The organism is Rhizobium sp. BK060 (assembly GCF_014193145.1).
Lineage (GTDB): Bacteria > Pseudomonadota > Alphaproteobacteria > Rhizobiales > Rhizobiaceae > Rhizobium.
On record NZ_JACHYW010000032.1, the window covers coordinates 1 to 56,794 of the forward strand.

General features: G+C 58.0%; 49 protein-coding genes, 1 tRNA gene and 1 pseudogene (1 of these 51 cut by a window edge). 23 read left to right on the top strand and 28 right to left on the bottom strand.

Annotated elements, in window-relative coordinates; translation table 11 throughout:
• The 3 genes and pseudogenes from FHT71_RS26325 to FHT71_RS26335 form a co-directional block, all read left to right on the top strand.
• Positions 1-93 (top strand): annotated as a pseudogene (locus FHT71_RS26325) (elongation factor Tu); the annotation flags it as partial.
• Between the two features lie 172 nt (positions 94-265).
• The gene (locus FHT71_RS26330) at positions 266-1,159 is read left to right on the top strand and encodes an NAD(P)-dependent oxidoreductase (protein WP_007791986.1); all 894 of its coding nucleotides are present in this window, start codon (positions 266-268) and stop codon (positions 1,157-1,159) included.
• A 140-nt stretch (positions 1,160-1,299) separates the two neighbouring features.
• A tRNA-Trp gene (locus tag FHT71_RS26335) sits at positions 1,300-1,375 on the top strand.
• Between the two features lie 257 nt (positions 1,376-1,632).
• Here FHT71_RS26335 and FHT71_RS26340 read toward each other — a convergent pair.
• Positions 1,633-1,833 carry an AlpA family phage regulatory protein gene (locus FHT71_RS26340; protein WP_183722728.1) on the bottom strand — a complete coding sequence of 67 codons (201 nt, stop codon included), beginning with the start codon at positions 1,831-1,833 and terminating at the stop codon, positions 1,633-1,635.
• Between the two features lie 764 nt (positions 1,834-2,597).
• On the opposite strand from FHT71_RS26340, the gene FHT71_RS26345 reads away from it, so the two are divergent.
• Entirely contained in the window at positions 2,598-4,454 is a 1,857-nt protein-coding gene (locus FHT71_RS26345) for an AAA family ATPase (protein WP_183722730.1), read from the top strand.
• 376 nt (positions 4,455-4,830) lie between these two features.
• On the opposite strand, the gene FHT71_RS26350 is transcribed toward FHT71_RS26345, so the two are convergent.
• Both FHT71_RS26350 and FHT71_RS26355 read right to left on the bottom strand, forming a co-directional pair.
• Positions 4,831-5,052, bottom strand: coding sequence for a hypothetical protein (locus FHT71_RS26350; RefSeq protein WP_183722732.1), 222 nt, complete (start codon positions 5,050-5,052; stop codon positions 4,831-4,833).
• A 249-nt stretch (positions 5,053-5,301) separates the two neighbouring features.
• Complete coding sequence (locus FHT71_RS26355) at positions 5,302-5,994, bottom strand: hypothetical protein (protein WP_183722734.1); 693 nt, start codon at positions 5,992-5,994, stop codon at positions 5,302-5,304.
• Between the two features lie 262 nt (positions 5,995-6,256).
• Here FHT71_RS26355 and FHT71_RS26360 point away from each other — a divergent pair, with 262 nt between their 5' ends.
• Entirely contained in the window at positions 6,257-12,379 is a 6,123-nt protein-coding gene (locus tag FHT71_RS26360) for a hypothetical protein (protein ID WP_183722736.1), read from the top strand.
• 235 nt (positions 12,380-12,614) lie between these two features.
• Here the strand turns inward: FHT71_RS26360 and FHT71_RS26365 are convergent, their stop codons facing one another.
• Together FHT71_RS26365 and FHT71_RS26370 are read right to left on the bottom strand one after the other, a co-directional pair.
• Positions 12,615-13,577, bottom strand: a complete 963-nt coding sequence (locus tag FHT71_RS26365; protein ID WP_210294297.1) for a zinc-binding alcohol dehydrogenase family protein — start codon at positions 13,575-13,577, stop codon at positions 12,615-12,617.
• Between the two features lie 66 nt (positions 13,578-13,643).
• Positions 13,644-14,270 carry an NADPH-dependent F420 reductase gene (locus FHT71_RS26370; RefSeq protein WP_183722737.1) on the bottom strand — a complete coding sequence of 209 codons (627 nt, stop codon included), beginning with the start codon at positions 14,268-14,270 and terminating at the stop codon, positions 13,644-13,646.
• A 100-nt stretch (positions 14,271-14,370) separates the two neighbouring features.
• Between FHT71_RS26370 and FHT71_RS26375 the strand changes: the two genes are divergently transcribed.
• A complete protein-coding gene (locus FHT71_RS26375) occupies positions 14,371-15,264 on the top strand; it encodes a LysR family transcriptional regulator (protein ID WP_183722739.1) in 894 nt (297 codons plus the stop codon).
• A 330-nt stretch (positions 15,265-15,594) separates the two neighbouring features.
• Here the strand turns inward: FHT71_RS26375 and FHT71_RS31920 are convergent, their stop codons facing one another.
• The 5 genes from FHT71_RS31920 to FHT71_RS26400 form a co-directional block, all read right to left on the bottom strand.
• The gene (locus FHT71_RS31920) at positions 15,595-16,065 is read right to left on the bottom strand and encodes an alpha/beta fold hydrolase (protein ID WP_246718099.1); all 471 of its coding nucleotides are present in this window, start codon (positions 16,063-16,065) and stop codon (positions 15,595-15,597) included.
• A 102-nt stretch (positions 16,066-16,167) separates the two neighbouring features.
• Positions 16,168-17,124: a glycine betaine ABC transporter substrate-binding protein gene (locus FHT71_RS26385; RefSeq protein WP_183722741.1), complete on the bottom strand. Its 957-nt coding sequence runs from the start codon at positions 17,122-17,124 to the stop codon at positions 16,168-16,170.
• A gap of 201 nt (positions 17,125-17,325) precedes the next feature.
• Positions 17,326-19,083, bottom strand: coding sequence for an adenylate/guanylate cyclase domain-containing protein (locus FHT71_RS26390; protein ID WP_183722743.1), 1,758 nt, complete (start codon positions 19,081-19,083; stop codon positions 17,326-17,328).
• 140 nt (positions 19,084-19,223) lie between these two features.
• Positions 19,224-19,984, bottom strand: a protein-coding gene (locus FHT71_RS26395) for an IS5 family transposase (RefSeq protein ID WP_183722745.1) whose coding sequence is annotated in 2 segments (ribosomal slippage) — positions 19,224-19,657 and positions 19,657-19,984 — 762 coding nt in all. Because the reading frame shifts where the segments join, the coding sequence is not laid out codon by codon here.
• Between the two features lie 450 nt (positions 19,985-20,434).
• Positions 20,435-21,577: an NADH-dependent flavin oxidoreductase gene (locus tag FHT71_RS26400; RefSeq protein ID WP_183722746.1), complete on the bottom strand. Its 1,143-nt coding sequence runs from the start codon at positions 21,575-21,577 to the stop codon at positions 20,435-20,437.
• Positions 21,578-22,200: 623 nt separating this feature from the next.
• On the opposite strand from FHT71_RS26400, the gene FHT71_RS26405 reads away from it, so the two are divergent.
• Entirely contained in the window at positions 22,201-23,187 is a 987-nt protein-coding gene (locus FHT71_RS26405; RefSeq protein ID WP_246718102.1) for an aldo/keto reductase, read from the top strand.
• A gap of 141 nt (positions 23,188-23,328) precedes the next feature.
• A complete protein-coding gene (locus FHT71_RS26410; protein ID WP_183722750.1) occupies positions 23,329-24,096 on the top strand; it encodes a glucose 1-dehydrogenase in 768 nt (255 codons plus the stop codon).
• A gap of 123 nt (positions 24,097-24,219) precedes the next feature.
• Here FHT71_RS26410 and FHT71_RS26415 read toward each other — a convergent pair whose 3' ends face one another.
• From FHT71_RS26415 to FHT71_RS26440, 6 genes are all read right to left on the bottom strand, one after another.
• Complete coding sequence (locus FHT71_RS26415; RefSeq protein WP_183722752.1) at positions 24,220-25,161, bottom strand: XdhC family protein; 942 nt, start codon at positions 25,159-25,161, stop codon at positions 24,220-24,222.
• 63 nt (positions 25,162-25,224) lie between these two features.
• Positions 25,225-27,609, bottom strand: a complete 2,385-nt coding sequence (locus FHT71_RS26420) for a xanthine dehydrogenase family protein molybdopterin-binding subunit (RefSeq protein WP_183722754.1) — start codon at positions 27,607-27,609, stop codon at positions 25,225-25,227.
• Positions 27,606-28,598 carry a xanthine dehydrogenase family protein subunit M gene (locus FHT71_RS26425; RefSeq protein ID WP_183722756.1) on the bottom strand — a complete coding sequence of 331 codons (993 nt, stop codon included), beginning with the start codon at positions 28,596-28,598 and terminating at the stop codon, positions 27,606-27,608. The genes FHT71_RS26420 and FHT71_RS26425 overlap by 4 nt, the downstream gene beginning before the upstream one ends.
• Positions 28,595-29,086, bottom strand: a complete 492-nt coding sequence (locus FHT71_RS26430; RefSeq protein ID WP_183722758.1) for a (2Fe-2S)-binding protein — start codon at positions 29,084-29,086, stop codon at positions 28,595-28,597. Before FHT71_RS26430 ends, FHT71_RS26425 begins: the two co-directional genes overlap by 4 nt.
• A gap of 360 nt (positions 29,087-29,446) precedes the next feature.
• Positions 29,447-30,385: a D-allose transporter substrate-binding protein gene (alsB, locus tag FHT71_RS26435; RefSeq protein WP_183722760.1), complete on the bottom strand. Its 939-nt coding sequence runs from the start codon at positions 30,383-30,385 to the stop codon at positions 29,447-29,449.
• A 103-nt stretch (positions 30,386-30,488) separates the two neighbouring features.
• Positions 30,489-31,115, bottom strand: coding sequence for an SGNH/GDSL hydrolase family protein (locus tag FHT71_RS26440; protein WP_210294298.1), 627 nt, complete (start codon positions 31,113-31,115; stop codon positions 30,489-30,491).
• Positions 31,116-31,385: 270 nt separating this feature from the next.
• Here FHT71_RS26440 and FHT71_RS26445 point away from each other — a divergent pair, with 270 nt between their 5' ends.
• The 7 genes from FHT71_RS26445 (at position 31,386) to FHT71_RS26475 (ending at position 39,630) form a co-directional block, all read left to right on the top strand.
• Entirely contained in the window at positions 31,386-32,504 is a 1,119-nt protein-coding gene (locus FHT71_RS26445) for an ROK family transcriptional regulator (RefSeq protein WP_348649325.1), read from the top strand.
• A gap of 107 nt (positions 32,505-32,611) precedes the next feature.
• Entirely contained in the window at positions 32,612-33,637 is a 1,026-nt protein-coding gene (locus FHT71_RS26450; protein WP_183722766.1) for a hydroxyacid dehydrogenase, read from the top strand.
• A 127-nt stretch (positions 33,638-33,764) separates the two neighbouring features.
• Positions 33,765-34,703, top strand: coding sequence for a D-allose transporter substrate-binding protein (gene alsB, locus FHT71_RS26455; protein WP_210294299.1), 939 nt, complete (start codon positions 33,765-33,767; stop codon positions 34,701-34,703).
• A gap of 55 nt (positions 34,704-34,758) precedes the next feature.
• Complete coding sequence (locus tag FHT71_RS26460) at positions 34,759-36,309, top strand: ATP-binding cassette domain-containing protein (protein ID WP_183722770.1); 1,551 nt, start codon at positions 34,759-34,761, stop codon at positions 36,307-36,309.
• A complete protein-coding gene (gene alsC, locus FHT71_RS26465) occupies positions 36,306-37,247 on the top strand; it encodes a D-allose ABC transporter permease (protein ID WP_183722772.1) in 942 nt (313 codons plus the stop codon). The genes FHT71_RS26460 and alsC overlap by 4 nt, the downstream gene beginning before the upstream one ends.
• A 71-nt stretch (positions 37,248-37,318) precedes the next feature.
• Positions 37,319-38,386: a LacI family DNA-binding transcriptional regulator gene (locus FHT71_RS26470; RefSeq protein ID WP_183722774.1), complete on the top strand. Its 1,068-nt coding sequence runs from the start codon at positions 37,319-37,321 to the stop codon at positions 38,384-38,386.
• 101 nt (positions 38,387-38,487) lie between these two features.
• Positions 38,488-39,630: a Gfo/Idh/MocA family oxidoreductase gene (locus FHT71_RS26475; RefSeq protein WP_183722776.1), complete on the top strand. Its 1,143-nt coding sequence runs from the start codon at positions 38,488-38,490 to the stop codon at positions 39,628-39,630.
• Between the two features lie 106 nt (positions 39,631-39,736).
• Here the strand turns inward: FHT71_RS26475 and FHT71_RS26480 are convergent, their stop codons facing one another.
• The 5 genes from FHT71_RS26480 to FHT71_RS26500 all read right to left on the bottom strand — a co-directional run bounded on the left by FHT71_RS26480 (position 39,737) and on the right by FHT71_RS26500 (position 43,459).
• Complete coding sequence (locus FHT71_RS26480) at positions 39,737-40,900, bottom strand: alpha/beta hydrolase (protein WP_348649324.1); 1,164 nt, start codon at positions 40,898-40,900, stop codon at positions 39,737-39,739.
• Positions 40,897-41,274 carry a DUF1330 domain-containing protein gene (locus FHT71_RS26485; protein ID WP_183722778.1) on the bottom strand — a complete coding sequence of 126 codons (378 nt, stop codon included), beginning with the start codon at positions 41,272-41,274 and terminating at the stop codon, positions 40,897-40,899. Before FHT71_RS26485 ends, FHT71_RS26480 begins: the two co-directional genes overlap by 4 nt.
• 32 nt (positions 41,275-41,306) lie before the next feature.
• Positions 41,307-42,149: an SDR family NAD(P)-dependent oxidoreductase gene (locus FHT71_RS26490; RefSeq protein WP_183722780.1), complete on the bottom strand. Its 843-nt coding sequence runs from the start codon at positions 42,147-42,149 to the stop codon at positions 41,307-41,309.
• A 108-nt stretch (positions 42,150-42,257) separates the two neighbouring features.
• Complete coding sequence (locus FHT71_RS26495; protein WP_246718100.1) at positions 42,258-42,920, bottom strand: DUF4405 domain-containing protein; 663 nt, start codon at positions 42,918-42,920, stop codon at positions 42,258-42,260.
• Between the two features lie 35 nt (positions 42,921-42,955).
• Entirely contained in the window at positions 42,956-43,459 is a 504-nt protein-coding gene (locus FHT71_RS26500; protein WP_183722784.1) for a cytochrome P460 family protein, read from the bottom strand.
• Between the two features lie 434 nt (positions 43,460-43,893).
• On the opposite strand from FHT71_RS26500, the gene FHT71_RS26505 reads away from it, so the two are divergent.
• Positions 43,894-44,742: an SDR family oxidoreductase gene (locus tag FHT71_RS26505; RefSeq protein ID WP_183722786.1), complete on the top strand. Its 849-nt coding sequence runs from the start codon at positions 43,894-43,896 to the stop codon at positions 44,740-44,742.
• A gap of 72 nt (positions 44,743-44,814) precedes the next feature.
• Here FHT71_RS26505 and FHT71_RS26510 read toward each other — a convergent pair whose 3' ends face one another.
• Positions 44,815-45,528 carry a nitroreductase gene (locus FHT71_RS26510; protein WP_183722788.1) on the bottom strand — a complete coding sequence of 238 codons (714 nt, stop codon included), beginning with the start codon at positions 45,526-45,528 and terminating at the stop codon, positions 44,815-44,817.
• Between the two features lie 183 nt (positions 45,529-45,711).
• Between FHT71_RS26510 and FHT71_RS26515 the strand changes: the two genes are divergently transcribed.
• A complete protein-coding gene (locus FHT71_RS26515; protein ID WP_210294300.1) occupies positions 45,712-46,659 on the top strand; it encodes a LysR family transcriptional regulator in 948 nt (315 codons plus the stop codon).
• A 29-nt stretch (positions 46,660-46,688) separates the two neighbouring features.
• On the opposite strand, the gene FHT71_RS26520 is transcribed toward FHT71_RS26515, so the two are convergent.
• Entirely contained in the window at positions 46,689-47,585 is an 897-nt protein-coding gene (locus tag FHT71_RS26520; RefSeq protein WP_183722790.1) for a LysR family transcriptional regulator, read from the bottom strand.
• A 214-nt stretch (positions 47,586-47,799) separates the two neighbouring features.
• Here FHT71_RS26520 and FHT71_RS26525 point away from each other — a divergent pair, with 214 nt between their 5' ends.
• Together FHT71_RS26525 and FHT71_RS26530 are read left to right on the top strand one after the other, a co-directional pair.
• Positions 47,800-48,378, top strand: coding sequence for a flavodoxin (locus FHT71_RS26525; RefSeq protein WP_183722792.1), 579 nt, complete (start codon positions 47,800-47,802; stop codon positions 48,376-48,378).
• 155 nt (positions 48,379-48,533) lie between these two features.
• Positions 48,534-50,459: an adenylate/guanylate cyclase domain-containing protein gene (locus tag FHT71_RS26530; RefSeq protein WP_183722794.1), complete on the top strand. Its 1,926-nt coding sequence runs from the start codon at positions 48,534-48,536 to the stop codon at positions 50,457-50,459.
• Between the two features lie 512 nt (positions 50,460-50,971).
• On the opposite strand, the gene FHT71_RS26540 is transcribed toward FHT71_RS26530, so the two are convergent.
• Positions 50,972-51,565 carry a hypothetical protein gene (locus FHT71_RS26540; protein ID WP_183722796.1) on the bottom strand — a complete coding sequence of 198 codons (594 nt, stop codon included), beginning with the start codon at positions 51,563-51,565 and terminating at the stop codon, positions 50,972-50,974.
• Positions 51,562-51,894, bottom strand: a complete 333-nt coding sequence (locus FHT71_RS26545; protein ID WP_183722798.1) for a hypothetical protein — start codon at positions 51,892-51,894, stop codon at positions 51,562-51,564. Before FHT71_RS26545 ends, FHT71_RS26540 begins: the two co-directional genes overlap by 4 nt.
• 297 nt (positions 51,895-52,191) lie before the next feature.
• Here FHT71_RS26545 and FHT71_RS26550 point away from each other — a divergent pair, with 297 nt between their 5' ends.
• The 4 genes from FHT71_RS26550 (at position 52,192) to FHT71_RS26565 (ending at position 55,427) form a co-directional block, all read left to right on the top strand.
• Positions 52,192-52,827, top strand: a complete 636-nt coding sequence (locus FHT71_RS26550) for a hypothetical protein (RefSeq protein ID WP_183722800.1) — start codon at positions 52,192-52,194, stop codon at positions 52,825-52,827.
• Positions 52,820-53,956 (top strand): hypothetical protein, encoded by a 1,137-nt coding sequence (locus FHT71_RS26555; RefSeq protein ID WP_183722802.1) that lies wholly within the window; start codon positions 52,820-52,822, stop codon positions 53,954-53,956. The genes FHT71_RS26550 and FHT71_RS26555 overlap by 8 nt, the downstream gene beginning before the upstream one ends.
• A gap of 311 nt (positions 53,957-54,267) precedes the next feature.
• Positions 54,268-54,540: a helix-turn-helix domain-containing protein gene (locus FHT71_RS26560; RefSeq protein ID WP_246718101.1), complete on the top strand. Its 273-nt coding sequence runs from the start codon at positions 54,268-54,270 to the stop codon at positions 54,538-54,540.
• Between the two features lie 512 nt (positions 54,541-55,052).
• Positions 55,053-55,427 carry a hypothetical protein gene (locus FHT71_RS26565; RefSeq protein WP_183722804.1) on the top strand — a complete coding sequence of 125 codons (375 nt, stop codon included), beginning with the start codon at positions 55,053-55,055 and terminating at the stop codon, positions 55,425-55,427.
• On the opposite strand, the gene FHT71_RS26570 is transcribed toward FHT71_RS26565, so the two are convergent.
• From FHT71_RS26570 to FHT71_RS26580, 3 genes are all read right to left on the bottom strand, one after another.
• On the bottom strand, positions 55,424-55,600 hold the full coding sequence (locus FHT71_RS26570; RefSeq protein ID WP_183722805.1) for a hypothetical protein: 177 nt from the start codon (positions 55,598-55,600) through the stop codon (positions 55,424-55,426). The two genes, FHT71_RS26565 and FHT71_RS26570, sit on opposite strands and share 4 nt — an antisense overlap.
• 32 nt (positions 55,601-55,632) lie before the next feature.
• The gene (locus tag FHT71_RS26575) at positions 55,633-55,860 is read right to left on the bottom strand and encodes a hypothetical protein (protein WP_183722807.1); all 228 of its coding nucleotides are present in this window, start codon (positions 55,858-55,860) and stop codon (positions 55,633-55,635) included.
• 248 nt (positions 55,861-56,108) lie between these two features.
• Positions 56,109-56,794 carry the 3' portion of a DUF2971 domain-containing protein gene (locus FHT71_RS26580; RefSeq protein ID WP_183722809.1) on the bottom strand. It continues 226 nt past the right edge of the window, so the window shows 686 of its 912 coding nt (coding positions 227-912); its start codon lies beyond the right edge, outside the window; its stop codon occupies positions 56,109-56,111.

Here is a 56,794-nt window from a genome sequence, read left to right on the forward strand (position 1 = left end):
GTTCCGATCGCGATGGAAGAAAAGCTGCGCTTCGCTATCCGCGAAGGCGGCCGTACGGTCGGCGCAGGCATCGTTGCCTCCATCGTCGAGTAATCTTCGGATTATCTGGATTTAAGAAGGCCCCGCTGGAAACAGCGGGGCTTTTCCTTTGCCTGCTCTTGTGAATGGGGAAGTCGCCCATGGTGCCAACGCAATGCGAGCAGTGGTCTTGCGCTTGGGTGCAAAGCGTTTATCTATCCCTCCGATTTCATATGCGGAGGACACTATGAAAAAGCGTATTCTCTTCACAGGCGGTTCGGGCAAGGCGGGGCGCCATTCGGTGCCGTGGCTGGTTAACGCCGGCTACGAGGTTCACAACGTCGACTTGGTGCCGCTTGATAGCCCCGGTGTGACCAATCTGATTGCCGACATCACCGACAGCGGCCAGGTCTTCAATGCGCTTTCGATGCATCGCGACTTTCCGGACATGGATGCAGGGAAGGGCGTCCAGCCTTTCGACGCAGTAGTGCATTTCGCGGCGATCCCGCGCATCCTCATCAAGCCTGACAACGAGACCTTCCGCATCAACACGATGGGCACCTACAACGTCATCGAAGCGGCGGTGAAGCTCGGCATCCGCAAGATCATCGTCGCCTCGAGCGAGACGACCTACGGCGTCTGCTTTGCGGAGGGCCATCGCGACTTCCACCAGTTTCCGTTGGAGGAGGACTACGACGTCAATCCGATGGATTCCTATGGTCTCTCCAAGGTGCTGAACGAGACGACGGCCCGCGCCTTTGCCGAACGCTCCGGCTTCGACATCTACGCGCTGCGCATCGGCAACGTCATCGAGCCGCACGAGTACGAGAGGTTCCCGACCTATTTCGCTAATCCTGAAATGCGTAAGCGTATCGCCTGGAGCTATATCGACGCCCGCGACCTCGGGCAGATCTGCCATCTCTGCATTGAGAAGGACGGCTTGGGTTTCCAGGTCTTCAACGCCGCGAATGACACGGTGTCGGCCAATACGCCGTCGAGGGAGCTTGCTAAGCGATTCTATCCGAACGTGCCGTTCACGCGCGAAATCGGCGAATACGAGGGGCTGCTCTCCAACCGCAAGATCCGCGAAGTACTTGGATTCAAGGAAGAGCACGACTGGCGCAAATACGTGAAAGTCTGATCGCAGGCCTTTCCCGCGACGCAGGATTGGAAAAATAGAAAAACGCACTTGCCAATCCTGTGCTGCCGCCTTAAAGGGAGCGCCATGCTTGCAGTTGCGCTTCGCGGCCAGTCGGTCAAGAAGCTGAATGTAAAGCGTAAAGGGGTATAGCTCAGCTGGTAGAGCGGCGGTCTCCAAAACCGCAGGTCGGGGGTTCGAGCCCCTCTGCCCCTGCCAATTCTTCCAAGCACTTGTGGTATCATCCACGACGGACAGGGTGATCTGAAGAGCCTCTGGGCGACGCTCTGGGCAGCGCCCGGCTATTCGGAGGGGCGAGGCCGCCACGCAGAAGCCCGCGGAGCGCCTCGCCACGCGAGACCGGCCTGAGCTGCCCGGCGGCGCGGTGCCGCGCACTCCGGCCCGCTGCGGGCCGAGGAGGCGGGGTGTCGCGACGGCATTGTCGCGCTGCGGCCAGGGGTCGGCTGGCATCAGTCCTATTTCCGCTGCTCTTGCATCCATCTGTGCACGTCCGGCCGCCACCAGGCGGTCTTTCTGCGCACCAGTTTGACCGGTCTCGGAAACAGCTTCTCGCGCACGTACCGCCAGAGGGTCGTTCGTGAAAGCGTTGTCAGCTCCGACACCTGTCGGCGCGAATAGAAACCTGGCTCGTCTTCCTCGTTCTCGGTAGTCGTCATTTGGAAGCTCCATACAAATGGTTGATACGGCCATGCCGTCTCGAGCGGGCTGCCCGATGTGCCTTATCTTAGCGGCACTCTAATATTAGCCCAGGCTAACGCTGCCGGCAACCAAAAAATCGAGGGGCAAACATTTTGCACAAATCGTGGACATTGTCAACTATTGTGGGTAAAAAATCTGCCCGGTGGGAGGCAAGTCCGAATCCTTGCTTTGAATCAGCTCGGCGGGGTGGCTGAGTGGTCTGCTTAGAAAGGCGCCGTCCGACTTCCTCAGTTGTTGACAATTCTTCCGATATGACATAAAGATCACTACATGAGCTATATGATCATGAGGTGAGCATTGAGCGCGGAATGATAAACTGAACGAGATTCTCGAGGATTTGAGCGGACACGATCGAATCCTTCGTGCCTATTCATCCGCGGGTGCCAGCGGCGATCCGACGAGAGGTCGATGCGCGCATGCCGAATCCTTGCGTCAGATGCGTTTGGAACCGCGTCATCCACAGGGGCGATCGATTTACGGCCTCACCACAGGCTCCGTCTTACGTCCTCTCTGCGCCGCTTGAACGCGACGGTTCGGAAGACGCGACGCGAACAATCCTTAATCCTACCACGGGCCGCTTGCCCGTCCGCGCGCGTCGTTCCCCGACAGGGACGGTCGGACCGCGTGTCGAAGAACGGAGATCTGAAATTGTTGACACCAGAAATATCGAGGCCCTTCGGTGAAAACGCCTTTCGCCTCTTCTCTGGCACGGAGAGCTGACATGCGTCACCACCTCGACAAGCAGCTCTTCGCCGAGACCAGCACCGCTCCGGCGAAGTTCCTCATGCTCTCTGCGCTCAGAGCGGCTCTCAGAAAAACTCCGCAGTTCCGGAGCAATGCCAAGGGACTCATGATTTGCATCGTTAAGCCTGAGTGGATCTGGCACGCCAAAGCTGCCGCTAGCGTCCTACTGGGCGGTGGGCGTGGCTTCTACAATGACGACTTCCGCCGTCCGGTTCACATCATCGACCAACGGTCGAGACGGTCGACCGCGAAGGGAATCGAGGATGTCACGGTCTTCCGGCCGGAACATCAGGCGATCTACCTTGCGCCATCGAGGGACGCCGTACCGCTCGCGTTGGAGCTGGCCGCGGACGTAATTGTTGACATTCCGCCACCCACGGCCAGACACATCGTCGCTGCCCGCAAAGTGATCGGCGGCGAAGATGTCGACATGGCCCTCGCGGAAGCGATAGCGCAGCAGCCCGCAGAAGTGATTATAGGGCTTACGGCTAGACATTCCCTTTCGGGTCTGGATCTATCTAGCCTGGCAAAGACCGACGCGACGGCGCCCCGAACTCCAACGCTGTCAGAACTGCCGGGCTATGGTCCGGTGCGACCTTGGGTCGAGGCGATTAAGCGAGACGTCGCCGACTGGCGTGAAGACAAAATTCCTTGGTCGGACGTCGACAGGGGCGTCGCCCTTATCGGTCCACCCGGAACCGGCAAGACGCTTTTTGCGACAGCGCTCGCGAACGAGCTGGGATTCGAGCTCGTCGCTACATCCGTAGGCGAGTGGCAAGGCTCCAGGCATGGACACCTAGGCGACATGCTCAAGGCGATGTCCACGTCCTTCTCCAATGCAACGTCACACCGCGGCGCCGTCCTGTTCGTGGACGAGCTCGACGCCATCGGAGATCGCGCTCGAATGCGCTCGGACCATACGTTTTACGAAGGCAACGTCATCGGCCGCTTCTTGGAGCTGACGACGCATGCGCTCGATCAGCCCGGAACGATTGTCGTCGGTGCGACGAACTATGGCCACCTTATCGACAATGCGATCCTTAGATCCGGACGCTTGGAAGCGCATGTCTATCTCGATCTACCCGAGGAGGAAGAGCGCGCCGAGATCCTCTCTTATCATTTTCAGCACGTTCTATCGGCGACCGAACTTCGCGAGGTGACCGACAACTTGATGCTGGCAACGCCCGCGGACCTCGAGAGACTCGCTCGGAGAGCTAAGCGCGCGGCAAGAGTTCGAAAGGGCGTGCTGAGCTTGCAGGACGTCAAAGCCGTCCTCCCAGCGAAGGTTCCGCTCCCGGAGGAAGTCGTCCACCGCATCTGCGTACACGAGATCGGGCATGCCCTGATGGCGATGTCATCGGGGACGGCGCAGGTAATCAACATCCGCGTCGAATCCCATATGGTGGAGGGTGAAGCCGTTCAGGACGGGGGCCGAGTTCACTACAAGATGAGCAATCGGGCGTTGCCGACGGAGAAGGATCTCCTCGCGAAGATGCGTACTTTGCTTGGTGGCACCGCCGCCGAGGAAGTGGTGTTCGGAAACAGGTCGATTGGCGCCGCCGGCGTCGAAGGAAGCGATCTCGATCAGGCGACGCGGCTCGCTTATCGGCTTGTTGCGAGCTATGGGCTGGGAAAGTCGCTTCGCTATCAGGTCGGGGCCGACAGGGTCGATGATTCCTTCATGCCGACGCCGGAGCTTCGTGTCGAAGTCGATGGAATTCTCGCACGGGAATACCGGGCGACAAAGGAGCTCCTCGCAAAAGACAAGGCACGGCTGACGCGCTTGGCGGCGGAGCTTGTCGTCGACCGTCAGATGCGAATTGAAAAGTCGTAGGGTCGCCTACTGTGGACAAGGATTCGCCCGTGATACGATGGGCCTGGTCAGGCCGCTGTGAGGACTGAATGGAATTCACCGTGTACACCATCAGACAAGCTCGGTGTCGGATGAGAGCTTGGCTTTCTACTCCATGCTCGAGCAATGCCGATTTGGGCCTCGGCAATCCGAGATTTGTATTTACGCCTTGAGCGAGCAAGCAGCCGCGGGCAGAGTGGTGGACTTGAGTGATATCATCGCTGACATGGATCAGGTGGTCGCTCGGAAGGAACCGTGATCAAGGGAGCATCTCTCGATACTGCGAACTGAGCACCGAAGTCGTCGGTTGCTCTCAGGAGCCTTTGACCGCGACTTGACGGCATTCGGGATGAAACCGTCAGGGCAATCGCTTCAGGAGCCGGAGCCTGTTTCCAGGAGCAAACTCGAGGAGCTTGTCCTGCTCCAGCGCATACAGGACTGCGATGATCTCTTCCTGCGAGAACCCGGCTGCGTTCAGTGGAACCCCGAGGTCGAACAGGTTAATCGTCATCTCGGGCTTCAGCTTCAGTGCGCGCAGTTTTTCGGTCACGGCGGCTTCGGCAACTTCAAATCGGCTCATATCGCGATCCTAACAAGGGTCTGGCAGGAATAGCACCTGTCCGCCCGTACGTCGCGCTCAATACCAAACCATTATTGAGCTCGGCTTCCGAAGCCAGGGCGAAGCGAATTTCATCTGCTTCACCCGTCTTCGGCGGATCCAGATTTATGTCGGCAGCACGGGGACTGAAGAGAATGGAGTCGGTCGGCTTCCCGTCAAGGGAGCAATGGGGGAGGGCAGAGCCCACCCTCGCTCGGCGGCGCGTGCCGGTCAGCGGCTGCCCGGCAGCATCTGGCTCTGACGCAGGTCGTCGATCGACTGGCTCTGCGTCATCTGATCTTCAGCAGGACGGTCGCCTTCGGACACGTCGCGTTGATGGCCCGTGGGAAGAACGTCGTCGACCACGTCGTCGGGGAGTTCTTCGGCCAGCTCGTACGCGCGGACCCGTGGCGAAGTCGCCCCGGCGCTACGCGTGTATTGGCCGCCGCCCGTCGCGGCGACTGCTGCCGCGTCGGCCTGGAAGACGTCCTCTTTGGAAGCGGCCGCCTGCTGGTCGCGGCGGGGTGTCCAGCCTTCCATCCGCCAGATGTCCGCGCGGTCGTCGAGATCGATAGCGCCCTCGTTGTCAAGGATGTCGTGCGCGGTGTCGTAGGTGACCGCATCGACGGATGCAGAGACAAGAAAGCCACCGCGACACAGACCTTCGGCGTACACGTCACGATTTTCGTCCGGGAAAAGCCAATCTTCCAGCCTCGCCCAGAATCCGGAACCTTGTGCGGCGGCTGCCGGACCATCATCCCCGGCTTCGTAGCCGGGCATCAGGCGCACGTCGGTAACGCCCGCGTCTTTCAGCTTGTCGATCGCCGTCTCGGCGTCGCTTCTGGAGTCGAAGAACGCCGTCAGCGTGCTTTTGGCGCTGTGTCCTGCAATGGTAGGCGCGCCTTCGTCATAGAGATTGGTCATGGAAATCTCCTCCGGTGTCCGTTTATGAAAGACGAACGGACGGAAGAGGTCGATGTTCCTGCCAGTTGGATGTCTTGTGCCCTCGTATTTCGGGGCGGAAGAGAATCCATGCCGCCTGCTGCCACCACCCAAAGGAACGAAGCCTCCTTTCTCGGAGCATCGGTATGAAGCGGGACTGGCGATGTAAGAGTTGTGGATTACCGACGAACAGTTGCATCTAGGCATCCGGATTTGGATAAATGGCGGATCCCGAGGACGAGTCATGACCGGCAGAGCCACAATCAAGAAGACCGCCGAGTTGCAACCGAGACTGCATGAGACCCCGGCGGCGCTGACCATAACGCTTCCTTCGATTCACCGAGACGCAGTTTTGCCGCTGGTCGACGTTGGAAGCCGCAAATTTGAAGAATTGTGCCGCGACCTGCTTCGGGTAGAACATCCGGGCCAACGGGTCGCCCTCAAGCGGAGGAACGGCCAGGAGCAGTTTGGCGTCGATGTCGAAGTATTCAACGACCTCCACGAGCCCTTCGTCGTGGTCTCCTGTAAATGCTACAAGGACATCAAGGCCTGGGAAGTCCGAAAGTGGATGGGGGAATTCACGACGCACCTTGATGGCCACTGGCATGACAAGGGTGTTAAGCAGTTCATACTTGCTGTCACGGTTGAATCCAATGATGACGACCTGAATGACGACGCCCGCATTCTTGCAAGACAACTGGCAGAGCGGGGGATCAAGTTCACCCTCTGGGATTCACCGTTCATCTCGGACCTGTTCCGAAAGGATCCTGCGCTCGTAGACCGATACTTCAACGACGCTTGGGTGAGGGCGCTATCAGCCGACGTTCCCACGGGCGTCGCTCTAGCCGCCGCGAGCGCTCCCTTCACGCCGAAAGGATTCACCGTCGGACAGGGCGCCCTGCTTTCGCAGATCGAATCCCTCTACACAGCGCCGCTTTCGGAAGCTTTGTCAAAAAGCTTGGAAGAGGCGATCGCTGCCCTGCGGAGAGGACGACGGTCGGCCGTGCGAACGTGGCTCGAAGACGCCCAGGCCAATCCCTTCGTATGGGGCGGCGCCAATGCAGAGACGAAGGCGAAAGGTCTCCGCGCGGTCGCCATGGTGCTTCTTGGCGAGGGGGATGTCGATGCTGCCGCCCGGCTTCTCGATGACGCGGATCGTTTTCAGCCCGCCCCCGATAGAAGCGCACATGCGTTTTTCGTCCGCGCTACGAAGACGGGGAAGGCTGCCCAAGACTACTTGAAGTCGCCTGAGGGACGGCGGGAGCGGGAACTGATGGCCGCGCTCCTGCTCGAAGACGGCAAGCCAAAGGAGGCCCTCGACGTCTTGCGTCCTTTGGTCGGCGACGACGTTTCCTCGGAAGGACTTCGCCTTCGGGCGATCGCCACTTTTATTCGAGGAGGCAGTAGGAGCGAGGCGCTCAATCTGGCGGTTTCCGCGGCCGCGAAGGAGCCGGATGGCGCGATGGCGCTGCTGACCCGCGGAAGCATGCGCGTTGCGTGTGCCCTTGCCGAAGGCCATACGCCGCAGTTCGCCGGCGCCCCCAATCCCATAAGCAAGTCGCTGGTTATTTCGAGTTCCGAAGCTCGCGCGTTGCTGGTGCAGGCTGGCAACGACTTCGACCGTCTTGTTGAGACCGCAGAGGGGGAAATCAAGGGAGAGGCGGAGGTGTGGAAGCTCGCAGCCCTCCTTCTTAACCCCGACACGACGCCGCTCGGTCGAGCCTTTGCGCGCTCGCTTCTCTCCAGGGGCAAAATCGAACCCGCGGTCATCGTCTGGGCATTGAAGTACAGGCTGCCAATCCGCATGGGCCGCATCAAAAAGCTCCTCGGAGATGCGTTGAGAGACGGCAACGGAGAGCCTGGTCACGTCGCGGTGCTGGCGCTGTTGTCGGCCAATGGGAACCGCCCCGATCGCGGCTTGGCGGTGCTCGAAAAGTTCGGCAGTCAGTTTCCCGAAGCCGCCGAGTTCTTTGCCTACTGGCGCATCCAGTTTTCGAACAGCGGCGTCGATCCGTCATCGGGACTGACGCCAGCTATCCGACATGCTGTCAATACGAGCGACCTTGCGCCTCTCGAGGCGTTCCTGAGATCCGACGAGGTGGGCGCCGAAGATCTGCTAGCGGGCGCTGAGTTTCTAGCCTCGCGTGATGCGTTCGCGCAGGTTGACAGTCTTCGGGCCAAGCTGACGAAGACTCGTACAGCCCGCGGCGTCGAGCTGGCAGCCGCGGCCGCACTGAACACCGGCGACCCTCGGGCATCTATCGCACTACTCGACGATGCAGGCGCGGCGGGCATCGAGCGTTCCCGGCGGCTCGTGTACGTAAGGGTCAAGGCGTGGGAAGCTCTCGGAAGTCACAAGGAACTGATTGAGGATCTCCAGGCGCTGATCCGTGAGGAAGATGACCCTCAGCTTCGCGACGAACTGCTGACTGCCTTCCTGAAGATTGGTGCCCTCGACCGTGTGAAGGAACAAGCGGAAATTGTATTGGACGCGGGGGGCATCGACGAACGCAAGGCCGTTCAGGTGGCGATGGCGTTGCAGAGTTACGCGCCGTCAATCGCGCGTCGTGCCCTTGAGGAGCTGCCAAGAGAGAGGATCTCGGAGGAACTCGCGGGCGCAGTCCTTGACCTCTCCAGCCGACTGGGGCTGACCGATCTCCAGGACACGATGATACGCCGATTGATGGTCGCACAGACGAGCAGTCGATCCTTCCGCAAGTTCGAACGAATTGAAGACGCATATTCAGTCCTGGAAGAAAGCGCGAAGGAGTATCGTAGCGATCTCGATGACTGGCTTTATGGTCGGGTTCCGGCTGCGGCCGCAATGAGGCACGAGGCAAAGGACTACGTGAAGCTCTTCCTTGCCGACCCTGCATTCCGACAAAGCCGGCTGGGAGACAAGCTGCCGATGATGCTCCATTCCGGTGCGTATGAACCGCGGTTAGAACTGAAGGGCGCAAGACCTGTTCTGAGGCTAGATCTGAGCGGGCTGCTAATGGCATGGCGGGCAGGAATCGTTGACGAGCTGGACGAAGCCTTCGAGATTGAAATCCCTCCGTCACTTCCTGAAGCGCTGGTGTTAACCGAGCCCAAGCTCCATGCAGTGTCCCCAGCCGCGGCCACGGCGGTTCGATCGATTATACGTCACGAAAGCGCGGTCCATGTCCTGAGCGAGTTTGATCCGGAGACGCGCGAAATAGCTCTGGTCCGAAAAGGGGTACCTGAGGACGACAAGGCTATTGTCGCCTTTGCAGTTGATCGAGCCTTCCTCGAAGGACATCTTCCGCGGGCGCAGTTCGACGACGTTATTTGCGCGCTGGAAATTTCCGAAGCCACGCCCCGGACGACGTTGGACCGCCTGTGCTTGAGGGGAGGAGCGGTCGTAGATCTTGCAAACGCGGGCGTCCTTGAGCCGGTGGCTCGCGCCATCCCTGTTGATATACTCAGATCCGATCTGGACCGCTTGTTCGTCCAGGTGCGGGACGCGGAAGACGAGGAACGGGTCAAGGGCGTTCTCGGAGACGTTTTGAAGTATGTTTCCGAAAAGCTCACGGCGTCGCGGTGGAGGACAGTCGCGGTGAGGTCGCACGATGTGGTGGAGCAGGGGGCGGCAGTTCCGGCTCATGCGAGGTGCCTGGTCGAAACGCTTCCCTCTGAAGATGAGTTCGAACGAATCCATTTCTGGATCGAAGACCGTACCTTGTCGATCCAGCCGCTTCCAGGCGCGTTCTCGTTTCCCGATGTCATTTCGCATCTCGCCGATCGGGGCTTTCTCGACAAAAATAGGCTGGCGTCCTTGCGAGCAAGCCTATGGGAGTGGGGTTACCTCTTCGGTCCCATCGAAATAGAGGAGATGGCTGTTCTTATCGAAAGCGCACCGGTGGAAGGAAACGCACTTGTCGAGAACAGCGACCTCGTCAAGATGCGGCAATGGTTCGCAAACGAGACCCTTAACCTCAAATACACGAATCAAAACCCGCAGCTCGATGGCGAAGGACGGATCGTCGGGGAGGCGCGACGAACAGTCGAGATCGCTGGAATTGTGCGCGACCTGACAGCGCGCCTGTGGCGGCAAGGCGAAAGCGACGAACAAGATCTGGCTGCGAGGTCGAACTGGGCGTGGTCGAACCTGCGGCTCGGATACTTGCCGGATTCGTCGAACTCCGAAGATCCCGCCGCGCGCCGAACCTTCGCTCTTCTTACGGTCGTGCAGGTGCTGAGCCTGCCGATCCACTCCGACCTTGGCAACGCGGAACTTCCTGAGGGGATCAGGCAGAGCTACATGGATTGGGCGATGAGTTCGGTCGTCAATCCCATGGCAGAGGCCGATCCCGTAGCTGCCGAGGAAATTGCGGGCATGCTGGCGTCGATGCTGGCTCGAGTTCTTGAGAAACCGAAAGACATCGACCCTTCCATCGAAAGTCATTTCCGCAACCGGATGCGGAGCGTCGTTCGCGACTTCCTCAACCTCCTGCCGGACGAATGGTCGGACAAAATAACATGCAGGAAGAACATCGGGAAAGAGCTTGGCATCGAACAGGTGCTTCTGCTTGATCTTGACGAAAAGACGAAGATTGCAGTTCGAACGCTGGAAATCGCGCTAAAGCAATGGGACCGGTCGCCGACGGCGCAGATTTCGGTCGAGCTCCATCCCCACGGCTGTGGCATTCTGCAGCCGAAGATCGACGAGGGGGGGTGCCCAACAGGCATCGTTCTGGTCGGCGACCACAGGATCCGGCTACCGGATGCAATCATGGCTCTCGTCTATCCGGAGGTTGCTATGCGCGAACAGATGTTGCTCGCGCTGCCGACGGAGAGCATTGGTGGCTATGCGTCATCCCCGGTGGATCTGATCGATGTTGCGCGACAGCCAAACGTTGAGCAACGGGTCGTGACCTTCCTCGATCGCGTGAGATCGGACTTTGCTCGTTCGCGGCAGCTCATGTGGGAACGAGCATCGTCTTCGGAATCCATCCAGGCATCCGATTTTGAACTACCAGCTCCACAGCAGCTTCTGAACTTCCTCGGATTGCCGAGCGATTTTCGCGGATCCGGACGCACCCTGCTTGATCAAGCCATGCATTCACTGCGGGCGACCGTTGGCATCGAGGAAGCTGTCAATCGCCTTTCGAGCATTCCTATCAAGCTCCCGGACGAACTATTGAAGGAATTCGGCGAGGCGCAAAGCGACGACGGGTCGGAAGAGTTCGAGTCCATAAACCTTTTCTTCGTCCGCCTACAGTGCGCCTCCATGCTTGGAACGGCGGTTCCGGACGATCGAGTGGCTCGCGGGTTTGCCGACGAGAATGCGAAGCTCTTTCTCGCAGCCCTTCGACACAGTGCGAAACAAGCGATTTCGGACGAGACTTGGCGGTCGCTTCCGGCCGAGCTTGCTTTCTGCCTTGTATGGCTTCACGCGGACCAGCTTACAAGGAACGTTGCGATCGAAGGCCTGGACCCGGCCAACTTCCGCAGATGGCTGGCCTCCAAGTCGCCGACGCGGATCCTTGACTACGAGAGGGACAAGGTTTGGCAGCAGTGGATTGTCAATTGCACGCTCAAGCTCTCCAGCGGGCGTCTTCGAGGCGCGATGGTAGCTGAGATGCTGCGGCGTCGCATGGATGTACCCTTAACGTTCAAAGGACTTGTGGGGCAGCCTGGATTGGTCGAAAGCTGGACGCCGCACCCTGAGGTTCTTGTTCCTCATGCCGAAGCTCCGGACGTCTACTGGATCGCCGACGACCCGGCGGTCGCAATGTTGAAGGCAGGTTGGATCGCGCCGGACAATCCGTTCGCGGAACGTGATCCCTCAGCCCTTCTCGAACGGATCATGACCGAGACTGTCGATCAGGATCCGCTGCTGTGTCCGGGCTTCGCAGCGCTTCTGATCGATATAGACAAGGTTGACGCAAGGCGGCTGTCGATGTTTCGGGAAAGATTGGATCTCGTGGCGGACAAGAGCGACATGTACAAGCTTGATCAGGGCTACGGTGCTTTCGTCGACGTTTTCGCGAAGGTTTGTCGCCGGCAGGGTGATCGCGCGGGTTTCGCGGCCTGGGTGCGAAGGACTGCTCGAGAGAATGCTAGGTCTTGGCCGCATGTTCGGATCAAGCTCGCAGAGGGCGAAGAAAGCGGTAGTGCCGCAATCGCACTGTTGAACGCCGTCTATGTCTATGCCTGGTCGGGCTTAGATGGGCTCGCCGAGAGGACCGCACTGATCTCCGAAGACTTCAAAGCAGTGGCGGACGAATGGCCGGATGCCAGTCAGGCCATCATCGCGTGCCTGGACGGCCTTTCCGAACAGATCGACGTTCCTACGGCAGCAATCGCGGTGCTTCCAACGCTCCTGGAGCTTCGTTCGCGATAACTTTCGTCCGCGTTCCTTGCCCCCAAGGGACACCGTGGAGGTAATGGCGGAGCGCCTCTATAGTTAGGGTCCGTCCCCGTACTCCTGGTGATGCTATCGGTGATCTCGGCGGCGACGGCCGCCTTTCTCATTCCAACTACTGGCATATCTGTGTTCCTTTCAAATGAACTGTAGATGTTGATCAGTGGCGTCGCGCGCGGCGATGGGACTTGCCCGTTTGGAAACAGATTTCACCTTAGATCACGACGACAATTTTGCCTTCGGCTGCGTTGTCTTCCATGCACTGGTGTGCCTCTACGATCTGGTCGAATTGGAAGACGCGTCCAACGCGTATCGTCAGCCTGCCGGCTGCGACATCGTCAACCAGCTCTTGGAATGGCATTTCGAGGAAATCGGTTGGCTCACCGCTATAGGTTGTTAGTGAGACGCGATTGGGAATGGAATCCATCGGCGCGAAATGATCGATCGCCCATTTGTTCCCAACCATTCCGGACATGCAAACGAGACCGCCGCGGTCTGCGCAAAGAAGAGAGTCTTCTAGCGCAGTGGTGCCGACCAATTCCAGCACTTTGTCGAATCGGTAAGCTCCCGCCGAGATCTTCCCATCGTCGACAATTACTCTGTCCGAGCCGCATTCCCACAAAGCCGGTGCCCGTTCCTTGCGCCTTGTTGTGGCGCTCACATGGGCTCCCCAAGCCTTTGCGATAGAGATCGCCGCCATCCCGACCGACGTCGTACCACCTCGGATCAGCAGCCTATCGGTCTTCTGCAGTCGCAAGCCTGAAAAGAGGACACCCCACGCTGTCTGGAGCATCTCCGGAAGTGCGCCAAGTGTTGACCATGGCAGTTTCGTCTCTACTCGTCTCACCTGACGAGCCGGAACGCGCGTGTATTCGGCATACCCCCCATCGTACTGCCGTCCCATACCCCCCATCACGGTCGCTACAATTTCACCGCGTTGGAACTCACCCCCTGGGGCCTCATCGATGACCCCGACGGCTTCGATCCCGAGGATTCGAGGGAAGGTGACGCTTGGCGAATGACCTTGCCTGGTGAACATCTCAGACCGATTTATGCCGAACGCTTTGACGGCAATACGAACCCATCCTTTCTCAGGAACAGGCAAAGGCCGGTGCTCCAGCTTGAGGACGTCGGGTCCGCCCGGTGCGGAAACCACCGCAGCTTTCATCATGGTCATCACGAAATCCTTTTTCGAAGTGCATCAACACGCAACTAAAGCGACCAACAGGCGAGGCGTCGAATCCTAGAAGCGGACCCACGCGGGCGCTGCGGTCGGACCCCAACCGAGGAAAAATCCGAAGTGGATGTTCATCTCGCCAATGGGTTCCAAGAATCTGCTGTTGGTAAGAGGACCTGCATCAATGGCCTCGAAGGCGAGTTTCTCAGCTAGCCCCCGGACCCGCGCCGTTGCATCGGCATCGTTCCCCGCGACGAAAACCTGCACCAGTTTCTCGTTCCGTCCTTGGCGCGGGATGAGGTTTGCGAAGATTGTGTTGAACGCCTTGACGACGCGAGCGGTTGGCGCGGCAGATTGGATCTGTTCTGCCGCTGACGATGTATGTCCGAGCAACAGGTCCTTGTAATCAGCAGTGATCGGATTGCTGATGTCGACGATTATCTTGCCGTCCAACGCTCCTGCCGCCTGGAGAACCTCCAGAATTGAGGGGTAGGGAAGTGCAAGAATGCTGATGTCGGCGACCTTGATTGCGGTGCTGACCCCACCACTCTCGACGCCTGAGCCGATCTTTGCGGCCAAAGCCGCGGCCTTGCCGAAGTCGCGGTGCCCTATGATGATTTCTATCCCCGCGGCATCCAAGGCTTTCGCGAACGCCGCGCCCATGTTTCCGGTTCCCACTACCGCGACTTTCATTGCTCTGCTCCATTCACCTCAAAACCGGCATGAGAATGGACTTGAAAAAAATCGCGATAAATAAGTAGTTTGTATTAAGAAAAAAAACGGGGCGTTTGCAATGGATAGGCTTGAATGCATGGACGCCTTCGTAAGGGCGGCGGAACTCGGGTCGTTCAGTGCAGCCGGAGACGCTCTCCAAATGTCATCTCAGTTGGTGGGCAAGCAGGTATTGAGGCTCGAGCAGCACCTTGGCGTCCAGCTCCTCAATCGAACGACAAGGCGCCAGAGTCTGACCGACTTCGGTCGCGTGTTTTACGAAAGAGCCAAAATGATACTGGCTGAGGTCGAGGCGGCCGAAGGCATGGCGGCTGAAACGCGCGCGATACCCACAGGACGACTGCGGATCAACGCGCCGGTCAGTTTCGGAATGAGGACTCTGGCGCCGCGACTGCCGGAGTATATGCAAGAGTATCCCGAGGTGTCGGTCGAACTCACACTAAGCAACAGAGCCGTAGACTTGGTGGAAGAGGGGTACGACGTCGTCTTTCGAGTGGGGGAACTGGCCGATAGCGGGCTGATCGCTCGCCCGTTGAATCCCTATCAGCTCGCCGCATGCGCGTCGCCGGACTATCTTAAGCGGCACGCACCACCAAAGATTCCATCAGACCTCGTGCAACATGAATGTCTTGGGTTTTCGCACACCGATTTAAGGACGCAATGGACCTTCGACGGCCCGGAGGGACGCGTAGTCGTACCGATCACTAGCCGATTTATGGCCGATCACGGGGAGCCATTGCTTTGCGCGGCGCTGGCGGGCCTCGGTATTATATTGCAACCGCTTGAGATAGTGCAGGATTCCTTGAAAGAGGGGCGACTTGTTTCTGTCCTTCCGGGATACTCCGTTCCATCAAGACCATTGCACGTCCTTTACGCGCCAGATCGTAGGGTGACACCGAAGCTTCGAAGTTTTCTCGACTTTTCGATCCGCGTATTCGGGCGGAGAACCACCTAGGCTCAGCGCAACGACGCGAGGAATTGCGCAATCGCCTCGACAAGCGGCCCCTCGCTTTCTCGATGAGGGACATGGCCAATACCTGGCATAATGTGAACACGGCAATTCGCTTGCGCGATACGACGCGCATGTTCCGTCGAGCCATATTCATCCTTGTCACCATGTATTGCTAGTACCGGACAAGTGACCCACTGGAGAGTTGCGTCCAGGCTCCAGCAACGGAACGCGGGATGGAGCCAAGTTTCCGTCCACGCGTCTAAAGCCCACTTCGCCTTGCCTCCATGATACCGCGAGAGCTTCGCCAGTGCTTCGGGCGAGTTCATCGCCTTTTTAGCCTGGGGCGATCCCTTCGAGCGTTCGCGCCTCAACAAAAGCTTGAGCTGCAATCGTAATGGCCGCGGTAAGCCGCCTTCCTAAGGAGGATGCAGTCTCGATTGCCATAGCGCCGCCGACGCTATGGCCGCAGGCAACAAAATTCGTGATCTCCAAACGCTCAAGAAGCTCTGGAATGACTGTTCGCGCCTCATCCGAAACGAACGTGAACTTTATCCCGTTGGGAGGCGGATCTGATTCACCGAAGCCTAGCCGATCGTACGCGACAACCTGTCTACCAGTGTCCTTCGCGAGGCGCTCCGGAAAGGCTCGCCAGAGGGCAGTGCATCCGATCGAGTCGTGGAACAGAAGGATCGGCTCCTCTTTTGCCAATCGCGGGGGTGTCCAGGCTTTCGCGAACAGCTTTGCACCATCGATCTCAACGGTGTGCTGTTCGACCTGGATCTCGCGGGGCGCATTACGATTCATGACTTTGCGTCGATATTAACAGCTAGAGTTTGAGCACCGTGTCGGATTGCGCGCCCGTCTGGCATCGCTCGCCTCTAAACAGGTGTTAGAAAAACCTGCAAGTCATTTGAGGAACCCGGACTTTGTCAGGAACTGGGTGGCAACGGAGTTTGCAGGCTCTCCGTCCACCTGAACCTTAGCGTTCAGGTTCCGCAACGTGTCGAGGTCAAGCTTTTCGAAAACTGGCTTCAAGATCTTTTCGATTTCGGGATGCTTTTGCAGTGTCTCCTGGCGGATGATCGGGGCAGGCTGGTAGACTGGCTGAGCGCTCTTGTCGTCTTCGAGCAGGACGAGTCCGCCGGCGGAGATTCCGCCATCGGTCGCATAGACCATCGCAGCATTGGCATTATTGGTCTGATTGGCCGCAGCCGAAATTGTCGCCGCGGTGTCGCCACCAGCAAGGACAATGAGACTATCGGGCTTCAGTTTGAATCCGTACACCTTCTCGAACATCGGCAACGCCGCGGGCGACGTCACGAACTCCGACGAACCCGCCAAAACTATCGTGCCGCCGCCGGCGACGTACCGGCCAAAATCGGAGAGACTCTTTATCCCATGCTGTTGCGCAAGGTCCTCTCGGATAGCGATGCCCCACGTGTTATTTGCGCGAGCGCGCTGCAGCCAGACGATCCAGTTTGCATCGAGATCCATCTTCCTTGCTTGCTCGTAAGCTTGGGCCGCATCTCGCCAGCCGTGCTTGCCTGCTGTGTTGAAGAAATACGCTGCGTTCCCGGTGTATTCGGGATAGATATCGACCTGCCCGGAGAGAAGCGCTTTGCGAAGCACCGGCCCCGCGCCTTGTCCCACTTGGTTCACGATCGGAATGCGCGCAGCTTCCACCATGTCGAGAATGATGTTTCCGAGTACTTCTCCCTCCGTATCGATTTTTGAGCTGACGACGACTGCGACGCGGCCGTACCTGCCCCTCCGATCATCAATATAAGTGCCGCGATAAAGCTTTTGGTGATCATCGTTGTCCCATTTTTGTTGAGACGCCAAAGCTAAGGCAATCCCGAGCATGATAAATTCCAAAAATCGCGGAACAGTCGAGCCCGTCCGTTTCAAATACAATGGATAGCCGGGAGCGTGACGCCTCTAGGAAGGTACCTGGCCGATGGGCTTCGTCGGCGTATTTAGATAGCGCCGGGAGAAAGCGGCCAGTAGCGTCCGCCGGAGGCCTCCGTCCGCCTCTGGTGAAAAAGCTGCTCGGACTAAGCAGCCTCACGTCATGCTTTCGGCGGATAGCCTTCTCGCTGCGTCGCGAATGGCGGCGAGCGCCTGAGGGTTTGTGACCGGATATCCTCGTATGAACGTTTCCGCTAAAAATCCGGGGAGGGGCTCGTTCAGACGAGAGACGAAGCGCGCCGCATCTTCTTCCCGGTTGAGCATCGCGGCTGCCATCGCCATGAACAGGAGCGTCGCCGGCGATTGGGGCGGAGCTCGATTTAGGGCCGCAATGCACTCCTTGTAGAGGCCGGCGACGAAGCAGCAACGGCCCAGCATGCCATAGTACCAAGGGATGTTGGGGTTGAGTCGGATGGCTCGCCTGGCCAACTCGCAGCCGTGCTCCGGTTCGCCCGCGACCAACGTCACATTGCCGGCCAGCATTGCGATCGTGTCGGCGTCATGGGGAGCGGCTTTAAGGACTATTTCATGATCATTCAAAGCGCCCTCGAAGTCGCCTCGCACAGCTCTGACCCCAGCGATGCAGAGCCGGGCGACCAAATCCTGCGGATCGAGCTCCAGAGCCTTCTCTACGCATTCTTCGAAGCGCCGAACCGAGGAAGTGGGGTCTTCAGAAAATCCGTTGCAGACGTCGGTGGAGTAGGCAAGTCCCAATCCGGTCCATGCTCTTGCGAGCTTTGGATCGAGCTGGACTGCGCGCGATAGAAACCGGATGGCCTCGGCGTTCGAGGCGCGAGTGAAGAGGTCGAGGTGCTCCTCGCCCAGGAGATAGCAGTCGTAGGCCTGCAGGCTCGCAGGCTTCTTGCGCCGGAGGACGTCGCGCCGGAAGCTTAGAAGCTTTCCGCAGCAATTCCCGAGGACGTTGACCACGCTCGCAGTGACGGCGTCCTGCAGCTCGAAGATGTTGCCGGCCGTCTCGTTGTAACGGGCACTCCACAGGCTCGCCCCGCTGGATGCATCCACGAGCTGGACGGAAATTCTTACCTGATCACCGGTCGCCTGCAGATTTCCTTCCACCACGTAGTCGGCATTCAGCTCCCTGCCGATGGACAAGACGTCGTTCTCGCACCCCTTGTAAGCGATCATGGTCTGACGGGAGATCACAGCCAGGTCGGGATAGCGTGCAAGATCGGCGATGATGTCGGCGGAAAGTCCTCCAGCGAGCCTTTCCCAGAGTTCGTCAGTTGCCAGGTTTGCGAAGGGAAGGATGGCGATGACCGGTGGACCGGAAGGATCCTCTGCTGCTGCGGCCGAGGGCGAATGGGCGCTCTTCGTCCCGACGGGTAGGGTCGACCAATCGACCTGGAAAACAGGGATGGCGGTCGGGATATTTTTCAGGATCCGCTTGCCCATACTGCGCACCCTGAATTCCGTTTTCGCGCCGAGCTGGTCGCGAACCGGACCAGAGATGCATATTGCAGACGATCCAGCAATGGACTGCAGCCGCGCGGCGATATTGACGCCGTCGCCAAGTAGATCCTCGCCCGCGACAACTACGTCCCCTAGGTTGATGCCGATACGAAATTTCAAGCTGCTGTCGGGTTCGCCGTCGTCTGCAGAGAGGTCACGCTGAATCTGAACCGCGCAGCGAACGGCCTGAACGGCGCTCGAGAACTCGGCCATGATGCCGTCTCCAGCAAGACCGAAGACGCGGCCGCCGTATTGCGCGACGAGCCTGTCGATACGCTCGCGGCTTCGGTCGAGCGCGCGTATCGTTCCCTCTTCATCGAGAGCCGACAGACGGCTGTAGCCGATGACGTCTGCGGACATGATCGCGGCAAGCTTCCGATCCATGACGCGCCCCTACGCAACTCATGCTCGATCTCTAATATGAGCAATCTACTATTGCTCGATGGGGAGGTCTAGCGGGACGGACGCCTTACGACAGCTCCGCAATCCGTCAATCGACAAGCGCGAGGAGGAGGTGTGGACAGTTACCTCAGCCATAGGATTGTCGCGGCAAGAGCGATCATCGAATGGTAGTTTCGCGCTGTTTTCTCGTATCGGGTGGCAATGCGTCGGAATTGCTTGAGTTTTGAAAAGCAGCACTCGATCAGGTGGCGCTGGGCATAGAGTTGCTTGTCGAGCGGATATTTCCGGGCACGCGAAGGATTGTTTGGGATGACGGCTTGTGCGCCTTTGTCGGCGATAGCCTTGCGTAGCCGATCACTATCGTAGGCGGTATCGGCCATGACGACATTGGCAGGTAGGTTTTCGATCAAGCCATCAGCTTGCGGCGCATCGCCCTTCTGGCCGGCAGTGAGCACAAAGCGCACCGGGCATCCCAGGCCCCGCACCGCCATATGGATTTTTGTGCTCAGGCCGCCGCGCGAGCGTCCAAGGGCCTGATTTTCAGCCCCTTTTTTGCGCCAGAGGCGTGTTGGTGGGCCCGGATGATTGTGGAATCGACGATCAGATATTCAAAGTCGCCATCGTCTGACATAGCGTCGAAGAGCCGCCACCAGACGCCCTTTTGGCTCCAGCGGCTGAAGCGGCGAAAGACGCTGTTCCAATCGCCGAATACGTCAGGCAGATCGCGCCAGGGCGAGCCGGTTCGCACGATCCACAACACCGCTTCCACGAACATGCGATTGTCGCGACCCGAAGAACCGCGCGTGCGATCATCACCGATGATATGCGGAGCCATCCGCTCCCACTGGTCGTCACGAAGTACCAAACGGTCCAAAACACCCATGCCTGCCTCCAAAAGACAGTCTTGAATCTGATTTGCTCAGATTTGGGATCCCAAGAGTCCACACTTCCTAGTTTATCTGCCCCGAAATCCACATAGGTTCTTCGCGAGCGGGCGGTTGACGTCCGACGCGCTATCCCTCGACCAGACAGGGCCTCTTCGCCGTGCAAACGGCTGGCGATCTAAGCAGGCTGGCCTTGTCAGTGGCTTCGGCAGACGTCGCTGGAGTACCCGAGGCGTGTTGCTACAAGTTTGCCGGACTTGTAGCAACGCTTGGCGGCAGCGTTGCGGCAGGGGCGCGGTCGGCCTTCTGTCGAAACTGCTGTAACAAAGCCAACTTTCCAGCAGCCATGCCAGTAAGTACGCCGCACGACTGACCTGAATCGTTTGGCCGCTGTCCGGCGGGATCTTGTCGTATGCAGACAGCAGCGGCTACCTGCATACGCGGCTCGCTCACGCAGCGTCGTCTCTTATTTTGAACCAGCCACGGGTTTCCTCGATCACGTTCCAGAGGTTCCTTGGGAGCGCTATCTCAGGGATCTTCGAGGTTCTGATTTCGTCATCGATCAAGTTGTCGTTACCGCTCTTAGCGAGATCGACCCACTCCGGGTTAATTACGAGTCCTTTGCCTACGGCGATCATTGAGACGCCCAGAGCAAGCGAACGCTCGGCTTGTTCTGATGTTCTGACCTGACCGGCAGCGATGACTGGTACTCGACCGGCCACTCTGGTCGAGATCAATTCGGCCATCGTCCTGCCGTCGTTAGAGTCGACTGGCGTAGCCTCGAGTACGCTCGACAACGATGCATGGACATAGTCAACTTCCCCAGCGATTAGCTGGTCGATAAGTTCGTAAATTTCACCTATGCGAAGGCCGCCTGGCTCCGATTCTTCGGGGGATAGCCTGTAGCCCAATATGAATGGCTGCGTCGCGGAAGTCGCGATCACTCTCTTCACTTCGCTGACTACTGCGAGCGGGAAACGCATGCGGTTTTCGAGCGAGCCGCCCCATTGATCATGACGCTGGTTGTAGTGGGGCGAGAGGAAGTTTTGGAGCAGGAACCCGTGAGCGCCATGCAGTTCAATTCCGTCGAAACCCGCCTCAATGGCGCGACGCGTCGCCTCCCCGAAAGCGGCTATAACCTCGAGAATTTCGTCCTGACTCAGGGCACGCGGTGCAACGTCTCCTGAATTGAACGGCCCCGCCGCGGCTTTAACCGGGCTTGCACTGACGATTTCTCCATCCGGTGTGAGCGTTGGTTCGGCCTTGTTCCCAGCATGGAAGATTTGAAGGACAGCGAGGGCTCCGCCGCTTTTGGCGGCATCAGCCAAGCGACGAAGGCTGGGTGTGAAGCGATCATCATAAGAAGCAAACTCTCCCGTAAATCCAATTCCATTCTGCGTGACGTGCGTGCAGCCCGTCAGGACTAGCCCCACTCCTTTCGCCCGACGTCGATAATAGGCGACCTCGTCGTCAGAAACCGTCCCGTCGCCGTTCGCCGACCAAGTGGTCATCGGCGCCATTGCAATATGGTTGCGCAGGGTCAGCCCGTTGGCGAACGTGAACGGTTCGAAGAGTTTGGATGTCGTGCTCATTGTCGGGAATTTCCTTCGCAATATCCATTGGCGGTTGGTGACACCGGAGATAGCGATGGAGACTGCTTTTGATTAGCCGCTACAATTCGCATGAAGTTAGAAATGGGGCTTATAAATGGGAGGCGGCGAATTTCGGCGAGATCAAGCCACCCGCCGAATAGCACACACAATTCGCAAGCACATGCCGGTATGCGGCCGCAGTTTGCCTCGGCCTTCAAGCGAGCCTCGCCGCTGAGCTCCTTAGCCTCTCATTTCGAAAGCTACGTGGGCATCAGCACCGAGCGATTTAGAAATGCAGTTTCTAAAGCTATGCAGCGAAAGCGGTCTAATCGGATCGAGACCGCCCTTCTATCTAATCAACCGTAGCGCTAGCCAATCAGGCTGTAAGGCCGTCGCAACGACATTCGGCGTCTTGCGGCGCGACTATTCATGCCGAGAGCAAATTCAGGAGATTGCCGATGGATGAGAACAAGTCAAACCGATCGTCAACCAAACCCGGCATCGGGCGGCGGGAGTTCATGGCTACCACGGTTGCCGTTGGCGCCGCCCTGCCGCTCAGCTCAATAGCGCGGGCCGCCTCTTCCGGTGAGGCGAAAGCCACTAGTCAACAGACAGGATCGAACATGAAACCGCGCAAACTGGGAAACCTGGAGGTCTCTGAAATTGGAGCGGGTGCGATGAGCATCAGCGCAAACTACGGTCCACCAGCCGACATCAAACAAGGCATCCACACTCTACGCACGGCTCACGAAATGGGCGTAACGTTCTTTGATACGGCCGAAGTCTATGGGCCGTACACCAGCGAGGAACTCGTTGGAGAGGCACTGTCGCCCATTCGTGATCAGGTGAAAATCGCGACGAAATTCGGCTTCGCGATCGACGGGACTATCGGGCTGAACAGCCGTCCCGAACGCATCAAACAGGTTGCCGACGCCTCGCTGAAGCGCCTAAAGACCGACCGCATCGATCTGTTCTACCAGCACCGCGTCGACCCGAACGTCCCAATCGAGGAGGTAGCGGGCGCCGTTAACGACCTGATCAAGCAAGGCAAGGTCCTACACTTCGGGTTGTCCGAGCCAAGTGCCGCCACGATACGCAAGGCGCACGCGGTTCAAGAGATTACGGCAGTTCAAACCGAATTTTCGCTGATGGAACGGGATCCGGAAAGAAACGGGGTTCTCGCTGTCTGCGAAGAACTCGGAATCGGCTTCGTTCCTTGGGGCCCGGTCGGGATGGGATATTTGACGGGCGAGATGGACGGCTCTACGAAGCTGGATCCCAAGACCGATATCAGGTCGACCTTTGAGCGTTTCTCGCCTGAGAACCTCGCAGCGAATATGCCTATAGTCGAATTCCTGAGGCAGTTCTCTGCAAAGAAGGGAGCGACGCCGTCGCAGGTCGCACTGGCGTGGTTGCTTGCAAGGAAGCCCTTCATCGTTCCTATTCCAGGGACCCGCGACGTTGCACACCTGGAAGAGAACCTCGGCGCTGCGCGCGTACAGCTTTCAGCCGCCGATCTCCAAGACATCGACGCGGCCATGGCCAAGATCGCCGTTCACGGCGGACGCATGAACAGCATGCAGATGGACCTCGTCGATACCAGCGCGTAGCGCTCAACCCTGATTAACGATGGCGGGCGGCCCTCGAAACGGTGTTCGCCCGACCACCTGCAACAACGCCGCGTCAAACCCAGCAAGTTCTAGGGGTGAAAGCTGGCGAAGACAGGATTTCCGCGCGTGAAGGAAAATAGCATGAATCCCACATATGATTTTCACGGGCTTGTCGCCCTCGTAACCGGTGCGAGTTCCGGTATTGGCTTCGCGGCTGCCCAAGCATTCGCCGAGAGCCGCGCTTCCGTTGTTCTTGCCGACATTGATGAGCAGCGTGTGAGCGCGGCCGCGGACAAACTCAGCGCGGCCGGCTTTGACGTTATTGGAGTGAAGTGCGACGTCGCGGATGAGAGGCAGGTAGCCGCATTAATTGAAAGGGTTATCACAAAATTTGGCCGCCTGGACATGGCCTTCAACAATGCCGGCATTCCTGGACCATCCGGCAACTTCACCGACGAGACAGGCGATGACTTTGACAAGGTCAACGCGGTCAATCTGCGCGGCATCTGGACCTGCATGAAGCATGAGCTTCTCCATATGCAGAAGCAAGGCAGTGGCGCCATTGTCAACTGTTCCTCTCTCGGCGGGCTCGTTGGCCAGTCTGGGCGGGCCGCCTACCACGCGACGAAGCATGGGGTGATAGGCCTTACGAAGAGCGTGGCGCTCGAATACGCGCCGAGTGGCATTCGGGTGAACGCAATTTGCCCCGGCGTCGTCGAGACGCCGATGTTCGCCGCACTTGGCGAAGTATCCGCGGAAGCGATGAAGCAGGTTGTCCTGGATCAGCCGATCGGTCGGCTAGGGCGTCCTGAAGAGATCGCGGCTTCAGTTCTCTGGCTCTGCAGCGCGGCAGCGAGTTTCGTCGTTGGAGCAGCGCTGCCTGTGGATGGCGGCTTCACTGCGCGCTAGCCCGTTCCCGAGCGGGTCGCGTCGACCTGGACGCGGCTCGTTTGATCGTGAAACGGCGCGGAGACCCACTACATCGGCTCGTGGAATCAGGCCAAGTTGGGTACAGAATTGATGCCCTACATCTTACCAAGCGGAGGTCGAGTATACGGAGACAACGTCCGCGATCGCCGAAAGCGCCAGTGCTCTTGCATCACGAGCCGGGCCAAATATTCCGATCGGGGCCTTGATACGGTCCGTCTGCACCCGCGTGAAGCCTGACGCCCAAAGTTCACTACAACGTCGTTTATGCGTTTCGCGACTTCCGAGAGCCCCGATGTAAAAGGCTTTTCTTTTCAGCGCAGCTTCAAGCCAAGGACGTTCGTGGTCGAGGTCGTGAAACAACACGACAACAGCCGTGTCGGGGTCTATGTCGCCTTCATCGAACTCTGGCCGCTGCGATCTCTCGTCAAAGGAAAATACCTGAAGCTCGGAGGCCACTGCGAGCCTTGTTGCCGCCTCCAGTTCAATACCCCGCCCGCACAGGATCAGACGGAGATTCGGCCTATAGGATCGAACGAACGATTTTTCCATCCATCCGGCCCCCCCGCCATCGGGCGCTTTTACCGCAGCAATAGATTGAGCATCAGGGTCATAGCCAAGCGCTATCCTTCTGCGCCTCCCGAGACCGGATAGAACTTGGCGGAGCGGCTTCGTGTCTCTCACGACGTGGATTGCCAACGTGATGCCACCGCCGCAAGGAAGCACGATGTCAAAAATCCCCGAACCTTGCCCAAGGCGAAGACATCGGTCGGACCCGCCCCGCAACGCTTCAAGAGCTTCCGCGGCAACCGCCGCCTCGGCGCAGCCACCTGACAGGTAGCCACAGTAACTGCCATCGGCGAGCACAGCCATCTGAGCGCCCAGGCTCCGAGAGGCACCTCCACGGATTTCTACGAGCGTGACTAGAGCAGCACCACCCTTTTCAGCTCCGTCAGCGACGTAATTGAGGATCGCCTCCTGATCGTCGGTCATGAACGCGCAATATGGAGTGGGCCGAGTATCGAGAATGAACGGTGATTTCAGCATGGGATCCCAAGCACATTGGCAGCCCGTTGCGGCCGAGGCTTGCTCGGCCGCAACGGACTTTTCTCAGGCCAGTTTTTCCAGAGTGATCGGGAGACTCCGAACGCGTCTGCCAGTCGCGTGGAAGACGGCGTTGCCGATAGCTGGGGCGACGCCAACAACACCGATCTCGCCGACTCCTTTGCCGCCGAGGGCGCTGGCTTGGAAGTCCGGAATGCCTACCGAAAGTGCGATGATATCGGGAACATCCGCATTTACTGGGACGGGGTAGTCGGCAAAATTGGCGTTCGCGATCCGGCCGTCACGCTGGTCGACGAAGCCTTCTTCGAGCAACGCCTGACCGAGTCCCATGACCATGCCGCCGATCCACTGGCTCTCTGCCAGCTTCGGATTGTATATTCTGCCGCTATCGAATGCTGCGACCATGCGCTTCACTCGGATCGTGCCAAAATCCTCGTCGACCCTGACCTCGACGAATTGCGCGCACCAGCAGTGGGCGGAGACGCCACCCTCCAGCGAAGCTTTCATTTGCACGAAACTCCGGTCGGCGGCGTTTTTCATCTCCTCGGTGGCGTCGGCGCTGAATGTGTTGCCCTCAACTTCGATTTTGTCTTTTCCGACCGCCTTCAACAGGTCTGCAATGCCGACACCACCCTTCGGTCGGCGCGTGGGTCGGACGATCCCGTTTTCGAGTGTGAGGTCGTTCACCCTGGCTGCGACCAGTGGCGACTTTGGATCGCCGGCCGCGAGTGAAAGCAATGCCTCGCGAGCATTCTTGGCGGCTTTGTCGACAGCTCCGGTTAGGTTGTTGGCCTGCTGCGAGCCGCCAGCAAGGGCTGACCGGGGTAGGATGGTGTCGCCAAGCCTCACCGTTACGGTCTCGACGGGTACACCCAAGACTTCGGCTGCCGTCTGGGCCAAAATCGTATAGGTCCCCGTGCCTATGTCTGTTCCGGCGCTCAGGACTTCGACCTTCCCGGTTGCGTGAATGACAATCTTGGCTTCGCTAGGCGTTCGCAGCATCGGATAAGTACCGGCAGCCATGCCGAAGCCGATCAGTTCACGGCCTTCGCGCATTGATCTTGGAACGGGATTGCGCTTCGACCAACCAAACGCTTCGGCTCCGGCGGCATAGGCTTCCCGCAATTGACGCGTTGACCATGGCAACTGGCTGTGGGGGTCTTTGTCCGCCCAATTGGCAAGCCGCAGGGCAATAGGGTCCATGTCAAGCGCGTAGGCTAGCTCGTCCATGGCGCTTTCCAAAGCGTATGCACTGGGGTTTTCCCCAGGCGCTCGCTTCCACCCCGGCTGGACGGTGTTGACAGGGACGACGCTGTGTTTGGAGGACAGGTTCGGCGTTGCATACATCAGCGTGGTTACATTGTTGCACGGCTCCACATGGACTTCGTCGATCGCCGTTTCGTTCCAGCCTTCCTGAACGATTGATACGATCTTACCGTCCTTCGTAGCGCCGATGGAGAGGTCTTGCCGAGTGGCTGGGCGTCCGCCAAGCCCCGTGAACGTCTGCGGGCGCGTCAGCGAAACCTTCACCGGGCGCCCGAGTTCGCGTGACGCCGCGCAGGCAAGTGCCACATGGGGGTGCGGTCCGATCTTGCAGCCGAATCCACCGCCGACAAAGGGCGACATGACCCGAACGTTCTCAATATCGACGCCCATCCATTCGGCGACGACGCTACGCGCGCCACCGACCCACTGGCTCGGTTCCCAAACGGTGATTTTCCCATTTTCCCAAGATGCGATGCACGCATGTGGCTCCATGGGAGCGTTGTATTCCCGAGAAGTCGTGTAGGTAACGTCTACTTTGACCGCTGCTGTCGCAAGTGCGGCGGGAGCATCACCCCACTCCGCTTTGATGGCATCGATGGGTTGCGGCTTCGCCTTGGCGTCATTGATGTCAAAAATCGGATCCCCGGCCTCGTATTCGGCTTTGAGAAGATGTGCCGCCTCCGTCGCTTGCTCAAAGGTCTCCGCGACGACAATCGCAATATGCATCCCGTTAAAGCGAACGACATCGTCCTGTAGTGGCGTGAAAGCCTCCACCGCACCACCGCCCTTGGCGTAGACGGTCGCTTGATTGAGCTTCAGTGAGTTTTGAGGCGTGTAAACTGCGAGAACTCCGGGCAGCGCTTTCGCTGCCGTAGTATCAATGTGGACGACGCGACCGGCCGGCTGCGTCGACTGAACGAGCACGCCGTAGGCCAGGTTCTCCAGCTTCTGTTCGATCGCATAGCGTGCCTTTCCAGCGACCTTCAACGCCCCTTCGGCGCGGGAAATGCGTGCGCCCAGAGCAGGGTTCTTTAGTTTGGCTGGCTCGGACGCAATTGCTTTGCTGCCCGGCAATTCAATCCCGGCAGAGGCGGCCGCGGCGACGCCAAGGCCGAGTTTCATGACGGTGCGGCGATCCAGTTGGAATTCATCGTTCTGCGTCATGCTATACCTCCTACCGTCATCAGGGCGCGCGCCACGACCTTTGGTGCAAGATCGATCTTAAAAGCGTTGTGTCCGCTCGATCTTGAGCCTTGAACTGATGCCGCTGCTGCGCTTCGGAGCCGTGCCTCGTCGAGCTGTTTGCCCTTGAGCGCGTCTTCGACGCTGCGAACCCGCCATGGCTTCGTGGCAACTCCCCCAAGAGCGATGCGCACGTCCCGAATGGTCTTCCCGTCGTCTTCGAGCTCAATTCCGACGGCCGCGCTGGCCGCGGCGAACTCGTACGACGCACGATCGCGGACCTTGAGATAGTGCGATCGTTTCAGCGCCGCACAACGCGGGATTTCAATCCCAACGATCATTTCACCTGGTGAAAGCTCATGCTCGATGTGCGGGGTCAGGCCTGGTAGAAGGTAGAATTCGTCAATTGGGATCGAGCGCTCGGTGCCGCCCCGGACCAGGACGTTGGCATCGAATGCGACAAGGGAAACGGCGAAGTCACCGGGATAGATCGCGATGCAGGCGTCGCTGGTGCCGAGCACCGCATGATTGCGGTTGACGCCTTCCAGGGCTGCGCAGCCCGAGCCGGGATTGCGCTTGTTGCAGTTCGAATAAGCGCCAGGATCGCGGAAATACGTGCAACGCGTGCGCTGCATCAGATTGCCGCCGATAGATGCCATGTTTCGAAGTTGCGCGGAGGCCGCGCGCCACAGGCTTTCCGAAAGAACGGGAGCTGCATCCTTGATGTCCGAATGGTCGGCGACCTTGCTCATCTTGGCGAGCGCCCCGATGCGAATGACGTCCTTCGTCACCTCGATCGTATCGAGACCGGAGATGCGCGTGAGGTCAACCAAGCGACTGGGGCGCTCGACGTTGAGCTTCATGAGATCGACTAGCGTGGTACCACCAGCGAGAAAGCGGGTCTCGGGCTTCGCCGCCTCGGCAATAGCAGAATCCGCGTTTTCAGCGGGAATATAGTCGAAGGATCTCATAGTGATGCCTCCTTCTTGAGGCGGGCGGCAGCGTCTCGCACGGCAGCGACGATGTGGGGGTAGGCCCCGCACCGACAGATATTGCCGCTCATGTATTCCCGGATGTCATCGTCGCTTCCCGCGTGACCTTCACGAATGCAGGCGACGGCAGACATGATCTGGCCGGGCGTGCAATATCCGCACTGGAATGCGTCGTGCTCGATGAAGGCCGTCTGGACGGCATGTAACACGCCATCGCCTGTCTGAAGCCCTTCGATCGTCGTAACTCGACGGCCCTCGACCTGGGCCGCAAGGGTGAGGCAGCTTAGGACGCGATGGCCATCGACATGCACCGTGCAGGCGCCGCATTGTCCCTGATCGCAACCCTTCTTTGTGCCGGGCAGATCCGCATGCTCGCGAAGTGCGTCGAGCAGCGTGACGCGGGTGTCTAGTCGAAGGTCGTGGCGCTCGCCATTGACCTCGATGGATAGTTGACGGGCTGCTGACATCTCGCCTCCTGTTGAGTTCTTGCCGATGAAGAGAGTAGTCCGCCGCAAGCACCAGGATTAGGGATCGATATCTGCATGAAGTTAGAAAACGTATTTATAAATGCGGAGTCGAACGATCCGGATGAGCTACCGGTTGCGAAATTATTGCTGTTGGTCGACAGAGGGCCTCTCTGAGCAGGCGCGCCGCCTTATAAGCGCCGCGCAGCATGTCTGTGAATTGCTAGCGTCCGCGCTGTGCTAGTCCACTGCGAGCACATGAATCGACGCATCCCAACGGGAGATGAAAAGCGGCAAATGCGCCCGTGCGCACTCGCAGTCGTAGAGGGCGGCGGGGGCTCAACGGCACCCGCCGAATGGTGGCTATTTCTCGACCAGGATGGCGCCCAAGGCGACCTGTTTGGGATCAGAGTCGACCGCGATTAGCTTGCCGGATCTTGCTGCGTTCACCAGAATTTCCAAGCCTTCAGAGCCGATCCTCGCTGGATCTTGTGCCACGGTGGCGGATAGCTTTCCTGCTTTGATGGCGTCTCTTGCCTCCGGCACGCCGTCTGTGCCCACTACGAATATCTCGCCTGTCTTGCCAGCGTTCTGCACGGCCTGCATGGCCCCGAGCGCCATGGTGTCGTTGACGCAGTACAAACCTTTGAGATCGGGCGTTGACTGGATGATGTTTGCTGCGACGTCAAGCGCCTTCAGACGATCCCAATCTGCGGGCTGGCTCGTCACAAGCTTGACATTTGGCGTGCTTGCGAATGCCGCCGTAGCCCCGTTCTTCCTTGCCTCGGCAGACGCGACGCCCGGTTTTCCTTCTATGATGGCCACATCTCCACCGGCGGAGCCCAGCATCGAGATAATGTGATCAGCGGCTTGCTTTCCGACTGCGTTATTATCCGTAGTGACCGTCGCTTCCACATTGCCACCGGCCTGCTTCAACGCTGCTATGTCGACCTTGTCGTCGATGTTCACCAAGGCGATGCCTTCTTTGTAGGCCCTCGCTGCAGGCTGCACGAGGTTGACGGGGGAAATTGGCGCGAATGCAATTCCCTTGTAGTTTCGGTTAAGAACATCCTCAAAAAGCTGCAACTGTGTCTGCGCATCGTCATTTGTTGGTGGCGCAAAAATATCGACGTCCACGCCAAGCTCTTTCGCCTTGGACTGGATCCCGCTCTGCATGTCCTGCCAATAAGGGTCCCCTAGGGTTTTCAAGATCACAGCGTAGTCGGCGGCCTGTACCGACGCGGCGGTGGCGAAGGCTCCAACGGCAATAGCAATTAGTAGCGATGCTGGCCCTTTTCTCATTTCATTCTCCTCCTTTTGCGGTTCAACCGCTCCATCCCGGCACGCTGTCGGCACCGGATCTCCAGTTTAGATTATAACTTCCAGTGGATGTAATTAATGCGGATCAAAAAATAGTGCCGATTTTCGTGGCGATCGCCCCTGCAAGAACACGATGGGCGTCGCTATCGAGATGGATACCGTCGATAGCACTCGACTCCACCAACTCCCCAGCGTCCATGAAGTGAACATCGTTCCTTTGCGCGGCGTCGCGTATAAGCGCGCCGAGGCGCTGCGATTTCGCGGCTCCGCCCGTGAACATCTCTCCGAAGCGCCCGATCTCCGCGATGGGGGAGGGGGCGACGACGAGTATGGCAGGCGACGCTCCGCCGTTGCCGGCCTGACTGGCTTTAATCGACCGGACGAGGCATTCGATTCCGTCGGCGATATCGCCGGCAGTGACCGAAAATCGATGCTTCAGGTCGTTGGTTCCCAGCATTAGGACGACCAGATCCAAAGGAATATGCGACTCGAGGCAAATGGACAGCGCCTTTAAGCCGTTCTTGTTTGCGCCTTCTATCGGGTCGTCGTGGACCGTGGTGCGGCCAGGGTGACCTTCCTCAATTATGTCCCAGCTAGGTCCCAACGCCCGCGCGAGAAGCCCAGGCCATCGGCGATCGTATGAAAATCGCTGACCACCCTGGCGGGCCAAGGATGGGACCGCTCCATAAGTATTCGAGTCGCCAAAACACATGCACGTACGTCTGCTCACTGAATTCCTCCCACAGTCCAACAGCAAGCGTCGTACCACATGTCAGTTAGACCGTGCAATTACTTCCAGTGGAGGGATTTAATAATTTTATTGCGACCGGCGTGTTGTACTGGTAGCTCTCTCTGGGTTAATTGGCGATCTGACACCGGGGCTAGCTTGACAGGGAACAGCTTCTACAGCGTTGACGTTGACGCGACGATCCGTAGCGGGGGCAGCACTCAGGCCGAAACTCGTATGTACAATGAGCGGTTGGTGCTGTCGCTCGTTCGGCGGCATATCAGACTCTCCAAGGTGGAGCTTACGCGGCTGACCAGTTTGGCGCCTCAAACGATTACCACAATCGTGAACCGAATGGCAGATCAAGGGCTGCTGACACGGCTGACGCCCCTTCGGAACAAGCTTGGGCAGCCGTCCACGCCTTACTCGTTGGCGCATGACGGAGCCTACTCGTTTGGCCTCAGCATCAGCCGAAATATGGCGGCCGCCGCCTTGGTGAATTTTTTGGGCGAGCCGCTGGATTTCGAAACGACGACATTTGAATTTCCGACACCTGCAGGCGTGATGAATTTTGCAAAGAGCTTCATCGAGAACGTGAGTCGCAAACGTCGAGGGTTGATCTCGGGCAAAGTTGCAGGGCTTGGGATAGCCTCGCCGTTCTACCTTAAGAATTGGGCGGGCCTCGACGATGCGAGGGGTTCGGTGCTCGAGGAATGGCGGCGCATAGACATCCGCGCGGAGCTTGATCCGTTATTTGAATGGCCCGTTTACCTCTACAATGACGCGATCGTCTCGGCGGCGGCCGAATTGATATTCGGCGCGGGACTAGGGATTAACGACTTCGTATACGCCTACATCGGCCAAGAGGTCGGAGGCGCCGTGGTACTGGACCATCATGTGTTTCCAGGGAGCGGCAAACTTGCTGGATCGCTCGGAAGCATGCCCGTGTTGCTCGAGGGAAAGGATGGATGCCAGGTCTCGACCCTCGGTGAGGTAGGCTCGTTGAGTGGGTTCAGCCGAACGCTTGGGCTCGCTCCCGAATCTCTCTTGGACGATGATGTCTGGTTAAGGGGAGGTGAGGCATTGGATCTCTGGATTGACGCCGTCTCCACAGGTCTCGCGCACGTCGCACGAAGCATCGTCGCTCTACTGGATGTCGACAACCTCTTCGTTGATGGGTCTTTTCCCGTCCACGTTCGGAAAGGAATCGCGCGAGAGACGCGTAGGAAGCTGATGCCGTTCGTGTTCGAGCGGCAGAACTCGTTTTCCGTCATGGAAGGCAGCTTCGGGAAAAATGCGCCTACCATCGGGGCGGCGAGCATTGCTCTTCTCGTCAAATATTCGAACGGCAAGGACGTGCTGTTCAAGGACTGATTGGGACGCAGAGGCGATCGTTGAGGGTCGCCGGCAGCGCGTAAAAAAAGACCTTGCAGAAAAACGTTTTTCTGATAGATCTGCCTTCGGGAAACTAGGGAGGCATCATGAGCCGCAATATCGTACTTGTAGATCCGCTGCCGCGGACGCTCGAACTCATCATGGAACCTGGCGTGCGATCGAGGCTGGGGAAGCTGGGTGACGTCGTCATTTCAGAAGACCGACAGATGCCGCCCGAGCAGGTCGAGGCGCTTCTGCCCGATACAGTCTTGATCTTCGGTCAGACTGATATGCCGAGAGAGCGGCTGGACCGCGCACCAAAGCTCAAGGCCATCATCAATGTTGAGTCCAACTTCATGCCCAACATCGACTACCAGGCCTGCGTGGAGCGAGGCATCTGGGTCATTACGCCGGCGTCGGCCTTTGCGTCACCCGTTGCCGAGGCGGCGCTGGGAATGGCGCTTGATCTCGCGCGGGGTCTTACGGCGGCCGACCGCGAATTCCGCGCCGGAACTGAGCAATACGGTTTGGCCGGAAACGATGGCGTGTTCCGGTTTGCCGGAGCCTCGGTCGGAATCATCGGCTTCGGCGACCTCGGCAAGAACCTGCGCGACTTGATCCGCCCATTTAAAAACGCGGTGCGGGTATTCGATCCTTGGCTTCCAACTGAAATCATTGAACGCCACGATTGCATCCCTGGCACGTTGGACGAGGTGCTCGCTCAAAGTCGCGTCGTCTTCGTATTCGCGAGCGTCACCAGTGAAAACGAGGGGTTCATCGGTCCACGGGAGTTCGGCCTGATGCAGCCGGGTTCGGCGTTTCTGTTGATGAGCCGCGCCGCCGTTGTCGATTTTCCGGCGATGCTCGACGCCGTCAGGTCTGGTCACATAAGGGCGGCCACAGACGTCTTTCCCACGGAACCCGTAGGCGCCGACGACCCCGTCCGCGCAATTCCGGGCCTTCTGTTGTCCGCGCATCGCACGGGCGGCACACGCGACGCCTTCTACGAGATCGGCTCCATGGCGGTTGCAGACGCCGAGCTGATCATGAAGGGCTTGCCGCCACAGCTATGCCGGCGCGCTGACCCTGCGACGGCGAGCAGGCTTCGTTCCAAGCCGGTGGCCATCTCCTGACATCCGCAATGCGGCACAGGACGCCGTAGTGGAAAAACGATTTTCTGAACGCGAGGGAATGGTCTCTCGAGCTCGGCGCGACTGCCGGGAATGCGGCCCTGTGCCGTTCATTAGGAGGAGAATGAAAATGAAACACAGTAAAGTCATGTTGGCCGCGGCAGCGTTGGCGGCGTCGGTGGTGTTCGGAGCCCAAGCCCAGGCGGCCGACTATGCTGTTATCCTGAAAACCCTTGCCAATCCTTTTTGGCAAAGTGTCGAGAAGGGCGCCAAGACAAAGGCTGCCGAACTCGGGGTTGAGGTCGACGTCTTCGCCTCTCCAAATGAAGAAGACACTCAGGCCCAATTGCAATTGTTCGAAGACGTGTCGACCCGTGGATACAAAGGCGTCGTGTTCGCGCCGATCTCTCCTGTCAATCTGGTGCAGCCGGCCGCCACGGCCTACAAATCCGGAATCGCGCTCGTCAATATAGGTGAGCAGATCGATGTCGCCGGCCTAAAACAGGCGGGAGGAAACATCGAGGCGTTTGTGACGACCGACAACAAGACGATCGGAAAAAAGGGCGCCGACTTCATCATTGATAAGCTTGGATCGGCAGGCGGTGAAGTTGCGATCGTGGAGGGAAAACCGGGCGTATCGTCCGGCGAGGAGCGAAAGGCGGGAGCTGCCGAAACATTGTCCGCCGCATCCGGCGTCAAACTTGTGGCGAGCCAGCCTGCCGACTGGGACCGTCTGAAGGCCTTGGATGTGGCAGCAAACATCCTGCAGTCGTCACCCGATTTGAAGGCCTTCTACTGCGCAAACGACTCGATGGCGCTCGGCGTGGTCCAGGCAGTGCAAAACGCCGGGCGGGCGGGACAAGTCATCGTCGTGGGTACGGATGGAGTACCCGAAGCGCTGGACTCGGTAGCAGCCGGCCGTCTTACCGCAACCGTGGCTCAGGACCCCGAGAAAATGGGTGCTGACGGCCTGGCCCTGGTCGTCGAGACCGCCAAGAGCGGGAAGCTAATCGACGTCGGGTCGGATGCTAAGCAGGTCGCCGTCGATTCCATCCTCGTCACCAAATGACCTTTGTCCGCCGCAGCACTCGCGCGGCGGACCGTTTCACCGGGAGGACGGTTTTATGACGTCAGACAATCAGCAAAAAACGACGCCCATCGTCCGGATGCGTGGGATTGAAAAATCCTTCGGTGGGATCCGCGCGCTGAAGGGCGTGGATCTCGACATCTACGCCGGCGAGGTTCACGTCGTGCTTGGAGAAAACGGCGCCGGCAAATCGACCTTGATGAAGGTCCTATCCGGAATTCATGCGCCGACTGCCGGCGAGATCGCGATCGACGGCGAAACGCACGCGCATCTGACGCCGGCGCAGGCGACTGCTGCTGGTGTCTCGATCATCTATCAGGAACTCAGCGTGATCAATGAACTGTCGGCGCTAGAGAACCTGTTCGTTGGTCGCCTGCCGGTCCGACGTCGGTTTCTCTTGCCGATGATCGACTGGTCGGCGATGGAGAAGCATGCACACACCATTCTCGACAAGCTGGGCCTCGATGTTGACCTCAGCCGCCCGGTCGCTGAGTTTCCGATCGCCCATCGGCAGATCCTCGAAATCGCCAAATCCCTCATGGGAGACGTCCGAGTTCTCGTCATGGATGAGCCGACGTCCTCATTGACCAAAGTCGAAGTCGACAGGCTGCTCGCTCTCGTCCGGCAACTCCGGGACGAGGGCATGGCGGTTCTGTTCATCTCGCACAAGTTCGACGAAGTCCGCGCCATCGGCGACCGCTTCTCTGTGTTGAAAGACGGAATGTCCAACGGTACAGGGCCGATCGCCGACTATAGCAACGACGACCTGATCCGGATGATGGTGGGAAGGGTTGTTCAGCAAAAGTTTCTGTCGGCGAAGCCGATCGATCGATCGAAAGCACCGGTCCTGACCGTCAGTGGGGTGACTTCGGCGGACCGGACGCGCGTTCGCGATGTCAGTTTCGAAGTCCACCACGGAGAGGTTTTCGGCTTTGCCGGGCTGATAGGCTCAGGTCGCACGGAGTTGATGAATTGTTTGTTCGGCGCGGAAAAACGCGCCAGCGGTACCATCGTCCTGAATGGCAAGGACATCACCCCGAAGTCGCCGCTTCACGCCTTGAAGAGCGGAATGGCCTACATCACCGAAAGCCGCCGCCAGACCGGCTTCATGCCAAATTTCACCATCCTGGAAAACACCGCCGTTTCGTCGCGCGTCAAGCGAGCGCCGCTGCGTGGAGCCTGGGGTCTCGTATCGTCCAAGGAAGATCGGGCGCTCGCAGAGACGGAGGCGAGGCGCTTGGCGGTGAAATCACGATCGGTGGATCAGCTCATCACTGAGCTGTCGGGGGGCAACCAACAAAAGGTGCTGATCGGTAAATGGATGGCGACGCAACCCGATGTCTTCATTTTTGATGAGCCCACCCGCGGCATCGATGTCGGCGCGAAAGCCGAGATCTACGCAATCATTCGAAAACTTGCAGATGAAGGGAAGGCCGTGATCGTCGTGTCGTCCGAGCTTCCGGAAGTTCTGTCGGTTTGTGATCGAATAGCTGTTTTCCGTGCAGGCAGCATCGCCAGCCTGGTGGATGGCGCAACAGCGACCGAAGAGACGCTTCTGCAATACGCAATTGGAGGAATTGCCCAATGAGCCGCCTTGAAAAATTCTGGGAGACCTATGGAACTCTCTGCATTCTTATCGTCATTCTGGTGCTTTTCAGCTTCCTCTCTCCTGCGTACTTCCTGCGACGAGACAATTTCGTGCAGATCGTGCTACAGAGTTCGATCACTATTCTTTTGGCGCTCGGAGAGTTTTTCCCGATCCTGATCGCTGGTATCGACCTTTCGATCGGTTCGATCCTCGCACTTGCCGGCATTGTTACAGGCAAGCTCCTTGTGGCGGGTTTTGATCCAGTCGCCGCGGTGCTCGTTGGTGGCGCTGGGGTTGGGCTTGTTCTCGGGGCCATCAACGGCCTACTTGTAAACTTCACCGGCCTCCACCCATTCATCATTACGCTTGGTACCAATGCCATCTTTCGTGGCGTGACCTTGATCGTGTCGGGCGCGAGCCCGGTGTTCGGCTTCCCGTACAGCTTCACGAACACATTTGCGGGATCGATATTCTTCGTTCCGGTCCCCATCCTTGTCGCACTCTCGATGGCATTGATACTTTGGTGGGTGACACGGCAGACGAAGCTTGGACGTAATATTTACGCGCTGGGTGGAAACAAGGAGGCGGCCTTTTTCTCGGGGATCGACGTCAAGTTTCACACCCTCGTCGTCTTCATGATCTCTGGTCTCTGCGCGGGACTTGCCGGCGTCCTCAGCACCGCGCGCCTGGGTGCCGCAGAGCCTGCGGCGGGAACAGGTTTCGAGACCTTTGCCATCGCCTCCGCGATCATTGGTGGCACCAGCTTCTTTGGCGGCAAGGGACGCATCCCGTCCGTCGTCATCGGTGGCCTGATTATCGGGACCATCAGCAATGGATTGAACCTTCTTCGCGTGCCCACCTTCTACCAGCTAGTAGTCATGGGCGGCTTGATTATCATAGCGGTTTCGCTTGACCGGCTGGTGGGATCACGGCGATAGCTGCGGCGCGTGGATTGAAGCGAGACCCTCACACGCTATGATGAGCCGAAACAGCAACGGACGTAGCGAGAATGACGAAATCGAAAGGCGCCGGCGGAACCAACAAGGTTCCGACCATTCGAGAGGTGGCGGCGCTGGCAGGCGTCGCACCCGGAACGGTCTCGAATGTCCTGACGGGAAAAAAGCTCGTTGCGGAGCCTCTGAAAAAGGCGGTCCTTGATGCGATCGCAAAGCTAGACTATCGCCCCAACCATCTGGCCTCCAGCCTCCGCTTCGGAAAGACCAGATCGGTCGGCGTGGTGGTTCCCGATATGACCAACCCATTCTTTTCCGGGTTGGTTCGTGAACTCGAAGGCCGGGCCGCAGCCGATGGCTTCCAGATACTATTGATGAGCAGTCATGAAGAGGTTGGAGAAGAAGTGGAGCGAATCAAGGCGCTTGTGTCCCGTCAGGTTGACGGCTTGATCGTGGCGCCAAGCCGGGACGCGATCGCGTCGTCGCCGCAATCCATGATCAGTGGAATACCAACAGTTCTAATCGACCGCGCTTTCGGCGTTGAAGGCTTCGACACGGTTTCCGCCGACAACGAGGCTGCCACGTTTATGGGCGCGCAACACCTGATCGACCTCGGCCACCAGGACATCACATTCCTTGCAACGGCGCCGGGACTTGCGAACATCGAGGAACGTATTGCTGGATATATGCGGGCGATGGAGGAGGCTGGCCGAGGCAGATCGGCCAGCGTGATCTATGGCGGGCTGACCATCGAGAGCTGCCGAAGCGCCATCGAACAGGAGCTTCGTCGGGCTGACAGACCGACTGCAATCTTTGCATCGGCTTATGTCGCCACGCTTGGGGCCGCGAAGGCAATCAGAGCGGTGGATCTTGCATTTCCAAAGGACGTTTCTCTCTTGGGGTTCGATGATTCTGACTGGATGACGGTTCTGAGACCGTACGTCAGCACAATAGAACAGCCGTTATCCGATCTCAGCGAGGCCTGCTGGTCGTTGCTGGTGCGACGAATGTCCAAGACAGACGTCGCTGCCGAGCATCGACGAGTGACCTGCGCCTTGAGAGCTCGTGAATCGACCTGCCGGCTTCGTGTCCCGAAGGGAAGAACATCCGGCGCTCGAATGTAAGCAAGCAGGTAGGTTCTTCAAGAAACCACAGATGACAACTTAAGGAACGCCGGCTCGCGGGGCCGGCGACGGCAAAGTCGTGCTCAAAGAAAGGAACTTCCATGAAACGAATTCAGCTAGGAATGGTCGGCGGGGGACAAGGCTCGTTCATTGGTGGCGTGCACCGGATCGCGTCGCGTATCGATGGTTTGTTTGACGTCGCGGCTGGGGTATTTTCCTCCGATAGTGGGCGAAACAAGGCGTCGGGCGCGGAAATCGGCGTCGAGCCTGATCGCGTTTATGAGAACGTGGAGGCGATGCTCGCCGCGGAGAGCCTGCGCTCGGACGCCATAGAGGCCGTCGTCATAGCCACGCCCAACCATCTCCATTTCTCGGCCGCGAAGGCCTGCCTTGAGGCTGGCCTCCATGTAATCTGCGACAAGCCTGTCACGTCCTCTCTGGCCGATTCTATCGAGCTGAAGCAGATCGTGGAGACAAGCGGCAGGTTGTTCGTTCTCACGCACAACTATACGGGCTACCCGATGGTCCGCCAGATGCGGGACATGATTCTTGCAGGCGAGATCGGCGATCTGCGCGTCCTGCACGCGGAGTATGTGCAGGACTGGTTGACGGAGCCGATGGAGACAAGGGGTGCAAAGGGCGCCGAATGGCGGACCGATCCCGCCCGTTCGGGCGCAGGTGGTTCGATCGGCGACATCGGCACGCATGCCTATAATCTGGCGGCGTTTGTAACGGGTGCATACCCGAAAGAACTGCTGGCGGACCTCTCCTCGTTCGTCGCCGGCCGGACACTCGACGACAACGCGTCTGTGTTGCTTCGTTATGAAAGTGGCGCGAAGGGAATGCTATGGGCCAGCCAGGTGGCCGTGGGCAACGAGAACCACTTTACGCTTCGCGTCTATGGCTCAAAGGGAGGCCTGGAATGGGAACAGGAAGATCCGAACCGACTTTGGTTCACGCGGTATGGCCAGCCGAAGCAACTTCTTACCCGCGGAGGAGCAGGCGGAACCTCCGGCAACTCCAGTTCCATCCGTATCCCAGCAGGACATCCGGAAGGATTCCTTGAAGCGTTTGCGAACGTTTACCGAGCTGCCGCCCAGGCCATGACTGGTTCGTCTGACGTCGGGGACGGAGGTGTCCCGTCAGTGTTATATCCCACGATAGCGGATGGAGTACGCGGTCTTGAGTTCATCGAAGCCTGCGTGCGTTCTAGCGAAGGCGGGAATGATTGGGTAGCGCTCTGAGCTCGGAAACGGCTATCGCCGTTTGACTTTACCCAACCTAAACTCACCCCTCCTGGAAAGAGAGGGGTGAGTGACGGGCATTGGGCCAGGGAACTCTTCGGTCTCGCTACGCGACGTCGATATGGCCAGCGAACCAGTCCAGCACGAGTTGTGGGTTCCGACCGAAGTAGTTGTATCCTTCGAAACGCTTGTCGGTGTCCTCGATCCAGAACAGTCTTTTGTCCTTGGAGGAGATCGTGTCGTAGATCTCCTGGACGTTGGATTGCTTCGTTAGAAAGTCCCTCCGCACTTGCGAGACGAGCGTCGGAACTGTGACTGACTTGGCATATTCCATTAGCCAGACGTCAGCGAGGTGATAGCCGGTCCGCTTGTGAAATGCCGCGTCGAAAAGTTCGACGCCATTGGCGATTTTCTGGTTTTCAACGGCGGTCTGAACAAACACGGCGGGGGACACCGGCTGCAAGGCGATCATCGCCTTGATGTAGGTAAACTCTTCCGGATGTCTGTGCATGCCCACGATCGTCGAATTGGCGCCCAGGCAACGACTGTAGAGGGCCGTCTTCATATCCTTAGTGTCGGGCCGCGATTTGGCGTACCGCAACGATCCGATCACGTCACGATATTCGAGGACGCCGTGGCCATTGACGCCGCCGCTGCCTGTGCCGCTACGACCATGGTTGCGCATGTCGTAGGTGATGATGTTATAGCCCGCATCATGCAGGATCTTGTATTCCGGCAGGAAGTTTACCTCGAACCCGCCGAAGTTTGTCCAAGGCTCCAAATGCCCCGGATATCCGTAGCGGTTGCAAGGCATGGGATGATTGAAGATCAGCAACTTGTCCGTCTTCGCCGGAATAAACCAGCCTTCGATGGTCACCCCATCCATTGCCGGGAAAAAGATCTCCTCATATTCCATGCCGTACTCGTTCGGCCAGCGTAGAATAGGCGTACGGGTTGAATGTGCCATCAAATCGGCCATGCCGTTGATGAACTCTTCGGATTTTGCGTCTGTCACGATTGCACCTGTCGTCGCTTGATTGTCGGCAGATTGAGCAGTTGCAGATGTCGCGGCCATAATTGGGAGGGTGGCGAGCGCTGCGCCGGCCTTCAGAATCTGTCGGCGGCTGTTTGAAGTGCCGCCTTCGTGCCCGACGGTCGTGTCGCTTTGGTTGCCCATATCAGGTTCCTCGATGGGTTGAGACGTAGATGTCATTGCTTTTCGAGATACAGATGTCCCCCTTTGGGCGACATCTGGATCGTTTGCCGTCACTGTTTGGGAGGAACAAAGCCTTCGGTGATGATGACCGAGCCTTCGGTCGAGGCGACGCGGAACTTCCGCGCTGCCGTGTATTCCGGCGAATTGTAGAAACGCTGGGCTTCTGCCACGCTCGGGAACTCCGCGATCGCGATGACCTTCTTTGGTTTACCTTCGACAGCGGTCGAATTCAGATTGAAGACGATGATCTTGCCGCCGAATTTCGGCGCCAGCGGTCCTGCTTCTTCCATGTACTTCTTGTAGCCAGCTTCATCATTAATCGTGTAGTTGGCAATCATGTAGCCGGGGGCTTGCGATTCCTGCGCGTACGCGGTCGCAGATGAGGCAAGCGCGATGGCAGCGGCTGCGCCGAGAACGATCTTCTTCATGGATCTAAGGTCTCCTTTGGTTGGGATGAGGGTTACTGGGTCGAGCCGTCGGTCGACCGCGACAGTGATTCATGGGTGCGCATGTCGCGGAGGCGCTCCTCGATACCGGGCATGATCATGGCGAGTGCGTCCGTCCCGGCGACGAACGTCTTCGGTGGATTCTTCATGGCTGCGATCGTCGCTATTGCCTCACCGAGCTTGTCGGGATCGCCCGGCTGCACCCCATGGTAAGGTGCCCAGGTTGCCTGTGATGTCGGTTCGCCAGCGTAGTCTTCGATGCCGCTCTGAGGGACATAACGGACGTTCTGCCCGTCCAGCAGATCGGTGCGGAATGCTCCGGGTTCGACGGTGGTGAATTTGATGCCAAACCGTTCGACCTCGATCCCGACCGAAAGCGCGAGTCCTTCGATTGCGAATTTGGTCGCCGAATAGGCGCCGCAGTGTTGGAGGCCAATCACGCCGGCGGCGGCGCCGATGTTGATGATGTGCCCCGAGCGCTGTTCCCGCATGACTGGAAGCACAGCACGCACCACATGCACGACGCCATAGAAGTTGGTGGCGAACTGAGCCTCGATTTCCGGCAGGGTCGTCTCTTCGAAGTTGCCGAGCAGACAGTAGCCGGCATTGTTAACGGCGACGTCGATGCTGCCGAACCGGGCCACGGCTTCTCCGACCGCGGATTTGACCTCTGCTTCTTGGGTGACATCCAGCGGGACGAGAGCCAGATTGTCGCTGGCGACGTCGTGAAGCGCATCACGCGCCTTGGCGAGGTTTCGCGATGTCCCGACAACCCGGTCGCCAGCCAGCAACGCTGCTCGGGCGATGCCGGCGCCGATGCCGCTGCTGACGCCCGTTATGAACCAAACTTTACTCACTCTTAACTCCCTGTTTTGATCGACAGGAAGATAAAGTGGGTCAGTCTGTTTGATTAGAGTGCATAATTAGCATGAAGCTAGAAATGGGGCAGATAAATATGGCCGGACTCAATTGCTGCTGTGGGCAAGCCTTCCGCGGCGGCTCTTCCAGAGATCCACCATCCTCAGGCTGTAATGGGCGACAAGCGCGTACAGCCCGACGATCGCCACATGATGCAGCAGAAATTGACCTGCAGCGGTCTCGAAATCCCAGAAATTAAGGTTCGGCTCCATAAGCAGCTTTGACCTGACGTCGATGACGAACAGGCCACGAACGCCATAAGCGGCGAGAAGAATCGCCGCGCCCCGCAGCAAGAAAGTGCGGCTCCGACTCTCGCTCTTGATGCCCACCCATCCGTTCACGATCCTCATGATCCTGGACCATTGCAGACCCAGGTGCAGCGCGCCGATGAACAGTACAAGATAAGCCACGAGGGCATGGATCTGGCGCGCAGTGAACGTACTGCGCAAAGGTAGGAAGCTGAAAATCGTCTGGGAGATCATCACGCTGGTAACAAGCAGAGCCAGTATCGCCACTAAGAGCGAGAGATTGATCGTCTTGACGAGGATGGCACGAGGCTCGCGCGGGCTCTTGGCGATGGTACTGAACCAGCGCCGGTTAAAGATGTTGTGGCTTACGAGCAGCACGAACATGACGGTCCCGAAGATCTCGTGCACCGCGTTGCCAAGCCAGTCGTAGGCCATGGCGGCCACCAGTAAGCTGACCGCCATGAAATCGAGCGCCAGGCGAAACAGAAAGAAAGGTGTCAAGGCAGGTAGGCCTGCATTCTGTCGAGAGTGTACATGAAATCATTGTCGGCCTGAGAGCCGTGGCAAGACTGGCAGCGCTCGGCGAACGCGCTGCGTCGGACATTCTTGTTGACGTCGAACTCTTGGAAGTGCCAATCGCCAGTGCGCTCGTCTTCCGGAAAGCCCTTCCCCCAGTCGACGCCTTTCTCCATCACGAAATAGCCGGTCAACTTGTAGTCCTTCCAGATTCCGAGCACGAGATGTGTACCGGGTGGCAGTGGTTTGCCCGACTTGGCGATTGCTATGGTTTCAGGAGTTGCAAAGGCTTCTTCCTTCGAGGAGCCGCGGTCGTAGTTCCCATAGAGAACGAACTCGTTGAAGTTTTTTGGGAAGGTTGCCCGGTTTCCAACTGCCTGCGCCATTGCCTGCCCGCCAAAAAGGCTGGAGGTGGCGACCGTAACGACCAAACCAAGTATGGCAGCGCTCAGCGATCTGGCATTTCGACGTCTGGCTGTAAGCATTTAGCATCCTCTCGTTTGCTGGTCAGGCGGGACTTTGACCAAAGCATTCGGAGTTAGGCTATCCGGGTGCACCTCATCAAATTAGACGTCTTTATTTGCATGAGCTTAGAAACCGAGCTTCTAAATTGGCGCACTTGCGCTAGCTGCATCGCGCGACCAGTCTCCAGGACATCGTCCTAACAGGGCGGCACGTGGTCCCTCCAGCGCGCCTCATTCATAAATGACATTTCTAACTTCATGCAGATTATTCCATCTAATCTGTGATACTCGCACGGTATATTCCTTCAGGAGTTGCTTGGATCGGTTGATCGCCGTGGCGGCGCCCGCGAACACCTGTCCTGTTGACGATTACCGCGCGCACTCCGCTGTCGAATGCAGCACCCGATATCTGCCGCTCCATGAGCGGTGGGTTTTAAGTCGAAAAGGAAAATCAAATGACCGAGAAAAAGGTATGGCTCATCACCGGTGCAGGCCGCGGAATGGGAATCGACATCGCCCAGAAAGCATTGGCTGCGGGGCACTCCGTTGTCGCGACCGGGCGCAGTGCTGAAAAAGTCCTACAGGCGATTGGCGCGCACGAGAACCTGCTCACGGTGGCGCTTGACATTACCGACCCGAACGCGGCCGTCGCGGCCGCAAAGTCCGCAGTCGACCGGTTCGGTCGCATTGACGTTCTGGTCAACAACGCGGGCAACTTCTACGCCGGCTACTTTGAGAACATCAGCGCGGATCAGTTTCGGGCCCAGATGGAAACGAACTTCTTCGGCCCGCTGAACGTAACCCGTGCAATCCTCCCGGTCATGCGCCGCCAGCGTAGCGGCCAGGTGATCACGATCACCTCCACGGCCGGCCTCATCGGGCAGGAGTTCGTTGTCGCCTATGCAGCGTCGAAGTTTGCTCTCGAGGGATGGATGGAGTCGCTGCGCTACGACGTTGCGCCTTACGGCATCTGCACGATGTCTGTCGAACCTGGTTTCTTCCGCACTGAACTTTTGGTCGAGGAAGCTTCGATGATCTGGCCAGAACTGGAGATCGCTGACTACGCCGAACGTACGGCGCAAACGATCGCAGGCTGGAAGGGTATGCATGGCAAGCAGGGCGGTGACCCGGCGAAGCTCGCTGCGGCACTCGTGACATTGTCGGACGCCGGGGAACTGCCTCTACGCTTCGTCGCGGGTGCCGACGCCATGGCTGCGGTTGAGGCCAACCTGCAGACCGTCAAAGAGCAGATCGACGTTCATCGCGGTTTGTCGGCTTCGCTGGCCTTCGACGACGCCAATTAGTCAGCGCCGACCAACCGCTAGGTTGCCCCTGCGCCAGATGCCATGACGCAGGGTTCATATCCTGAGTGAGCATCATTGGTAAAAGGTCACGCTGGCCGATACTGGATCACGGCCCATTCGGGTGCTGTTGGCCAGCGCGCCCTCGTCTGGATAGCCAAACGAAATGCCGTAGAGCAGCTTCATGTCGCTTGAGATGTTGAGGACGTCACGGACTGTGTCCGCGAATAGACCAAGTACTGTCTGGGGGACACCCCCGAGACCACGGGCCGCCAATGACAGAAGGAACGTCTGACCATACATGCCTAGGTCGCCGGCGACACGCACGTTGTCGCCAACTACGGGCATAAAGAGCAACGCGACGTGCGGAGCGTTGAAAAAGGAAAAGTTTACGGCCGCGGCTTGCCGTCGGGCCACGTTATCGTCTCTCACGACGCCTAGGTTCTCGTAGTATATTTTCCCCTGTTCCCGCCGACGTTCGTCGTAGCGTCCCAAGAACGCTGTTTCGTCCCATGAGAAATCCGGGGAAAGTTTGCCAGCTCCGCTGGCGGCGTGAAGCGCGCGTGAGAGTTCGTCTCTCTTCTTGCCGCTGACAACGTGCACGTTCCACGGCTGGGTGTTGCAATTTGATGGTGCATGTTGCGCATCGACCAGTATCTGGCTGACGATCTCGTCTGGAACGACTGTCGGCAAAAAGGCTCGAAACGAGCGCCGCGCACGCACCACTTGTTCGAAAGACAGATTCGTATCGGTGGTGTCGCATTGTGTCTGCTTGGTTGGATTGTCCATGAAAAATTCTCCTGCGGACGTCGTCAGCCGGGAACGGTAATGACGCGCCTCCGGTAGCTTCTGCGATCGTACCAAGAAGTGATTGCATTTCTGGACGTGATCAATCGCGGTTGTCTGCAGGACATAGATGCACGTAGCGCTTTAATCGCCGCGCGATCAGGTTTGTTTTATGAAGGAGAAGCTTTGTCGACTTCCATTTTCCAGGGCTCGCAGATTGACGAGCTGGCGGCATTGTTGGCCGTTGCGGAGCAGGGCTCCTTCATTGCAGCCAGTCGAGTTCTGCAGCGTCACCAGACGATCGTATCCAAAAGGATCGCCGCACTTGAGCATCGTTTGGGAGTCCGTTTGCTGGAACGGACGACACGCAAAGTTCGGCTGACAGAGGCCGGCAAATGTCTTGCTGATCGTCTGCGCGTTGCTGCCGACGCTATTGCGGAGGCGGAGCAGGAGGCTTTGAGCGGGGCAACGGAGCTACGGGGCAAGCTGCGCTTGTCCTTGCCCGCGGCTATGGGTCGACTGTGGCTTGCATCCTCTTTGCCCGACTTCATGCGGCGCTATCCAAATCTGGAAGTGGAGGTCGACTACACGGAGCGTTGCGTCGATCTCGTTGGGGAGGGTTTTGATGCTGCCATTCGCGTTGGTGCGCTAGCAGATAGCCGGTTGATCGCAAGGAAGTTGGGAAACCATCGCATTGTTCTTGGCGCATCACCCGGTTATTGCGCGAATCATGGTTATCCAGGATCGCCCGTCGACTTGGCCCGACACAACGTCCTTGAATACACGGGGCCGGTTTCTTCGCCGGAGCTATGGCTGTCCAACGGGCATCGACGCGAATCCTTTGTGCCATGTGGGTCGTTTCGATCGAATGATATAACGGCTTTGCTCGAAGGGGCCCGCGAAGGAATCGGCATCGTCTGCGCTGGGGAATGGCTTATGGCGCGCGATTTCGCCGTGGGCTCGCTGGTACGAATCCTACAAAGCTGGGATTTTGAAGCGGGTGGGGGCGTCTATCTTGTCCGCCCTTCGGTTCATTATTCTGTTGCTCGCACAGAGGCATTTGCGACGTGGATCAGTGAACTGTTCGCATCTGGCTCGCCATGGGAATCGATTTTGCCGGAGGACAGTCGGTAAGGGCGCCGCGAACGATCATGCCGCTGACATCACTTCCCCTTGTAGCGTAACGCCTCCACAAGCAGGGCGAAGGCTGCCGTATGTTGTCGTCTGCTCGGATAGTAGAGGTGATACCCGGCGAACGGCGGACACCAATCTTCGAGCACGCGGATGAGACGCCCTTCGGCAATATGGCCGGCGACCTGGCTCTCGAACATGCATGCGAGACCCAGGCCGTCAAGCGCCGCCGCTTCCAGCATTTCCCCATCATTGAGAATGATCGGCCCGTTGACCCGGACCTCCAGCTCTTCGCCATCACGTTCGAATTCCCAGGCGAAGAGACCACCGCTTGAGGTCTGTCGATAGCTTGCGCAGAGGTGGTTGCCTAGGTCCCGTGGCGTCTGCGGCCTAGAGCGGTTCGCGAAGTAGCTAGGTGAACCAACCACTGCCATTCGCAGATCAGGACCCACTTTAACGGCTATCATGTCCTTCTGGACGCTCTCGCCCAAACGGATGCCCGCGTCGAAACGGCTCGCAACGATGTCGGTCAGCCCCTCATCGAGATTTATCTCGACCGAAATGTCCGGATACTCGGGCAGAAGAGTGGCCAGGACCGGCCAAAGCACAGTCTTAGCGGCGTGCCGGAACGTCGTGATGCGAACTGACCCGACAGGCTTGTCGTTGAGTGCAGTCAGTGCGGCGATTTCATTGTCGATATGATCGAAAGCTGGGCGAATGCTATGCAGCAGCCTTTCACCGGCGTCGGTGAGGGACAAGCTTCGCGTGGTCCGTGAGATCAATCTCACCTTTAAACGCTCCTCCAGCATTCGGACCGCATAACTGAGGGCGGACTGTGAAAGTCCAAGCTTTGCCGCAGCCCGCGTGAAACTGCCTTCTTCAGCAACCGCGATAAAGACGGCCAACTCACTGAAGTCACCTTTTCTCATTCATGCATCCCATTTCTAAACGTATGCAGATTATAATGGCTAATCAAACAGTCCGCCACGCACTATTTGTTTACCGGAAATTGGATCGGGCAGGCTATGCCGCAGTCTCAAAGTACGCCTTTGTGGATCGGAAGTGGTGAGCGTGGAAATAAGGCGAAGAACCGTCCTCTACGGCGTTGTCGCAATCGTCGGCCTCCTGGCTGTCGGTCAGATCGTGTCTGTCGTCGTGATCGACGCCCTGCAGCGATGGCAAAACAAGAAATTCGTCGCCGAGAATTATGCCTACCCTTCGGCCGGCGGCGACGTCTTGGTCGTCTACTTTTCTCGATCGGGGAATACTGAGATCATGGCCCAGGAGATAGCAAAAGCGGCGAGAGCAGACGTTGTTGAACTTGTCTCAGATGCCTACAGAATCGGATTTGTAGGGTGGGTGAACGCCTTGCGCGACGCCAGACGAAACGAGGCTACTATTTCGCCCGCGTCGATGGATCTCTCACCCTACCAGACCATTTACGTCGGTTCTCCGATCTGGCTTTACAGCCCCGCTCCTCCTATTTGGGAATTCATCAGCAGGAACGATTTTTCAGGAAAACGGGTTGTCCTGTTCAATTCGATGAACAGCAAGTTCGACCAGAAATACATAGACGACTTTGCGGAGTTGGTGAGGCGAAAGGGCGGTTCGTTCGATGGCCACATTTATGTCATCAGAGGCCGAATGACACAGCAAATGAGCACCGATGAGCTCCTGGATGAAACGCGCCGGCAGATCAACGCACTTCGAATTGCCCGATGATGCGGTTCGGGACCATTCAGAAGGTCTGTTTATGACTTCATGCGGACTGGCACCGCTAATCGCCCCCAGCGCGCTATGCTACGTTCCTTTAGGTCGGCTCACTGACGGACCGCGAACGATCGATGTCCCAGATACAGAAGACAGGAAGTTCTGCGATGGAACGGAAGCTCGCGACAATCGTTGCCGGTGATATCGTCGGCTACAGTCGGCTTATGGCTGAAAACGAAACGATGACATATTCGGAGCTGCGCTCCGTATTCAACGATTTGATCGAACCGATAGTTGGGGATCACGGCGGCCGGATCTTCAAGAACGGCGGCGACGGATTCCTGGCTGCATTCGCCAGCGTCAACGAGGCGCTTGATGCCTCTGTCGCCATTCAGAACGGCTTTGACGAACGCCCCTTTGAATTTCGCATTGGCGTCAATCTTGGCGATGTAATCGAAGACAATGGCGACATATACGGCGATGGCGTCAATGTCGCGTCACGTCTCGAAGCCATGGCGAAACCGGGTAGCATATTCGTGAGTGGCGCCGTGGTTCTTGGCGCCGGCCGCGGCCGCGGCGGTGAATTTGTCCGCGTTGGACGCCGAAGCGCAAAAAATATGCCGGTGGCGCTAGACGTATTTGCGATCAAGCGGGGGAGGACGCGCCGCTTTGGATGGAGTCGCCTAGCGGAGCTGGCACCGCACGTAAGTCCTCACCTCGCATACGCTTTTGGCGCAACTGGACTTGTGCTGATCGGATTAGCGATCCAGCCGGCACCACTTTCCGCAATGCTCGGACGCATTCCTGCCACGGTAGCCATGGTCGTGGATCCTGGACGAAGTGACCCGCGGCCGTCAGTGGCCGTGATGCCGTTCGACAATATGAGTGGCGAGGCCGCGCAAGCCTATTTTGCCGATGGTCTCACGGAAGACATCACCACGGAGCTTGCGCGAAACTCAGATCTTCAAGTGATAGCGCGCAATTCCACCTACGCGATGCGTGATCGGGCCACGGACGTTCGTAAGCTTGGCCAGGCACTCGGCGTTTCGTATGTGGTAGAGGGGAGTGCGCGACGCTTGGGTGACCAACTTCGCGTGGCAGCGCAGCTTATCGACGTGAACAGCGGTGCGCACCTCTGGTCCCGCAGTTACGACCGGCATGTCGAGGATGTCTTCTCAGTCGAAAGCGAGCTCACTTCAGAGATCGTGGCCCATCTGGTGTCTTACGTTCGTAAAACCGAAGTCTCCGAGGTGGCGAAGCGCCCTACAGCAAATCTACAGGCCTATGACCTGGTCCTCCAAGCTCGCGGCCGCTTCAAGCATGACAGGATGGATAAAGATGGTCTCCTGGCAGCGCGTGGCCTTTATCGGCGGGCATTGGAGCTCGATCCTGCCTATGCAGTCGCGCATGCTAATCTTGGCATGACCTATATCTTTGATTTAACGCAGAAGGTCACCGGCCAAACAGACGCAAGAGATCTTGAGATCGGCTTGAGTCAGGCGCGTGAGTCCATACGACTCGACCCTAACCTTGCTGCGGGATACCAAGTTGTCAGTTTTGGTCTCGCCGCCGCTGGCGACTATGCTGGTGGGTTGAAGGCCGCACAAAAGGCTGTCGAGCTTAATCCGAATGATCCAGACAGCATGATGGCTCTAGCAAAGGCCCAAGTTCGGTTTGGTGACTACGAAGGCGCGTTGACGAACGCCGAACGCGCGCGTCGTCTGCACCCCATGGCCCCTGCATACTATGCATACGTGTATGGACAGGCGCTTTACGCCGCGGGTCGTCGCGACGAAGCGGGAAACGTCATTCGCGAATGCCTTATCCTGGCGCCAGAAGATCCAAACTGCTTATTAATCCAGGCTGCGCTAGAAGCAGGGCGACAGGAGCTTGATAAGGCGCAAATGACTATGAGCAGCCTGAGACGAGCAAATCCATCATTTTCTCTTCAGGCAGAACGAGACTATCGCCGTTTTGGCGACACTGCTCTGATGGACCAATTTCTGGCTGAGCTCGCTCAAGCCAACGCCCCTGAAACCGTAGAGACCCAAGTGCCTTCCAGTCCGGATGAGCACCTCACCCTATATGCTTGAAGGCACCCTGGGGAGAGGCAGCAAGTAATCAGTCTTCATGTGTGGAAGTCAAATGATCTGCTTCCGAAAACCTCCTCATCGCAACGCCAGGGCCGTAGTCCTGCGTCGCATTCAGGAAAGCGATGCCTCGTTGTTCCAGAGCGCTTCGCACCTTGCTTATAGCGTCTACTAGAACGTTTCCGTCGCCCTATTCGATCCGTACGACGATTTGTCGGCTGACGCCGGCAATTTCGGAGAGCTCTTCCTGACTGAGGCCGCTAGGGCACAGCCGGCGCGCAGTGCGTGCATGATTTCAGGCAAGGAATCCATGGCGGCAATGTTGTTGTACTTCGTACAATTGTCAACAATTAGAAATGGGGGCCGAATCCTTCAGAACGGTCGCGCGTCGCCTATCAATGGTGGCCGGAAAAAGGGTACGTAAAGCTTCCCACCGCAGGTGATCAACCACGCTCCGCAGAGAAACAGCGACATGAGCGACGTGAAATATTTTGCCAACTATGCACCGCTCTCTTTCAGGGCTTCCAAGAGCTGCCAATCGCTGCGGGTTCATCGACTCCTTCAGGAAGATCGGTGAACCTTCTGGCGTCCTCGGGCCTTCTGCCAGGCTTGGTGGGATGAAGCATTTCATCGATCACCTCGTCCGCCGATGCGATGACGCCCACATCCTCCAATCCACGGAGCAGGCCCACGGTTGAGATCAGGTGGAGATTTGGTGGCCTGTTGAACACTCTCAGGCCAGCGTCCTCGAACAGGATCGCGACAGGTTCATTGGCCTTGAGATAGCGTTCAAGGCCTCCTTCGTCGGAGACGAAGTCGACCATTGCGAGTTCTCCGGCGTTCTTCTTGAGTTTTTGTCCAAGGCGCCGCTTTTGCCGTTCGGCCTCACCTATGTCTGTCTGCTCGATCACGAACGGTGGAGAGTTGCCATCGATGAAATCTTTGACTTCGGCATCTTTGAGGTAGGAAAGATCGCTGGTGAGTTCGTCGTAAACCGCATCGACAATGACAATCCGCATATCCAGTTCGAGCAGAAGATCAAGCCGATCGGCCACCCACAGGCTATTGATCGGACCCGCGTCAGGCAGGATGATCGTGCACCTCTTCATCCCATCCTCCAAAGCCTTACGAAGGTGGCAGCCTGGTTTTCTATTTCGTGTGCCGGAGGGAGCGGCATGGGAAGGTCGGCGTCTCCCAGCGCGACGAGCAGGTCGGCGTAGTCCCTCAGACCAAGGCGGCGAACAGCCTCTCGCCTTGAGAGCAGCCCTTTTGAGTAAGCCAGAAGCGGGTCTTCGTCGGAAATTTCCCTCTCCGGTTCAGTGATCGCTTCGAAATGCTCACGTACGATTGCGGTCATGGTTGTCCGATTTTGCGCGGCGTACGCTCTAACCCTAGCAACCAATTCATCTGGCAGATTCATGGTCGTGTTCTTCAACATCGAGCAACCCTCCGTTTCCTTCACATATATATGCGGATCGCATCCAAGTAACAAGAGTTGTGCCTTATTAAGTCTGCGATGATAACTTCGAGAAGGCGCGTCCGCCGGCAGCATGCGCGGTGTCGATGACAGATCCGAAAGCCTCGGCGACTACCAGCCGTGCCAGTTAAACAGGCCCAACTTGGTTGTGGAATAGCAGAACGCCGTGTTGGTTTTTCGAGTACTACAACTTGTGCGGATGCAATGTGTCCCGCTATCAACTCACATATACTCTTTTTGAGTAAGTTGGAGCCGAAGATGCTTGAGCATGAATACACTCATCTGGGTGGCATCAGTCGTTTGAATGTTGGGAGATGCTTGGGGGTGATATCCGCCACGGTATCAGCAGGCATCGTATTCGTTCTTTTGTGGTCTGTGAATGTCGCGCAGAGCATCGGACTACCAGTAAATCTTCCCCCGAGTGTATTATCACTCGTCGGGGCCGGCGTCGTCTTCAGTGTCCTTGCATGGATCCTTAGTCGGCATGCATGGAGTTGGCGAATAGGGCAAAGCCTGCTGCAGATTCCTGATCTCCGGGGAGACTGGATCTGTAAAGGTCACACGATCGAGACGAACTTAAATCCTACCTACGATTGGAGTGGCACGATCACGATCGTTCAATCGTGGGACAAAATCCGTATTCGCCTGAAGACAGACACCTCGGCGTCCAACAGCAAGAGCGCCGCGTTGATCAAGGATGAGGCGGATGGCTGGCGCCTTTTCTATAGCTACCGAAACGATCCAAAGATCGATCAGACCGAACTGCACACCCACAAAGGATTCGCTGAGATCCTTTTCAACAAGCATCTGACCGGCGGGGAGGGGGAGTATTTCAACGGGCACGGAAGGTACACATTCGGAACGATGAAACTGGAGAGGATCAAGAATGCCTAGGGATATCAGCAAACGCTTGACCCAACTCCATACCAGGCGATCCGGCATCGATCGGCTCGGACGTGTAGCTCAAGATGCAGCAGCCGAAGTCTTGAAGAAGAGCTATCTCGAGGAGGGATGGCAGAAGCGCGCAAAGGACCAGCCCTACACGCGGTATTGCCTCGGCGCGATGCAGGAGGTTGATAAAGACTACACGCGAATAAGCGTGGAAACTGCCGAGCGTGTCGGAAAGCAACTGCTGGAAGGGCTCCAAGCGCTCGACATTCCTGTCGAATTTCGCCTTCAAGGCTCTGTGCCGTTGAATGTCCACATCCGCGGGGTCAGCGACGTCGATCTGCTGACCCTGGAAACGAGTTTCCTCATCTATCAAAACAATGGACAAAAGGCGCAGTCTGGCGCCTACACCCCGACCAACAAATCGTCGTTAAGCGTGCTCTCCACTCTTCGAACGGAAGCTGAGAAAATTCTGAAGGTGAAATATCCTGCAGCCACGATCGATACCACGGGTGGCAAGGCTATTGCGGTCTCCGGCGGTTCTCTCCCCCGACCTGTCGATGTGGTTCCTTCCCACTGGTACGATACGGTGGACTATCAGGCGTCGGGGCTTGAGCGAGACCGAGGGGTTTACATACTCGACAAGAAGGTCCCAACAACGCTGTCGAATTACCCATTCCTTCACATCCACAGGATCAATCAGCAGGATATTGCTGCGGCAGCGGGACTAAAGAAAGCCATCCGGCTTTGCAAGAATGTCAAGAACGATGCAATTGAAGACGGCAAGAAGATCGTCTTTCCCAGTTTCGATATCGCCAGCACGATGTATCACTGCGATCTCGCTGGTCTAAGGGCGGGAGCGTACTATGAGCTTGCGGTTCTAGCCGAAACACAGCGGTTCCTCGATGAACTCTATCATAGTTCGGAGAAGGCCAAGTCTCTCTGGGTGCCGGACGGGTCCCGACGAATTTTCGATACCGACGAGAAATATGAAGGACTGCGGTCTCTATCGGTCGAGATGGACGATCTCGCCAAAGAAGTCGCTAAGGAGCAGAGCGCACTCTTGAAATACGGTGGCGAGCCATCGCTTGGAGACAGCCGCAGGGTTCTCAACGAGTCTTACATCCCAGTTTGAACTACGGACGTTTCCTGAACGGTTGGCGTGATAGCACGGGGTGACTCGGCTACCTTGGCGTGCCTCATGGATCTGGGCCTATACGCCATAGCAGAGCGCAACCGCGACCAACTCAGCTTCCTATGAGCATCATCATACGATGCCAGATAAGTTTCGTGGCTGGAGGATCAGGAGTTCGATGTCGTCGGTTCCGCCCGCCGACGGGAGTGCCGCGATGTCATCCGTAGACGGTCGGAGCAAACCTGCCGAATCCTTGCCGCGAACCGTGCGTAATTGTTGACAATTGCCCCAACTTCAAGCCTGTTCCGTCTATGGATTCGACGACGGACATCATGATCGCGCTGCGGGCCGGCCGTGCGCTTCTGGGCCTCAGCCAGGAGGAATTGGCGACGTTGGCCGGCGTCAGCCGTCAGATCGTCGTCCGCCTCGAAAAGTGCGAGGGGAACGTTCTGACGGAGTCGCTGTCACGCGTGCGGACGGCGCTGGAGGGACACGGCGTGGTGTTCATAGAGGCAACGCCGGATCGCGGGCCGGGAGTCGCTCTCGCCAGAGGTCGCGCCGTCGACCCTGCGGATCGCGGATAGAGGATCGCCGGTCCGCCGATTCGAGTGAGAGAGCTCGCGCGTATTTCCTCGATTGTAATTCGAGTGCGGAGGAAGCCTCGAGACGTCTGCAGTTCGATGATCAGGACTCCTGAATGCGACCCTTTCCTAGGAGGGAAACCATCCGGACCGCGATCCGCGTGGCGGCCTCCAGTCGCTCCCGAGATCCCCAGGGGCGGTGGACCGCGCACCCAGCATCGGCGGATCGATCCGCCGCGACAGCGTCTGCGCCACGGCTGCGTGCCCGGTTCCGTGTAGAGATATCCTTTTCGCGGCTACAATGGTCTACTCTCTGATGGCGTTCGCTGGTTTCATAGTTAGCATTTCCGTAGCTTCGCTCCAAAATCCTGGACGCGAAGCAGCCTCCGCTGCGCAACTTGGTCTCTGTTCTCAGGCCCCAGTCATTCATGAAAATTTTATTTTCAATCACTTAGTGAACAGCGGCAGAAGCTTGCAGGAACAGTTTTCCGATGCATAAGTCCGGAGGGGTATTGATGAGGAATAGATTTTTTTCGCTGGTTTTGTTCGCGACGGTGAGCCAGCCTTGCTTTGCGCAGGCAGAGGATCGCATCGATCTGTTCTTCACAACCGTTGTCATGAAATACGGCATGCTGGCGGCCAACGCCAGGGTTTGCGACGTGCCGCTTCCAACGTCCGTCAAGTCTCGGATCATCGAAACGCTTTCGCCGATCCCGGATATCGACTATGCCGCAGCATCCCGAAAGCTCGACCGATACGCTGAAGACGAATACGGCAGGATCAACCTGGCTGATTGCAACTTCGACTACGTCAAGACTGGGCTGGATTCGCTCAATCTCTCGTTGGAGATTCTGAAAGACGAAGTGGCAAAACGATATTCTGGCCTTTAGTCCGCGCCGAAGAGGGCGAGAACGAGAGCGATGATTTTCTGAATGCCGAACGCGGCTTCCTCGGCCACCTTCTTGGACAGCCACTTCAGGGCCGGAAGAAGTATCCGCTTAACAAGCGCTGCGTCCGCCTGTTCGGCATTGAGCAGCGCCCGCCTGGCCTCGAGCTCTGCCATCCGCTCGCTTGCTTCGGGACCGCCGTTCGCGATCAGATGATGTTGCCCTTAAGGTCACGAATGACAGAGGACATCTCCTCATCCAGTTCCTTGAAGGCTTGCGACAATCGTTCAATCGCGACAACCTCGCCGTCCGGGCGCAACGTTTCGACGTTGGAAACGGCAGTTGGACGCTGATCGGCGTCCTCGATGAGGTCGTATAAGTCGGCAGCGACGTTGTTCGCGAGTTCTTCCGCACGTTCGAGACCTCGGCCCGTCAACCCATAGCTGCCGGCACCGCTGAGAGGTCTGGCCTTTGAGGTATCCGGCGTCGGAAAGGTCCTTGGTCGCGGCGAGAATCCAACTCTTTTGAAACATGCCGTCGACGAGAGACGCAGCTTTGCCTGTTTCGAGCTTCCGCCCTTGTTGCGAGAGCGAAACCAAGTAGGAATTCATCCTTGAAGTCGCGGTATGTCAGCCTGTCGGCCATGGGTAACGTCGATCGTCTGGCAGCCGGTGTTGAGAAAGGCTAGGTGCGCAAGGGGATACCCGAATAGGACACCTTGTTGACGGCGTCCTTGACCCCCGCTCTTTCAAGCTCGAGCGCGAGTGCGTCCCACACGACAATGGGAAACTGAGTGGGGCCGATTATGACGGCTTCTAGCAGGTCTGGAATCGTAATTCCCGTCAGCCCGCCGGCTTCGGTGTCCTGAAGTGGAATCTTGTAGACCTGTTGAGGAATGCCCGCGATAGTCTCAACATCGAGTTCAAGGATACCGCGGTCGTCAAGTTTCTCGGTGTGCATTATCCGCCATTCCCTCTCTTCGACAAAGCCGGGGTGCTTGGTGCACATCGCCGTCGCTCGCAGAAGGTTGAAAAAATGGCCGAGCACGTCTTGGCGATCCTTGGTCGCCAGCAAGTCCTTATTGTCGAGGACGCTTTTCGCAATCTCCTCGAAGGTCGCCCCAACCTCGCTGTCACCGAAATAGTGCACGGGGCTGCTGAACGCGCCAAAGGTCTGACTAAGGCTGTAGAGAGGCATTGGGTTGATCACCAGGGCGACCCCGACCTGATTGGCCGTATAAGAACGCCACATCGACAACCGACCAAAGGTTTCTTCGTTGGACTCGCGCTCGGATAAGCACGTGACGTAGGTCTTGTTTCGAAGGCCGAAGTTCCAGTTGTCGAACAGCTTCACGCCGTCGTCCGCCAAAC

What these genes read in the sequence shown, in the direction of transcription:
- FHT71_RS26330 (WP_007791986.1), top strand. Translation starts at nt 266, where the DNA reads ATGAAAAAGCGTATTCTCTTCACAGGCGGTTCGGGCAAGGCGGGGCGC.
- FHT71_RS26340 (WP_183722728.1), bottom strand. Translation starts at nt 1,833, where the DNA reads ATGACGACTACCGAGAACGAGGAAGACGAGCCAGGTTTCTATTCGCGC.
- FHT71_RS26345 (WP_183722730.1), top strand. Translation starts at nt 2,598, where the DNA reads ATGCGTCACCACCTCGACAAGCAGCTCTTCGCCGAGACCAGCACCGCT.
- FHT71_RS26350 (WP_183722732.1), bottom strand. Translation starts at nt 5,052, where the DNA reads ATGAGCCGATTTGAAGTTGCCGAAGCCGCCGTGACCGAAAAACTGCGC.
- FHT71_RS26355 (WP_183722734.1), bottom strand. Translation starts at nt 5,994, where the DNA reads ATGACCAATCTCTATGACGAAGGCGCGCCTACCATTGCAGGACACAGC.
- FHT71_RS26360 (WP_183722736.1), top strand. Translation starts at nt 6,257, where the DNA reads ATGACCGGCAGAGCCACAATCAAGAAGACCGCCGAGTTGCAACCGAGA.
- FHT71_RS26365 (WP_210294297.1), bottom strand. Translation starts at nt 13,577, where the DNA reads ATGACCATGATGAAAGCTGCGGTGGTTTCCGCACCGGGCGGACCCGAC.
- FHT71_RS26370 (WP_183722737.1), bottom strand. Translation starts at nt 14,270, where the DNA reads ATGAAAGTCGCGGTAGTGGGAACCGGAAACATGGGCGCGGCGTTCGCG.
- FHT71_RS26375 (WP_183722739.1), top strand. Translation starts at nt 14,371, where the DNA reads ATGGATAGGCTTGAATGCATGGACGCCTTCGTAAGGGCGGCGGAACTC.
- FHT71_RS31920 (WP_246718099.1), bottom strand. Translation starts at nt 16,065, where the DNA reads ATGAATCGTAATGCGCCCCGCGAGATCCAGGTCGAACAGCACACCGTT.
- FHT71_RS26385 (WP_183722741.1), bottom strand. Translation starts at nt 17,124, where the DNA reads ATGCTCGGGATTGCCTTAGCTTTGGCGTCTCAACAAAAATGGGACAAC.
- FHT71_RS26390 (WP_183722743.1), bottom strand. Translation starts at nt 19,083, where the DNA reads ATGGATCGGAAGCTTGCCGCGATCATGTCCGCAGACGTCATCGGCTAC.
- FHT71_RS26400 (WP_183722746.1), bottom strand. Translation starts at nt 21,577, where the DNA reads ATGAGCACGACATCCAAACTCTTCGAACCGTTCACGTTCGCCAACGGG.
- FHT71_RS26405 (WP_246718102.1), top strand. Translation starts at nt 22,201, where the DNA reads ATGAAACCGCGCAAACTGGGAAACCTGGAGGTCTCTGAAATTGGAGCG.
- FHT71_RS26410 (WP_183722750.1), top strand. Translation starts at nt 23,329, where the DNA reads ATGAATCCCACATATGATTTTCACGGGCTTGTCGCCCTCGTAACCGGT.
- FHT71_RS26415 (WP_183722752.1), bottom strand. Translation starts at nt 25,161, where the DNA reads ATGCTGAAATCACCGTTCATTCTCGATACTCGGCCCACTCCATATTGC.
- FHT71_RS26420 (WP_183722754.1), bottom strand. Translation starts at nt 27,609, where the DNA reads ATGACGCAGAACGATGAATTCCAACTGGATCGCCGCACCGTCATGAAA.
- FHT71_RS26425 (WP_183722756.1), bottom strand. Translation starts at nt 28,598, where the DNA reads ATGAGATCCTTCGACTATATTCCCGCTGAAAACGCGGATTCTGCTATT.
- FHT71_RS26430 (WP_183722758.1), bottom strand. Translation starts at nt 29,086, where the DNA reads ATGTCAGCAGCCCGTCAACTATCCATCGAGGTCAATGGCGAGCGCCAC.
- alsB (WP_183722760.1), bottom strand. Translation starts at nt 30,385, where the DNA reads ATGAGAAAAGGGCCAGCATCGCTACTAATTGCTATTGCCGTTGGAGCC.
- FHT71_RS26440 (WP_210294298.1), bottom strand. Translation starts at nt 31,115, where the DNA reads ATGTGTTTTGGCGACTCGAATACTTATGGAGCGGTCCCATCCTTGGCC.
- FHT71_RS26450 (WP_183722766.1), top strand. Translation starts at nt 32,612, where the DNA reads ATGAGCCGCAATATCGTACTTGTAGATCCGCTGCCGCGGACGCTCGAA.
- alsB (WP_210294299.1), top strand. Translation starts at nt 33,765, where the DNA reads ATGAAACACAGTAAAGTCATGTTGGCCGCGGCAGCGTTGGCGGCGTCG.
- FHT71_RS26460 (WP_183722770.1), top strand. Translation starts at nt 34,759, where the DNA reads ATGACGTCAGACAATCAGCAAAAAACGACGCCCATCGTCCGGATGCGT.
- alsC (WP_183722772.1), top strand. Translation starts at nt 36,306, where the DNA reads ATGAGCCGCCTTGAAAAATTCTGGGAGACCTATGGAACTCTCTGCATT.
- FHT71_RS26470 (WP_183722774.1), top strand. Translation starts at nt 37,319, where the DNA reads ATGACGAAATCGAAAGGCGCCGGCGGAACCAACAAGGTTCCGACCATT.
- FHT71_RS26475 (WP_183722776.1), top strand. Translation starts at nt 38,488, where the DNA reads ATGAAACGAATTCAGCTAGGAATGGTCGGCGGGGGACAAGGCTCGTTC.
- FHT71_RS26485 (WP_183722778.1), bottom strand. Translation starts at nt 41,274, where the DNA reads ATGAAGAAGATCGTTCTCGGCGCAGCCGCTGCCATCGCGCTTGCCTCA.
- FHT71_RS26495 (WP_246718100.1), bottom strand. Translation starts at nt 42,920, where the DNA reads ATGGCGGTCAGCTTACTGGTGGCCGCCATGGCCTACGACTGGCTTGGC.
- FHT71_RS26500 (WP_183722784.1), bottom strand. Translation starts at nt 43,459, where the DNA reads ATGCTTACAGCCAGACGTCGAAATGCCAGATCGCTGAGCGCTGCCATA.
- FHT71_RS26505 (WP_183722786.1), top strand. Translation starts at nt 43,894, where the DNA reads ATGACCGAGAAAAAGGTATGGCTCATCACCGGTGCAGGCCGCGGAATG.
- FHT71_RS26510 (WP_183722788.1), bottom strand. Translation starts at nt 45,528, where the DNA reads ATGGACAATCCAACCAAGCAGACACAATGCGACACCACCGATACGAAT.
- FHT71_RS26520 (WP_183722790.1), bottom strand. Translation starts at nt 47,585, where the DNA reads ATGAGAAAAGGTGACTTCAGTGAGTTGGCCGTCTTTATCGCGGTTGCT.
- FHT71_RS26530 (WP_183722794.1), top strand. Translation starts at nt 48,534, where the DNA reads ATGGAACGGAAGCTCGCGACAATCGTTGCCGGTGATATCGTCGGCTAC.
- FHT71_RS26540 (WP_183722796.1), bottom strand. Translation starts at nt 51,565, where the DNA reads ATGAAGAGGTGCACGATCATCCTGCCTGACGCGGGTCCGATCAATAGC.
- FHT71_RS26545 (WP_183722798.1), bottom strand. Translation starts at nt 51,894, where the DNA reads ATGTTGAAGAACACGACCATGAATCTGCCAGATGAATTGGTTGCTAGG.
- FHT71_RS26550 (WP_183722800.1), top strand. Translation starts at nt 52,192, where the DNA reads ATGCTTGAGCATGAATACACTCATCTGGGTGGCATCAGTCGTTTGAAT.
- FHT71_RS26555 (WP_183722802.1), top strand. Translation starts at nt 52,820, where the DNA reads ATGCCTAGGGATATCAGCAAACGCTTGACCCAACTCCATACCAGGCGA.
- FHT71_RS26560 (WP_246718101.1), top strand. Translation starts at nt 54,268, where the DNA reads ATGGATTCGACGACGGACATCATGATCGCGCTGCGGGCCGGCCGTGCG.
- FHT71_RS26565 (WP_183722804.1), top strand. Translation starts at nt 55,053, where the DNA reads ATGAGGAATAGATTTTTTTCGCTGGTTTTGTTCGCGACGGTGAGCCAG.
- FHT71_RS26570 (WP_183722805.1), bottom strand. Translation starts at nt 55,600, where the DNA reads ATGGCAGAGCTCGAGGCCAGGCGGGCGCTGCTCAATGCCGAACAGGCG.